Origin of the sequence: Dietzia natronolimnaea, assembly GCF_002289575.1 — a bacterium.
Lineage (GTDB): Bacteria > Actinomycetota > Actinomycetes > Mycobacteriales > Mycobacteriaceae > Dietzia > Dietzia natronolimnaea_A.
In genome coordinates, this window is record NZ_NTGA01000029.1 from 1 (window position 1) to 50473 (window position 50473).

General features: G+C 70.6%; 45 protein-coding genes, 2 tRNA genes, 1 other RNA gene and 1 pseudogene. 21 read left to right on the forward strand and 28 right to left on the reverse strand.

Features of this window, described 5'->3' with window-relative positions; genetic code table 11:
- The first annotated feature begins 39 nt into the window (after nucleotides 1-39).
- The 3 genes from lipB to CEY15_RS15090 all read left to right on the forward strand — a co-directional run bounded on the left by lipB (nucleotide 40) and on the right by CEY15_RS15090 (nucleotide 2621).
- On the forward strand, nucleotides 40-717 hold the full coding sequence (gene lipB, locus CEY15_RS15080; RefSeq protein ID WP_095719128.1) for a lipoyl(octanoyl) transferase LipB: 678 nt from the start codon (nucleotides 40-42) through the stop codon (nucleotides 715-717).
- A 21-nt stretch (nucleotides 718-738) separates the two neighbouring features.
- On the forward strand, nucleotides 739-1749 hold the full coding sequence (lipA, locus tag CEY15_RS15085) for a lipoyl synthase (RefSeq protein WP_095719129.1): 1011 nt from the start codon (nucleotides 739-741) through the stop codon (nucleotides 1747-1749).
- A 116-nt stretch (nucleotides 1750-1865) separates the two neighbouring features.
- Nucleotides 1866-2621, forward strand: a complete 756-nt coding sequence (locus CEY15_RS15090; RefSeq protein ID WP_095719130.1) for a DUF4191 domain-containing protein — start codon at nucleotides 1866-1868, stop codon at nucleotides 2619-2621.
- 68 nt (nucleotides 2622-2689) lie between these two features.
- On the opposite strand, the gene CEY15_RS15095 is transcribed toward CEY15_RS15090, so the two are convergent.
- Complete coding sequence (locus CEY15_RS15095; protein WP_095719131.1) at nucleotides 2690-3178, reverse strand: RDD family protein; 489 nt, start codon at nucleotides 3176-3178, stop codon at nucleotides 2690-2692.
- Nucleotides 3179-3398: 220 nt separating this feature from the next.
- Here CEY15_RS15095 and glnA (CEY15_RS15100) point away from each other — a divergent pair, with 220 nt between their 5' ends.
- The gene (gene glnA, locus CEY15_RS15100) at nucleotides 3399-4832 is read left to right on the forward strand and encodes a type I glutamate--ammonia ligase (RefSeq protein WP_095719132.1); all 1434 of its coding nucleotides are present in this window, start codon (nucleotides 3399-3401) and stop codon (nucleotides 4830-4832) included.
- A 97-nt stretch (nucleotides 4833-4929) separates the two neighbouring features.
- Here glnA (CEY15_RS15100) and CEY15_RS15105 read toward each other — a convergent pair whose 3' ends face one another.
- The 4 genes from CEY15_RS15105 to CEY15_RS15120 form a co-directional block, all read right to left on the reverse strand.
- A complete protein-coding gene (locus tag CEY15_RS15105; RefSeq protein WP_095719133.1) occupies nucleotides 4930-5385 on the reverse strand; it encodes a PaaI family thioesterase in 456 nt (151 codons plus the stop codon).
- A 19-nt stretch (nucleotides 5386-5404) separates the two neighbouring features.
- Nucleotides 5405-6871, reverse strand: a complete 1467-nt coding sequence (locus CEY15_RS15110) for a PLP-dependent aminotransferase family protein (protein WP_095719134.1) — start codon at nucleotides 6869-6871, stop codon at nucleotides 5405-5407.
- Nucleotides 6868-8214 (reverse strand): CoA transferase, encoded by a 1347-nt coding sequence (locus CEY15_RS15115; RefSeq protein WP_176475142.1) that lies wholly within the window; start codon nucleotides 8212-8214, stop codon nucleotides 6868-6870. Before CEY15_RS15115 ends, CEY15_RS15110 begins: the two co-directional genes overlap by 4 nt.
- Before the next feature lie 86 nt (nucleotides 8215-8300).
- The gene (locus tag CEY15_RS15120) at nucleotides 8301-9434 is read right to left on the reverse strand and encodes a branched-chain amino acid aminotransferase (protein WP_428844203.1); all 1134 of its coding nucleotides are present in this window, start codon (nucleotides 9432-9434) and stop codon (nucleotides 8301-8303) included.
- A 175-nt stretch (nucleotides 9435-9609) separates the two neighbouring features.
- Between CEY15_RS15120 and CEY15_RS15125 the strand changes: the two genes are divergently transcribed.
- The 3 genes from CEY15_RS15125 (at nucleotide 9610) to CEY15_RS15135 (ending at nucleotide 11919) form a co-directional block, all read left to right on the forward strand.
- Nucleotides 9610-10473 (forward strand): SCO6745 family protein, encoded by an 864-nt coding sequence (locus CEY15_RS15125; RefSeq protein WP_095719136.1) that lies wholly within the window; start codon nucleotides 9610-9612, stop codon nucleotides 10471-10473.
- 180 nt (nucleotides 10474-10653) lie between these two features.
- On the forward strand, nucleotides 10654-11064 hold the full coding sequence (locus CEY15_RS15130) for a hypothetical protein (protein WP_095719137.1): 411 nt from the start codon (nucleotides 10654-10656) through the stop codon (nucleotides 11062-11064).
- A 45-nt stretch (nucleotides 11065-11109) separates the two neighbouring features.
- Nucleotides 11110-11919: a DUF1206 domain-containing protein gene (locus tag CEY15_RS15135; protein WP_095719138.1), complete on the forward strand. Its 810-nt coding sequence runs from the start codon at nucleotides 11110-11112 to the stop codon at nucleotides 11917-11919.
- A gap of 15 nt (nucleotides 11920-11934) precedes the next feature.
- Here CEY15_RS15135 and CEY15_RS15140 read toward each other — a convergent pair whose 3' ends face one another.
- The 5 genes from CEY15_RS15140 to glnA (CEY15_RS15160) all read right to left on the reverse strand — a co-directional run bounded on the left by CEY15_RS15140 (nucleotide 11935) and on the right by glnA (CEY15_RS15160) (nucleotide 18321).
- The gene (locus CEY15_RS15140; protein WP_245847649.1) at nucleotides 11935-12462 is read right to left on the reverse strand and encodes a DUF732 domain-containing protein; all 528 of its coding nucleotides are present in this window, start codon (nucleotides 12460-12462) and stop codon (nucleotides 11935-11937) included.
- A gap of 15 nt (nucleotides 12463-12477) precedes the next feature.
- Complete coding sequence (locus CEY15_RS15145; RefSeq protein ID WP_245847650.1) at nucleotides 12478-13440, reverse strand: endonuclease/exonuclease/phosphatase family protein; 963 nt, start codon at nucleotides 13438-13440, stop codon at nucleotides 12478-12480.
- Nucleotides 13437-13796: a hypothetical protein gene (locus CEY15_RS15150; protein ID WP_245847651.1), complete on the reverse strand. Its 360-nt coding sequence runs from the start codon at nucleotides 13794-13796 to the stop codon at nucleotides 13437-13439. The genes CEY15_RS15145 and CEY15_RS15150 overlap by 4 nt, the downstream gene beginning before the upstream one ends.
- A 69-nt stretch (nucleotides 13797-13865) precedes the next feature.
- Nucleotides 13866-16943, reverse strand: a complete 3078-nt coding sequence (locus CEY15_RS15155; protein WP_095719141.1) for a bifunctional [glutamine synthetase] adenylyltransferase/[glutamine synthetase]-adenylyl-L-tyrosine phosphorylase — start codon at nucleotides 16941-16943, stop codon at nucleotides 13866-13868.
- Nucleotides 16944-16980: 37 nt separating this feature from the next.
- Nucleotides 16981-18321, reverse strand: a complete 1341-nt coding sequence (gene glnA / locus CEY15_RS15160) for a type I glutamate--ammonia ligase (protein WP_095719142.1) — start codon at nucleotides 18319-18321, stop codon at nucleotides 16981-16983.
- Between the two features lie 220 nt (nucleotides 18322-18541).
- Between glnA (CEY15_RS15160) and panB the strand changes: the two genes are divergently transcribed.
- Nucleotides 18542-19405, forward strand: a complete 864-nt coding sequence (gene panB / locus CEY15_RS15165; RefSeq protein ID WP_095719143.1) for a 3-methyl-2-oxobutanoate hydroxymethyltransferase — start codon at nucleotides 18542-18544, stop codon at nucleotides 19403-19405.
- A gap of 85 nt (nucleotides 19406-19490) precedes the next feature.
- Entirely contained in the window at nucleotides 19491-20486 is a 996-nt protein-coding gene (gene pip / locus CEY15_RS15170) for a prolyl aminopeptidase (protein ID WP_095719144.1), read from the forward strand.
- Nucleotides 20487-20535: 49 nt separating this feature from the next.
- On the opposite strand, the gene CEY15_RS15175 is transcribed toward pip, so the two are convergent.
- Both CEY15_RS15175 and CEY15_RS15180 read right to left on the reverse strand, forming a co-directional pair.
- The gene (locus tag CEY15_RS15175) at nucleotides 20536-21354 is read right to left on the reverse strand and encodes an SDR family NAD(P)-dependent oxidoreductase (protein WP_042328873.1); all 819 of its coding nucleotides are present in this window, start codon (nucleotides 21352-21354) and stop codon (nucleotides 20536-20538) included.
- A gap of 65 nt (nucleotides 21355-21419) precedes the next feature.
- The gene (locus tag CEY15_RS15180) at nucleotides 21420-22928 is read right to left on the reverse strand and encodes a flavin-containing monooxygenase (RefSeq protein ID WP_017835599.1); all 1509 of its coding nucleotides are present in this window, start codon (nucleotides 22926-22928) and stop codon (nucleotides 21420-21422) included.
- A gap of 152 nt (nucleotides 22929-23080) precedes the next feature.
- Between CEY15_RS15180 and CEY15_RS15185 the strand changes: the two genes are divergently transcribed.
- On the forward strand, nucleotides 23081-24709 hold the full coding sequence (locus CEY15_RS15185) for a CYTH and CHAD domain-containing protein (protein WP_095719145.1): 1629 nt from the start codon (nucleotides 23081-23083) through the stop codon (nucleotides 24707-24709).
- Between the two features lie 11 nt (nucleotides 24710-24720).
- On the opposite strand, the gene CEY15_RS15190 is transcribed toward CEY15_RS15185, so the two are convergent.
- The 6 genes and pseudogenes from CEY15_RS15190 to cobC form a co-directional block, all read right to left on the reverse strand.
- The gene (locus tag CEY15_RS15190) at nucleotides 24721-24894 is read right to left on the reverse strand and encodes a hypothetical protein (protein ID WP_095719146.1); all 174 of its coding nucleotides are present in this window, start codon (nucleotides 24892-24894) and stop codon (nucleotides 24721-24723) included.
- 240 nt (nucleotides 24895-25134) lie between these two features.
- Nucleotides 25135-25561, reverse strand: an RNA gene (gene rnpB, locus CEY15_RS15195) — RNase P RNA component class A.
- A 15-nt stretch (nucleotides 25562-25576) separates the two neighbouring features.
- Nucleotides 25577-26212 (reverse strand): annotated as a pseudogene (locus CEY15_RS15200) (histidine phosphatase family protein); the annotation flags it as partial.
- Between the two features lie 8 nt (nucleotides 26213-26220).
- Nucleotides 26221-26952 (reverse strand): zinc ribbon domain-containing protein, encoded by a 732-nt coding sequence (locus CEY15_RS15205; RefSeq protein WP_031264491.1) that lies wholly within the window; start codon nucleotides 26950-26952, stop codon nucleotides 26221-26223.
- An 11-nt stretch (nucleotides 26953-26963) separates the two neighbouring features.
- Nucleotides 26964-28121 (reverse strand): Nif3-like dinuclear metal center hexameric protein, encoded by a 1158-nt coding sequence (locus CEY15_RS15210; RefSeq protein ID WP_095719147.1) that lies wholly within the window; start codon nucleotides 28119-28121, stop codon nucleotides 26964-26966.
- Nucleotides 28118-29218, reverse strand: coding sequence for an Rv2231c family pyridoxal phosphate-dependent protein CobC (gene cobC / locus CEY15_RS15215; RefSeq protein WP_095719148.1), 1101 nt, complete (start codon nucleotides 29216-29218; stop codon nucleotides 28118-28120). The genes CEY15_RS15210 and cobC overlap by 4 nt, the downstream gene beginning before the upstream one ends.
- Nucleotides 29219-29314: 96 nt before the next feature.
- Between cobC and CEY15_RS15220 the strand changes: the two genes are divergently transcribed.
- The 3 genes from CEY15_RS15220 (at nucleotide 29315) to CEY15_RS15230 (ending at nucleotide 31475) form a co-directional block, all read left to right on the forward strand.
- Complete coding sequence (locus tag CEY15_RS15220; protein ID WP_017835606.1) at nucleotides 29315-29983, forward strand: HAD hydrolase-like protein; 669 nt, start codon at nucleotides 29315-29317, stop codon at nucleotides 29981-29983.
- A complete protein-coding gene (locus CEY15_RS15225) occupies nucleotides 29973-30449 on the forward strand; it encodes a low molecular weight protein-tyrosine-phosphatase (RefSeq protein WP_095719149.1) in 477 nt (158 codons plus the stop codon). The genes CEY15_RS15220 and CEY15_RS15225 overlap by 11 nt, the downstream gene beginning before the upstream one ends.
- A 111-nt stretch (nucleotides 30450-30560) precedes the next feature.
- Nucleotides 30561-31475 carry an SURF1 family cytochrome oxidase biogenesis protein gene (locus CEY15_RS15230; protein ID WP_017835608.1) on the forward strand — a complete coding sequence of 305 codons (915 nt, stop codon included), beginning with the start codon at nucleotides 30561-30563 and terminating at the stop codon, nucleotides 31473-31475.
- On the opposite strand, the gene CEY15_RS15235 is transcribed toward CEY15_RS15230, so the two are convergent.
- Nucleotides 31399-32454, reverse strand: coding sequence for a CobD/CbiB family cobalamin biosynthesis protein (locus CEY15_RS15235; RefSeq protein ID WP_095719150.1), 1056 nt, complete (start codon nucleotides 32452-32454; stop codon nucleotides 31399-31401). The genes CEY15_RS15230 and CEY15_RS15235 overlap by 77 nt on opposite strands.
- Before the next feature lie 3 nt (nucleotides 32455-32457).
- Nucleotides 32458-32530: transfer RNA gene (locus tag CEY15_RS15240), tRNA-Val, on the reverse strand.
- 218 nt (nucleotides 32531-32748) lie between these two features.
- Here CEY15_RS15240 and CEY15_RS19015 point away from each other — a divergent pair.
- Complete coding sequence (locus CEY15_RS19015; RefSeq protein ID WP_095719151.1) at nucleotides 32749-33921, forward strand: RCC1 domain-containing protein; 1173 nt, start codon at nucleotides 32749-32751, stop codon at nucleotides 33919-33921.
- Nucleotides 33922-34031: 110 nt separating this feature from the next.
- Here the strand turns inward: CEY15_RS19015 and CEY15_RS15250 are convergent, their stop codons facing one another.
- Entirely contained in the window at nucleotides 34032-34466 is a 435-nt protein-coding gene (locus CEY15_RS15250; protein ID WP_017835610.1) for a DUF3052 domain-containing protein, read from the reverse strand.
- A 310-nt stretch (nucleotides 34467-34776) separates the two neighbouring features.
- Here CEY15_RS15250 and aceE point away from each other — a divergent pair, with 310 nt between their 5' ends.
- The 5 genes from aceE to CEY15_RS15275 all read left to right on the forward strand — a co-directional run bounded on the left by aceE (nucleotide 34777) and on the right by CEY15_RS15275 (nucleotide 42033).
- Nucleotides 34777-37572, forward strand: a complete 2796-nt coding sequence (aceE, locus tag CEY15_RS15255) for a pyruvate dehydrogenase (acetyl-transferring), homodimeric type (protein ID WP_095719152.1) — start codon at nucleotides 34777-34779, stop codon at nucleotides 37570-37572.
- On the forward strand, nucleotides 37569-38900 hold the full coding sequence (locus tag CEY15_RS15260) for a PucR family transcriptional regulator (protein ID WP_095719153.1): 1332 nt from the start codon (nucleotides 37569-37571) through the stop codon (nucleotides 38898-38900). The genes aceE and CEY15_RS15260 overlap by 4 nt, the downstream gene beginning before the upstream one ends.
- 155 nt (nucleotides 38901-39055) lie before the next feature.
- Nucleotides 39056-39982 carry an ACP S-malonyltransferase gene (locus tag CEY15_RS15265; protein ID WP_095719154.1) on the forward strand — a complete coding sequence of 309 codons (927 nt, stop codon included), beginning with the start codon at nucleotides 39056-39058 and terminating at the stop codon, nucleotides 39980-39982.
- A 104-nt stretch (nucleotides 39983-40086) separates the two neighbouring features.
- The gene (acpM, locus tag CEY15_RS15270; RefSeq protein ID WP_095719155.1) at nucleotides 40087-40338 is read left to right on the forward strand and encodes a meromycolate extension acyl carrier protein AcpM; all 252 of its coding nucleotides are present in this window, start codon (nucleotides 40087-40089) and stop codon (nucleotides 40336-40338) included.
- A gap of 258 nt (nucleotides 40339-40596) precedes the next feature.
- The gene (locus CEY15_RS15275; RefSeq protein WP_017835616.1) at nucleotides 40597-42033 is read left to right on the forward strand and encodes an acyl-CoA carboxylase subunit beta; all 1437 of its coding nucleotides are present in this window, start codon (nucleotides 40597-40599) and stop codon (nucleotides 42031-42033) included.
- A gap of 152 nt (nucleotides 42034-42185) precedes the next feature.
- Here the strand turns inward: CEY15_RS15275 and CEY15_RS15280 are convergent, their stop codons facing one another.
- The 4 genes from CEY15_RS15280 to CEY15_RS15295 form a co-directional block, all read right to left on the reverse strand.
- Entirely contained in the window at nucleotides 42186-42695 is a 510-nt protein-coding gene (locus CEY15_RS15280) for a DUF3145 domain-containing protein (RefSeq protein ID WP_031264494.1), read from the reverse strand.
- A 213-nt stretch (nucleotides 42696-42908) separates the two neighbouring features.
- Nucleotides 42909-43784 (reverse strand): serine hydrolase domain-containing protein, encoded by an 876-nt coding sequence (locus tag CEY15_RS15285; RefSeq protein WP_176475143.1) that lies wholly within the window; start codon nucleotides 43782-43784, stop codon nucleotides 42909-42911.
- 94 nt (nucleotides 43785-43878) lie between these two features.
- Complete coding sequence (locus CEY15_RS15290) at nucleotides 43879-45459, reverse strand: ABC transporter permease (RefSeq protein WP_095719156.1); 1581 nt, start codon at nucleotides 45457-45459, stop codon at nucleotides 43879-43881.
- Nucleotides 45456-46430, reverse strand: a complete 975-nt coding sequence (locus CEY15_RS15295; RefSeq protein WP_095719157.1) for an ABC transporter ATP-binding protein — start codon at nucleotides 46428-46430, stop codon at nucleotides 45456-45458. Before CEY15_RS15295 ends, CEY15_RS15290 begins: the two co-directional genes overlap by 4 nt.
- Nucleotides 46431-46489: 59 nt before the next feature.
- On the opposite strand from CEY15_RS15295, the gene CEY15_RS15300 reads away from it, so the two are divergent.
- On the forward strand, nucleotides 46490-47599 hold the full coding sequence (locus tag CEY15_RS15300; RefSeq protein ID WP_095719158.1) for an alpha/beta hydrolase: 1110 nt from the start codon (nucleotides 46490-46492) through the stop codon (nucleotides 47597-47599).
- Between the two features lie 7 nt (nucleotides 47600-47606).
- On the opposite strand, the gene CEY15_RS15305 is transcribed toward CEY15_RS15300, so the two are convergent.
- The 3 genes from CEY15_RS15305 to CEY15_RS15315 form a co-directional block, all read right to left on the reverse strand.
- Entirely contained in the window at nucleotides 47607-48512 is a 906-nt protein-coding gene (locus CEY15_RS15305) for a permease (RefSeq protein WP_245847652.1), read from the reverse strand.
- A gap of 84 nt (nucleotides 48513-48596) precedes the next feature.
- Nucleotides 48597-48673 (reverse strand) — tRNA-Ile (locus CEY15_RS15310).
- Between the two features lie 55 nt (nucleotides 48674-48728).
- The gene (locus CEY15_RS15315) at nucleotides 48729-50114 is read right to left on the reverse strand and encodes a carboxylesterase/lipase family protein (RefSeq protein ID WP_017835623.1); all 1386 of its coding nucleotides are present in this window, start codon (nucleotides 50112-50114) and stop codon (nucleotides 48729-48731) included.
- A gap of 62 nt (nucleotides 50115-50176) precedes the next feature.
- Here CEY15_RS15315 and CEY15_RS15320 point away from each other — a divergent pair.
- On the forward strand, nucleotides 50177-50473 hold a 297-nt coding region (locus CEY15_RS15320), incomplete at its 3' end, for a nuclear transport factor 2 family protein (RefSeq protein ID WP_245847653.1).

Genomic DNA, 50473 nt, shown 5'->3' on the forward strand with positions numbered 1-50473 from the left:
GGATCACAGCTTGTTCAGCAGTCTCCTAGAGTGGTCGCCATGTCGCACACCGGTCAGTCCCTGCGCCGCGATCCGGTCGAGCCGGAGATCCGCCGACTCGGGACCGTCGAGTACACCCCCACCTGGGAGCTGCAGCGGACCTTGGCCGAGGAGAGGGCCGAGGGCTCCCGCGGGGACACCATCCTGCTCCTGGAGCACCCGGCCACGTACACCGCCGGCAAGCGCACGGAGCCGGCGGATCGCCCGGTCGACGGGACCCCCGTCGTCGACGTGGACCGGGGTGGCCGGATCACCTGGCACGGGCCCGGGCAGTTGGTCGGGTACCCGATCATCGCGTTGTCGGACCCCATCGACGTGGTCGAGTACGTACGCCGGGTGGAGCAGGCCCTCATCGCCACCTGCGCCCGGATGGGGGTGGAGGTCGACCGCGTGGACGGCCGGTCCGGCGTGTGGTGCCCGGCCGGGGACGGTCGGCCGGCGCGCAAGATCGCCGCCATCGGGATCCGTGTCCAACGCGGTGTGACGATGCACGGATTCGCCCTCAACTGCGACTGTGATCTCGACGCCTACTCGCGGATCGTCCCCTGCGGGATCATCGACGCCGGGGTCACCTCCCTCTCGGCAGAGCTCGGCCGGGTGGTGCCGGTGTCAGAGGTACTGGACCAGGTCACCTCCGACGTGGTGGAGGCGCTCGACGGCCGACTGCCCGTGCGGTGAATCGGGAGTAGGCTTGCGGCCGTGACTGTGACTCCTGAAGGCCGAAAGCTGCTCCGCATCGAGGCCCGTAACGCCGAGACGCCGATCGAGCGCAAGCCGTCGTGGATCCGGACCCGGGCCACCATGGGTCCGGAGTACAAGGAACTCAAGAGCCTCGTCAAGACCGGTGGTCTGCACACGGTGTGTGAGGAGGCCGGGTGTCCCAACATCTACGAATGTTGGGAGGACCGCGAGGCCACGTTCCTCATCGGCGGCGAGCAGTGCACGCGCCGGTGCGATTTCTGCCAGATCGACACCGGTAAGCCGAGCGCCCTCGATCGCGACGAGCCGCGGCGGGTGGCGGAGTCGGTGCGCGAAATGGGTCTGCGCTACTCCACCATCACCGGTGTCGCCCGTGACGACCTGCCGGACGGTGGCGCGTGGCTGTACGCGGAGACGGTCCGCAAGATCCACGAACTCAACCCCAACACCGGGGTGGAGAACCTGATCCCCGACTTCAACGGGGACCCGGACCAACTCGCGGAGGTCTTCGAGTCACGGCCCGAGGTGCTCGCACACAACCTGGAGACGGTTCCCCGGATCTTCAAGCGCATCCGGCCGGCGTTCCGTTTCGACCGGTCGCTCGGAGTGATCCGCGCCGCCCGAGACTTCGGGTTGGTCACCAAGTCCAACCTCATCCTGGGGATGGGCGAGACCACGGAGGAGATCATCGACGCGATGGTCGACCTGCACTCCGCGGGATGCGACATCCTCACCATCACGCAGTACCTCCGGCCGAGCCCGCTGCACCACCCGATCGACCGCTGGGTCAAGCCCGAGGAGTTCGTGGAGTTGTCCGACCAGGCGCGCGAGATCGGCTTCGCCGGGGTCATGGCCGGCCCACTGGTCCGGTCCTCCTACCGGGCCGGCCGCCTCTACGTCCAGGCGCTCGAGCACCGCGGCCAGGAGGTTCCGGAGCACCTCGCGCATCTGACCTCCGGCGGTGCCGCCTCGCAGGAGGCCTCCTCCGTGCTGGCACGCAGCCTGGCCTGAGCCCCGCACGGGCGACCGCGACTCCGCCCCCGGCCGCCCGGCGCGTCTCCCTCGGCGCACCCCTGCGGTGAACCGCGGTTCTCGGATGGTGGTGCCCGCCACGTATCCTGAACGGTATGGCGAAGAGCGAGGTCAGCAAGGCGGACAAGAAGGCGGCCCGGGCTGCACGGCGGCAGGCGAGCAAGGCACAGCGCGACCAGATGTGGCAGGCACTGAAGATCCAGTCCAAGCAGGACAAACTGCTGTGGCCGCTGATGATCGGCGCGTTGGTCCTGTCCGCCGTCGCGTTCTTCCTCCTGGGTTCGCTCTGGGGTGGCCAGTGGTGGATGCTCCCACTGGGTGTGCTCACCGGTCTGATGCTGGCGATGGTGATCTTCTCCCGCCGCGTCCAGAACACGGTGTTCGCCAAGGCCGAAGGCCAGCCCGGTGCGGCGGCATGGGCACTGGACCAGCTCCGTTCCGGGTGGCGGGTCAACCAGGCCGTCGCCGCGACCACCAGCTTCGACGCGGTCCACCGCGTGGTCGGACGCTGTGGGATCGTCCTCGTGGGCGAGGGGCAGCCCCACCGGCTCAAGCCGCTCATGACGCAGGAGAAGAAGAAGGTCGCCCGCGTCGTCGGCGACACCCCGATCTACGAATTGATCGTGGGCGACGAGGAGGGGACGACCCCCGAGCAGGTCCCCCTACGCAAGCTCAATCGCCGCCTGACCAGGTACCCGATGAACATCAACCGCGCGAAGGTCGACGCCCTGGACACCAGGCTGCGTGCGCTGGGCACCAAGACCGGAATCCAGAACCAGATGCCCAAGGGCCCGCTCCCCCAGGGCGCGAAGGTCCGCAACATGCAGCGCAGCGCCCGCCGTCGGGGCTGATCCCGGCGAGGCCGGACGCCGGTAGCCCCCGGCGACCACGGGCACGTCGCACGGACCCGCCGGTCGGATCAGCGCGTCCGGATCAGCGCCGTGCCCGTGGCCCTGTCGTGCAGTCCGCGACCGTCCTCGTCCTGAACGAGCGGCGGGATCAGGAAGAACACGAAGAAGACGCGGACGATGGCGCGGATGAGCCCGACCCGGTCCTCGGCGTCGATCCGGGCGGTTCCTATCCCGAAGAGCGCCTGCCCGGGAGTCTGCGCGAAGAGCCAGACGCACACCACCCCGGAGACCCCCCAGAGCAGCGGGGTCGCCCAGCTGGCGACAGCGGAGAACGTCTCCCCGCCGAGAAGTCCCGCCCCTCCGAGTGAGACCACGAGTCCGACGAACCCGTAGGCGAGGAACCAGTCGACCAGGAGCGCACCGAGTCGTACCCCCAGCGGCGCGAGGGACCCCTCGCCGTGCTCGGGCAACCCGAGACGCTCACCCTTGTACGCCTGCTCCGGCTCGGTGCCGGACGACGTGGGGCCTGACAGCCATGATCCCGCAATTTCCCGCATGCTCCCAGGGTAACCGGGGACCGGACGAGCCCAGTATCGGTATTCCCTCACCATGGTTGACTAGGCTGACCCCAGTGGGAGGGACCGTCACCCGGCAGGCCTCTGTAACACCGCCGAAACATTCGGTTGACGGCCGGGCAACACCCCGCCCATATCGTGAGGTCACCGCACGACGGGCGGCACCGGTTGCCTGTCGCACAGAGAGACGAGGAGCGACATCGTGGCATTCTCCACTCCGGACGAGGTCATCAAGTTCATCAAGGACGAGGGCGTCGAGTACGTCGACATCCGGTTCACCGACTTGCCGGGCAACGAGCAGCACTTCACGATCGCCGCCGCGGCGTTCGACGAGGATCTGTTCGAGGACGGCCTGGCGTTCGACGGCTCCTCGATCCGGGGGTTCCAGTCGATCCACGAGTCCGACATGATGCTCCTCCCGGACGTCGCCACGGCGCGGCTCGATCCCTTCCGCAGGGCCAAGACGCTCAACATCAGCTGCTTCGTCCACGATCCGTTCACCCGTGAGGCCTACAGCCGCGATCCCCGCAACGTCGCCCGCAAGGCCGAGGAGTACCTGGTCTCCACGGGTATCGCGGACACCTGTTTCTTCGGCGCCGAGGCCGAGTTCTTCGTCTTCGACTCCGTCCGGTACGGCTCGGGCACCAACCACGGCTTCTACGAGGTCGACTCCAGCGCCGGCAACTGGAACACCGGCTCCGGCCAGGAGGCCGACGGGTCGCCCAACCTCGGTTACAAGGTCCGCGAGAAGGGCGGGTACTTCCCCGTCGCCCCGTACGACCACTTCGTCGACCTCCGCGACGAGATGTCGACCAACCTCACCAACGCCGGGTTCGAGCTCGAGCGCTTCCACCACGAGGTGGCCGGTGCGCAGCAGGAGATCAACTACAAGTTCAACACCCTGCTCCGCGCCGCCGACGACGTCCAGCTCTTCAAGTACATCGTCAAGAACACCGCGTGGAAGAACGGCAAGTCCGCCACCTTCATGCCGAAGCCGCTCTTCGGTGACAACGGCTCGGGAATGCACGCCCACCAGTCGCTGTGGAAGGACGGCAAGCCGCTGTTCCACGACGAGTCCGGGTACGCCGGCCTGTCCGATATCGCCCGCTACTACATCGGTGGCATCCTGCACCACGCTCCGTCCCTGCTGGCGTTCACCAACCCCACGATCAACTCGTACCACCGCCTGGTGCCGGGTTACGAGGCGCCGATCAACCTCGTGTACTCGCAGCGCAACCGGTCCGCCTGCGTGCGCATCCCGATCACGGGCAACAACCCCAAGGCCAAGCGCATCGAGTTCCGCTGCCCCGACTCCTCCGGCAACCCGTACTTCGCGTTCGCCGCGATGATGATGGCCGGTATCGACGGGGTCAAGAACAAGATCGAGCCGATGGCGCCGGTCGACAAGGATCTCTACGAGCTCCCGCCGGAGGAGGCCGCCGACATCCCCCAGGCGCCGACCTCGCTGCCCGCGGTCATCGACCGTCTCGAGCAGGATCACGAGTACCTCACCGAGGGCGGTGTGTTCACCGAGGACCTCATCGAGAACTGGATCACGTACAAGCGTGAGAAGGAGATCGCCCCGGTCAACCTCCGCCCGCACCCGCACGAGTTCGAGCTCTACTACGACTGCTGATCCGAGGGCGTCCACCCACGATCTCTGATCACCGAAGCGGCGGCTGTGCTGCGGAGACGGTGTCCACCGTCTTCCGGCATCAGCCGCCGTTCGTCGTTCACACCTGGTGATCCGGGGTGTCGGCGAGACGGATCAGCGTCTGGCGGCCGGTCGCGACATGAACTCGCCTGCCGGCCTCGAGGGTGAAGGCCTCCAGTCGGCACACCGTGAGAGTGCGGCCACTTCTGATCACCGTGGCTTCGGCGATGAGCGACTCGCCCACGGCCGGCGCCAGCAGATTCACCGTGAAATCAACTGTCAGGATTGAATCCGCGCGTGTGTACGTCGACAGGCCCGCATAGCCGCCCGCGGTGTCGGAGAGCGAGCTGGTGACTCCGGCGTGAAAGTAACCGTGCTGCTGTGTGAGGTCGGGACTGAAGGGTGCGCGGAGCTGGCAGAATCCGCGGCGCAGCTCGGTGATACGGGCGCCGAGATGGCGCATCAGTCCCTGACGCGAGAAGCTGGCCGCGACGTGGTCGGCGAGTTCAGCGGGGATGTTCTCGGAGGCGTCCATCGTCTTCCTTAGGTCAGCGCTAGAGCATCGGGTGCGGCGGGGTCTGCGTCCCCGGTGTGGGCACAGGGTCAAGGGATTCCCACGCCTCGCGAAGAATGCGGACTCCGCGTTCGAGGTGGTCGGCCCCCGCGGTGAAGGGCACACGGATGAATCGCTCGCGCGCGCCATCGATTCCGAACCGGGGCCCGGCGGTGATGCGGACTCCCCGGGGTTGGCAGGCAGATGCCAGCGCTGAGCTGAGGGGTGCGCCGAGCTCGACCCACAACGCCAGTCCGCCGTGCACGTCGGGGATGCGCCAGTCGGGGAGACTGGTCCGCAGTAGTGAGACCAGGAGGTCCCGGCCAGCTCTCAGTTGGTCAGCGCGGCGGGTCAGCAGCAGGTCGTAGCATTCCAGTACCCGGGTGGCGATGAGCTGTTCGATGACGGGTGTGCCGAGGTCGTCCGCGGGCCTCCGGGTGATCAGGCGGCTGATCATGGCGGGCTCCGCGCGAATCCAGCCGACTCGCAGGCCACCCCAGATGGTCTTGCTCAGCGACCCCACGCTCACCAGCGTGTCGGCGTCTCGCGTGGTGGTCAGCGAGGGGAACGTCGGCGGGCTGTCGGGTCTGTCGATGTCGAGGTCGGCCGTTGTCTCGTCGATCAACACCAGGGCACCGTTGCGCCGGGCGCTCGCGATGACCCGCTCGCGTTGCTCGGCGTTCATCGACGAGCCGGTGGGATTGTGGAAGTCGGGGATGAGGTAGATCAGTTCGGGACGCACTCGCTCGATGGCGCTGACCAGGTGGTCGATTTCCCACCCGGTCGTCGTCACCGGGGTACTGACGAGCCGCCCGCCGGCGTTGCGGAGCGCCTCGTAGGCGTGCGGGTACGTCGGGGTCTCGATCAGGACCCGATCGCCGTGCCGCAGCACTGTCCTCGCGGTCAGGGCGATGGCGTTCTGGGCGCCGAGGGTGATCAGAATCTGATCGGGTCCGGTCCGGGCACCGTGCTCGGTGTAGCGGGCGGCGATCGATTCACGCAGGCGTTGCTGGCCGACGAGGTCGAACCCCGAGTGCTCGAGCACGGTGGGCGCCCGGTCGGCCACCGCGCGGACGATCTCGTCGAGGCCGGCCACCGGGGCCGGGACTGATCGCGCGAAGTCGACCTCGAGGGCGCTCCGGCCGGGCAGCGCCCGCGGAAGGACCAGGACACTTCCCGACCCTCTCATGCTGATGAGGTGTCCGCTCTCGCGCAGCGCCCGGTAGGCCGCGACGATGGTGGTGCGACTGCGGCCCAGCTCCTCGGCCAGTTCACGCTCGGCGGGCAGCCGAGTGTGAGTGGCGAGTCGACCGTCGCTCAGCAGCAATCTGATTCGGTCACTGAGGGCCGCGTAGACCGGTTCGGCAGAGTCCCACTCACCCAGTAGCGTCGCGAGTTGTCTGGCGCCGATGCGGGAGCGGGCCAGCGGTCGTCTCGGCGCCTGCCGGCGACGGGGTGTCGACGTCATCGGGCTCGAGCGCCATTCATCCGAGCACCCCGCTGGGATGTCCGGCTGGCCCAGGCTGCAGCGTCGCCGCCCCACCGGCTGGCAGCCGCGGAGTATCGCCCCGGGGCGTCCGGGACACTGATCGCGGGCGCAGCGAAGGTCACCCTCCCCGCATCGGAGGTCACGGTCTGGGTGGTCGGCGGCGCCACCGGTTCCGCAGTACCGGCGTCACGTGGCCCGGGGACGGTGGTCCCGGTGGTCTCGAGCAGCTCGTGGGCCAGCCGGCAGAGCGACACCGAGACGTGCACTGTCGCGCCGTCGGAAGCCTGCTCGACGAGACTCCGGGCGATCGCGGCAGCGAGGAAGTGCCCCGCGCTGTGGTCGAGGGCCTGCGCCGGTAACGCTCCCGGGCGTGCCCCATCGGGGCTCTCGACCATCGCGATGCCGGTCGCGGCCTGGACGATGCTGTCGAACCCGCGCCGGGAACGCCACGGCCCCTCGCGTCCCCACGCGCTGACCGAACCGATCACCAGGCCCGGGTAGTCCTCGGCGAGTTGATCGGGAGACAGCCCATAGCGGTCCAACGCGCCCGGACGGTATCCGGTGACCACCACGTCAGCGGTCGCGAGCAGGTCGGTGAGCACCCGCCGATCGACCCGCGACGCCAGGTCGAGGGTGGTCGAACGTTTGCCCTGGCCCGTGTCGAGGTGTTGCCAGTCGATCTCGGGAAGACGCGGTGAATCGACTCGGAGCACGTCGGCACCCGCATAGGCGAGATCGCGGGTGGCCACGGGCCCGGCGATCACCCGGGTCATGTCGAGAACCCGCAACCCCGACAAGGGCAGCGAGCACCCGCCGGGCCAGCGCCGCGCTCGGGCCGCTCCCACTGTCTCACGACGGATCAGCGGCGTATCGGCCACGGCGGCCGCGTGCGGATGACACGCCCACGTCTGACGATCACGGACCGCAACCACGATCGCGCCCTTCTCGGCTGCGATGTCCTCGAGTTCGACAGCACCGCGTTCGGCGACGGCCGCCGCGAACGTCTCGACGCCGGCTGCGTCATCGAGCCCGAGCAGGAGGCGCAGCCGCTGTTCATGGTGTGGATAGTTCGCATGTGTGCGAACCCAGCCGTCGCGGGCCGGCCAGAACCCGGACAACGGTGCCCACGCCCGCGGGAGCTGGTCGTCGAGTCGGAAGTGCCTCTCGCTGGTCACCGACGTGGTGATGAGATCGCCCCGAAGACGCAGCGGACGTGGCTCTCGCCGACCCCGCAGGGCAGCGACCTGTTCGATCACCGCAGAAGCCATGCCGATGCTGTCGGTGACCAGCTCGGCGACATCGAGCCGGGAATCAAGCCTCACCGGTGGGTTCTCGCACCCGATGCCCCCCGGGTCCCCTGCGGACGCACCGAGATCGTTCCACGCCCGTTCCGCGAAACGACCCACCGTCATGAGTCGGCCCGCCCGAGGTCGGACATCCACTCGTGGCGGTCGTGTCGATCGCCGTGGTGGAGCGACGACAGCTCAGCGCGCATGAGTGATGCGACAGACCGGGAGCCAGGAGGAGGGGTCTCGATCAGTAGATCCTCGCCGACCAGCCCGGCGACGGGAGTGATGACCGCGGCGGTGCCGACGGCGAAGACCTCTCTCAGTTCACCACTGGCGGCGGCGGCGCGCCATTCCTCTACGCTGATCGGCCGCTCGATCGCGCGGTATCCCATGTCCCGCGCGAGGCACAGGACGCTGTCGCGGGTCACACCCGCGAGAATCGCTCCGCTCAGAGGAGGCGTCACAAGTGTCCGATCGGCAAAGACGAAGAAGATGTTCATGTTACCGGCTTCCTCAACCCACGTCCGGGTGCTCGCATCGGTGAAGAGAACCTGAGCGCATCCGTTGGCCCGCGCCTGGTGCAGCGCGGGCAGTGATGCCGCGTAGTTGCCGCCGCACTTGGCCTCTCCCGTTCCGCCGGGTCCAGCCCGTGAGTAGTCACGCGACAGCCACAACCTGATGCCGTTGTCCGCGTCGGCGAAGTAGGGACCGGCCGGGGAGGCGATCACTCCGTACGTCGCCTCGCGCGACGGACGAACTCCGAGAAAGGCCTCGGTGGCGATGAGGAACGGCCGCACATACAAGCTCGCGCCCCTCTGGTGCGGGACCCATCCGGCGTCGGCTCGCGCCAGTTGCCGAATCGACTCGATGAACAGGCTCTCCGGCAGTTCCGGCATCGCGAGGCGAGCTGCCGACGACGCGAATCGGCGCGCATGAGCATGTGCGCGGAACGCCCGCAGGTGACCGTCGGCGTGGCGATACACTTTGAGCCCTTCGAAAACACCCTGGCCATAGTGGAGGACCGCTGATCCCGGATTCAGCGACAGCGGACCGAACGGCACCACGCGCGCGTCGCGCCATCCGCCTGTCTCGCAGTAGTCGATGAGGACCATGTGGTCGGTGAAGTGGCGCCCGAACTCCGGATCGCCCAGGGCGCGTGAGAGTCGTCCGTCCCCCGGTGGTCTGGTGCTCTGTCGGACGATGAAGGCGTCACCGGCTCTCTCGGCGTGGCCCAGCGGGGCGTCTGTGGTCATCAGCGAGCTCCTTCTTCACGACCCGACGCTCTTGAGTGAACCCCGTGCGCCGTACGGCGTCGCCATCCAATCCGGCACGGCTGGACTGGTCCACGCTCCTCACGACCACCCGGGGAGTCCACCCGGTGCGAGGTGGCAGTGGCCAGATGCCCCGCGATCAGGACAGCATGGCGTCATGTCCCCCACCGACAGGGTCCACAGCGGCGAACAACGACTGTGGCGTGCCTACGAGCCCATCCACGCGATCTGCTACTTCCACCCGCAGTTCGCTTCGACCATGAGCGAAACCGGGTTGACAGGGTGGTGGAACGGCTACTTCGCGGGACGCGCCGCCCCTCTGGGGCCGACGCCACCGCAGGTCGTGACCTCCCTGTTCTACGGGTTCTCACCCGCGATGGTCGCCCGCGCGGTCCCCAAGATCTGGACCCGGATCACTCCCGAGGCCGCCATCGAGGCACGGCTCGATGCCGCTGAGAGGGTTCTGGCCGAGCACGCCGACGCCGGTTCACGCGACGAGTTGCGCCGCGTGACGGACGACCTCGAACGCGTCATCGACACCCTGTCCTTCGACGGGCGGGCCCTCGCGAGCGCCTGGTACTCGGTCCCGCGACCGACGTCGGTGCTACAGCGCCTCTGGTTGGCCGCCACGGTCCTGCGCGAGCACCGCGGCGACGGCCACGTCATCGCCGCCACCGCCACCGGCTTCACGGGGCTGGAGGCGGCCATGACCCACATCGCCACGGGGCAGGTGAGCCGCCGCGTCATCCAGGAGAACCGCGGCTGGACCGACGCGCAGTGGGAGTCGGCGCGGCGCGCGCTCCTCGACCGCGGAATCCTCTCGGACGAGCAGACGCTCACCCCTCGAGGCACTGCGCTGCGCGACCGGATCGAAGACCTCACCGACCAGCTCGCCGCATCGTCGGTGCTGCTGTCGGACACCTCCGGCGGAGCCATCGACGTCCTGACCTCACTGGCCCGGGCGCTGGTCGATCGCGGGGCGGTCCCCGCCTCCAACCCCATCGGCGTTCCCCGCCCGTGACAGTCGACGCCACCGCGGCGTTTTTGCACTTCAGGGCATGTGAAGCACGTCCTTTTCGGGCGTCGGATCCAGCAGGTCGGAAATCGTCCAAACGACCCGGCCCCCGAGGCCGCGGCGTTTACGGTTGACCTGAGGACGGTGGAACGCCGTGCGGCGGGGACGAGAAGGGGGCGGGAGCTCGTGGACGCAGACGACGTGGACTTCCGGAGTGCGTCCCCGAGGGCCAGGCCGCTCAAAGTGGTCGCGGCCGCCCTCGACCCGGACCACGAGCCGGGGGCCGACCCGGAGGGCGAGAGTTACCCGGTCCTTCTCAAACTGTCGCGCGTGCTGGACCCCGAGGAGGCGAGGTTGCTCCTCGAACGCAATCCCTTCCTCCACGCCAGCGCGGGTTCGCGCAAGCTCGTGGCCATGGACACCTCGGTGGAGACGCTGCGGGAGCAGAAAGACCGCCTCCAACTCCTCCTCGCCGAGGTCGAGGCGGACGCTCTCGCCGAGCAGGCGCGGCGCCGCTCGGAAGAACACCGCGCCGCCGAACAGCGGGTGGCCGAGCTCCGGCGCCGCAACGACGTGCTCGGCGAGATCGAGTGGTGAGCCGCTGAGGTCGTGGTGTGCCCGCTCTCGTGGGAGAGTGCTGGAATGAAGACCCCCCGCCCGCCCCGCTCCGTGGGAGGCGCCGCCCGATCGGCCGTCGACCATCCCGCGCTCGAGTGGCTGGCCCGTGCCGGCTTCGTCATGAACGGGATCCTCCACCTGCTCGTCGGGTGGATCGCCATCCGGATCGCGACGGGATCGGGCGGCGAGGAGGCGTCCCACTCGGGCGCCCTCGCCGAGATCGCGTCGGCGCCGGGTGGCCAGGCGCTGCTCTGGGCCGGCGCGGTCGGCTTCCTCGCCCTGGGCCTGTGGCAGGTGATCGAGATGATACTGGGGTCCGAGGAGGCGTCGGACAGGGCCAAAGCGGGGGCCAAGGCCGCGGTCTACCTGGCCCTCGGGGTCACGACGGCCCGATTCGCCTCGGGAGAGTCCGATTCGGACTCCGAGTCCGCGTCCGGCACCACCGCCGGACTGCTGGGCTCCGGGGCGGGCAAGGTCGCGCTCGTCGTGGTGGGCCTCGTGATCATCGGTGTCGGCGTGCATCACGTCTACACGGGTGTCACCAAGAAGTTCGTCGAGGAGCTCGAACGCACGGGCGGCGGCACCGTGGGGCGGGCCGTCGTCGTCTCCGGACAACTCGGTTACATCGCCAAGGGTGCCGCCCTGGCCATCCTCGGCGGCCTGGTCATCGCGGCGGTCGCGACAGCGGATCCCGAGAAGGCGGGTGGCCTGGACGCCGCGCTGCGGACGGTCGGCGCACAGCCGTTCGGGCAGATCCTGCTCATCGCGACCGGAGTGGGGATCGCGCTCTACGGTGTCTACTCGATCGCACGGGCCAGGTACTCCCGGATGTGAGACGCCGCCGGGCCGTCAGCCGAGCTTGGGGAAATTCTGGGGGCAGTAGGTCCCCACGGCGGCGCCTAGGAAGAAGCCCTGCTGCTCCGGCCCGAGTCGCCCGTACTCACCCAACCACGCCGACACCTCGTCCATCTGCTGACCCCCGTCGAAGCGGCCGCATGCCTCCGCCGCGGTGGCCACCGGATCCACGCCCTCGGGCAACACCACGTCCTGCCTCTGCAGCAACGCGGCGAAGTCGCCGCCACCGGGCGCGACGGGCGCGGGCTGGGCCGCCGGGGGTTCGTCCGGTCGGGGCTCCGGTTCGGGTTCACCCGGCAGCGGCTCCGGCCGCGGCTCGGGCGGCGGCGGAGGTGTCACCGGCCCGGTGGGCCTCTCCGGTCGCTCCTCGGCGAACGGGGTACTCGAGGCGGGCGTCGTGGTGGTCTCCGTGGCCACCTCCGGAGCCTCTCCTTCCACGGTCGCCCCGCCACACCCCGCCAATGCCACGGCGAGCACGACGGCACCGACACCGGACGCTGCTGTCAGGATGCGTGAACTCATGGTGCGCATGGTAGGTCAACGAACCCGGTCCGCGGGAAGTCGCACCGTCGCCAGCACGCCCAGGTGATCGCTCGCGCGCACCCGCACGGCGCTGGTCTCCCCCACCGCCTGGGCTCCCCGGGCGAGAACGTGGTCGATGCCGATGAGGGGTGGGACACTCCTGTCGGCGGGCCAGGTGCGCACCCACCCGTCGCCGCCGCCGGAGACCGAATCGGTGTACCCGAGCCCGCGGAGTCCGCGGAACCGGGCGTGGTCCCAGGTGGCGTTGAAATCGCCGCCCACCACCACGGGGGCCGGACCGGGCAGCCCGCCGAGGAACCAGCGAAGTCTATCCGCCTCCTCGACCGCGGCCGGGCCGTCGAACACCGGCGCGACGGGATGGGCGACCACCACCGTCACAGGGCCCCCGGGGCCGGCCATGCCGGTGCGAAGGACCCCCAGACTGAAACCGGGCACCCGCTCGGGTGGCGACAGCGGATACCGGGACCAGGCCGCGACCCCGGCCGCGTGCGGCGCGGCGTCAGAGGCCTCGTACGCGAGCACCTCCTCGAGGCCCGCGGCACGGAGTCGCTCGAGCGCCTCCGGGGTGACCTCCACCGCCAGCAGGAGGTCGACCCCGCCGTCGCGGACGGCGCGGACCACGTCGACGGGATCGGCTCCTCCGAACTGCAGGTTCTGCACCAGCACCCTGAGGTCGATCCCGTCGTCGTCGTACCCGCGGGCGGGTGACACCAGCGGACCGTACTGGACCACACCCACGCCGACCAGCGCCACGGCCATGACCGTCAGCACCACCGAACGGGCACGGAGGGCCGCGAGCACGGCGACCAGGGAGAACGCCCACGCCCCCAGGGCGAACGTCGCGAGAACCAGGACCGCGGGGATCTCGGAGGTCGAGTGATGCAGAGCGATCCCCGCCACGGCCACGAGCCCGGCCAGCACGGCCGTCGCGCGGGCGACCGGGCGGGGCCGGTTCACCGCAGGAACTTGCGCAGGTCCCCCAGTGCCGCGATCACCCGGTCGAGGTCGTCACCGTTGCGGACCATCGACCGGACGGTCTCCGCCACCGACGCGATCGACGGCGAGGACGACGGCCCGGAGTCGGGCGCGACAGGCCCGCCGACCAGCGCGCCCGAGGCCGCGCGGGCCGCCCCCGACCGACGCAGATCCGGACCGAGCTCCACCTCGAAGCGGTCGCCCATGTCATCGGACCCCAGACAGCGCACGCGCTCGTCGGCGGGGACCCCGGCCGCCCGGACCGCGTCGACGAACTCGTACAGCTCGCCGTAGGTGACCCCGTCGAGGGTGAGGGTGAGGTTCATCTTCACAGCCATGGCCCCAGGGTATCGGCGCGTCACCGGCCGGCGCATCGGTGACAACCCTGGTTCGATCCCTCGGACGCCTCAGTTCTCACCCCAGAAGACGCGGTCCACCGCCTTGCGGCCGTGGCGGGTGACCCGGCGGTACTGGTTGAGGAACTCCGCGCCGTCGGACGACCCCGAACAGATGCTGGCGACGGCGGCGAGAACCTTGCCCTGACCGGGGAGTTGGTCGACGGCCTTGCCGCGCGCCAGCACCAGCGCGTTACGGGCACGGGCGGCCATGAGCCACGACTGGACCAGGGCCTCGCGCTCGCTCTCCGAGACCAGCCCGGCGGCGGCCGCGGCCTCGAGCGCCTCCAGGGTCGAGGTGGTGTGCAGGCCGGGCACCCGAGCCGCGTGTTGCATGGTCAGTAGCTGGGCCGACCACTCGACGTCCGCCAGTCCACCGCGTCCGAGTTTGGTGTGGGTGGCCGGGTCGGCACCGCGGGGCAGCCGCTCGGTGTCTATCCGCGCCTTCATCCGCCGGATCTCCTGCACCACCTTCGGCGGCACTCCGTCCGCCGGGTAGCGGAACTCGTCGATCATGTGCAGGAAGTCAAGACCCAGGTCGCGGTCCCCCGCCGCGAACGCCGCCCTGAGCAGGGCCTGCAGCTCCCACGTCTCAGCCCACTTGGAGTAGTAGGCGCGGTAGGACGCGAGGGTCCGGACCAGTGGCCCGTTGCGGCCCTCCGGGCGCAGGTCGGCGTCGAGGTCGAGCGGGGGATCCGACGACGGCGACGAGAGCAACCGTCCCACCTGCTCGGCCACCTGCACCGCCCACCGGACGGCCTCGTCCTCCTCCACGCCCTCCACCGGGTCGCACACGATCATCACGTCCGCGTCGGACCCGTAGGACAGTTCGTCCCCGCCGAGGCGTCCCATCCCGATGTACGCGAGCCGGGCCGGCGGTGCCTGTCCCTCGGGGGACAGGTCCCTGATCACCGATGCCAGCGAGGCCTCGAGCACCGCCCGCCACACCGCGGACAGACGCTTGCCCACCTCCGGCACGGAGATCAATCCCAGGACGTCGGCGGCCCCGATCCGGGCCAACTCGGCTCGGCGCAGCGACCTCGCCGCGGCGATGACCTTCTCCGGGGTGCGGTGGCGGGACGCCGAGGCGGACAGCGCGGAGGCGATGTCGGAGACCTTGGACGCCACGAGCACGGGCCCCTCGGCCCCGTCGGTCAGGTCGGGGATGACCTCGGGGTTCCGCAGGAGGAGCTCGGAGACGAAGACCGAGGTGCCCAGCACCGTCACCAAACGGCGCGCCACGATGCTGTCGTCCCGCAGGACGCGCAGGAACCAGGTGATGTTCTGGTGCTCCTCGCACAGCTTCCGGTAGGCCAGGAGCCCGGCGTCCGGGTCCGGGGTGTCGGCGAGCCACTCCATGAACGCGGGCAGCAGCAGCGCCTGGATCCGGCCCCGCCGGTTGTTCTGACCGGCGAGGGCCCGGAGGTGTCCGAGCGCGTGACGGGGTGCGCCGAACCCGAGTGCCGCCAGCTGCCGCTCCATCGCCTCGGAGCTCAGGGACAGTGCCTCGGCGTCGTAGGCGGCGATCGAGTCCAGCAGAGGGCGGTAGAAGAGCTTGGAGTGCAATCTGCGCACCCGGCTCCGGACCTGGCGCAGCTGCTCGAGCAACACCTCGGAGGCATCGTGCCTGCTGCTCGGCCGGATGTGGGCGGCCCTGGCGAGCCAGCGGTAGGCCTCCCGGTCGCCGTCCTCGGGGAGCAGGTGGGTGCGCTTGTAGCGCTGGAGCTGGAGCCGGTGTTCGAGCAGGCGCAGGAACTCGTAGGCGGCCACGAGGTTGGAGCCGTCCTCGCGGGCGATGTACCCGCCCGCCCGGAGCGCGCCGAGTGCGTCCACCGTGCTGGCGACGCGGAGTTCCTCGTCGGTACGACCGTGCACCAGCTGGAGGAGCTGGACGGCGAACTCGACGTCCCGCAGACCTCCCCGGCCGAGCTTGAGTTCGCGTTCGCGGAGCGCCTCGGGGACGTTCTCCTCCACGCGTCGACGCATGGCCTGGACGTCCTGGACGAAATCGTCCCGTTCGGAGGCCGTCCACACCAGCGGGTGCACGGTCTCGAAGTACTCGGTGGCCAGGGCCAGGTCGCCGGTCATCGGGCGGGCCTTGAGCTGCGCCTGGAACTCCCACGTCTTGGCCCACCGCTTGTAGTAGGCCGCGTGGGACTCCAGGGTCCGCACCAGCTCGCCGGACTTGCCCTCCGGCCGCAGGGCGGCGTCCACCTCGAAGAAGGCCATCGAACCGATACGCATCATCTCCCCGGCCACCCGTCCGGTCTTGGCGTCCGCGGGTTCGGAGACGAAGATGATGTCGACGTCGGAGATGTAGTTGAGCTCGCGGGCCCCTCCCTTGCCCATGGCCACCACCCCGAGCCGACCGGGCATGGGCGAGTCCGGGTACACCGTGGCGACGGCCACGGCGAGGGCGGCGGTCAGCGCCGAGTCCGCGAGATCGGCCAGACGGCGGCCCACCTCGGCGAACGGCAACACCGGCTCGTCCTCGACCGTGGACGCCACGTCGTGGGCGGCCAGCAGCGCCACATGGTCCCGGTAGGCCGACCGGAGCACGTTCACGGCCGCGCCACCGGTGACCCCCGCGCGGTAGGTTCCCACGCTGCGGAGGTCAGCGGACTGGGACGGCGTCGGGGCGCCGTCGACGGGCTCCTCGGGGAGCGCGTCGACCGCTCCCAGCATGTCCGCCAGGACGTCCTCCCGGGACGGCAGTGGCGAACGGAGTAATGCCCAGCGGGTGGGCTCCGCGACCAGATGGTCCCCCAGTGCGCTGGACGATCCGAGCAGTCCCAGCAGGCGTCCGCGCAACGGGAGGTCTGACCGCAGCGCCGAGTCCAGCCCCGCCACGCCGGTGTCGCCGCCCCCGCCCGGAGCGGGTCCCCCACCCGACGATTCGGCGGCCAGGGCTTCCCGCAGCCGGACGAGCGTCCCCAGGGCGAGGTCCGGGTCGGGAGCGCGCGAGAGTGCCCACATCAGCGGTGTCGCGTCCTCGTCGGTCCACCCCAGGTAGGTCAACCAGTCCCCGGCGCGCGGGTCGAGCAGTCCGAGCCTGCCCGGGCTGGGCACCCTGGATCGCGCGGAATCCATGGTCACCGAGACCGTCCGATCACAGCGCGGAGTGGTTTCACAGCGCGAGGTAGTTGCGGAGCTCGTACGGGGTCACCTCGTTGCGGTACTCCCGCCATTCCCGACGCTTGTTGCGCAGGAAGAACTCGAACACGTGCTCACCGAGTGCCTCGGCGACGAGCTCGGACTCCTCCATCGCGTCGAGGGCCTGCTCGAGGCTCCCCGGGAGATCGGTGTAGCCCATCGCCCGTCGTTCACGCCGGCTCATGGTCCACACGTCGTCCTCGGATTCCGGTGGCAACTCGTATCCGTCCTGGACGCCCTTGATCCCGGCGGCGATCATCACGGCGTACGCGAGGTACGGGTTGCACGCCGAGTCCGGGCTGCGCACCTCGATCCGGCGGGAGGACGCCTTGTTGGGCGTGTACATCGGAACGCGCACGAGCGCCGAGCGGTTGGCACGACCCCAGGTGGCGGCGGTGGGGGCCTCGCCGCCTCCGATGAGCCGCTTGTACGAGTTGACCCACTGGTTGGTGACGGCCGAGAACTCCGGTGCGTGACGCAGGATCCCGGCGACGAACGACTTCGCGGTGGTGGAGAGCTGGTACTCGTCGTCCGCGTCGTGGAACGCGTTGGAGTCACCCTCGAACAGGCTCATGTGCGTGTGCATGGCCGACCCCGGGTGGTCGCGGAGGGGCTTGGGCATGAACGACGCCCACACCCCGTTGTTCATGGCCACCTCCTTGACGATGTAGCGGAAGGTCATGATGTTGTCGGCCATGCTCAGCGCATCCGCATATCGCAGGTCGATCTCCTGCTGCCCCGGGGCGCCCTCGTGATGGGAGAACTCCACGGAGATGCCCATCGCCTCCAGCGCCTCGATCGCGTTCCGCCGGAAGTGCGGAGCCGAATCGTGCACCGCCTGGTCGAAGTAGCCGCCGTTGTCCGACGGGACGGGCTCGGCCCCGTTGGTGTCGAGACTCTTGAACAGGAAGAACTCGATCTCGGGATGCACGTAACAGGAGAATCCGAGATCGGCCGCCTTGTTGAGCTGCCTGCGCAGGACGTGGCGCGGATCCGCCCAACTGGGGCTGCCGTCGGGGTTGAAGACGTCGCAGAAGATGCGCGCCGAGTGCTGGGCGCCGTCGGCATGTGCCCACGGCAGGACCTGGAACGTCGACGGATCCGGCTTGGCGATGGTGTCCGCCTCCGAGACCCGCGAGAACCCCTCGATGGCGGAGCCGTCGAAGCCGATCCCCTCCCCGAACGCCCCCTCGAGCTCCGCGGGTGCGACGGCCACTGACTTCAAGGTTCCGAGAACGTCGGTGAACCAGAGCCGGACGAACCGGATGTCGCGCTCTTCCAAGGTCCTGAGAACGTACTCCTGCTGGCGGTTCATGATGTCCAACCTAGTGCCTGTCGTGTTACGGGCGTGTGACATCGGGTCCGCGACACGCCCCCCGTCCCCTCCCCGCGCCGTGCGGCCCCGGCCCCGGGACCCACGCCACCGGGGCCGTGGCAGACTCATCGGCGACGGCCGCGGCCGTCACCGCCCCCTGTCCACCCGGGGACCGGCCCTCCTGCCGGCCTCGAGGTCACTGTAGGAAGGCCACACCGCCATGAGCGACAACCCAGACACCCCGGTCTACGGCTCCGGTGGTGCACCGGACGCGGGACCCCGGGGTCTGACGCGGGTGACGAGGATCCACCACCTGGCCGAACTCAAGGCCGCGGGGGAACCCTGGCCCATGCTCACCGCCTACGACTACGTCTCCGCGCGTCTGTTCCAGGAGGCCGGTATCCCGGTCCTGTTGGTCGGGGATTCGGCGGCCAACGTGGTGTACGGGTACGACACCACCGTCCCCGTGACCGAGGACGAGATGATCCCTCTGGTCCGCGCTGTGACCCGGGGAGCTCCGAAGGCGCTCGTCGTGGCCGATCTCGTGTTCGGCAGCTACGAGACCTCCCCGGCTCAGGCGGTGTCCGCCGCCACGCGGATGATGAAGGAGGGCGGCGCCCAGGCCGTCAAACTGGAGGGCGGCGTCCGGATGGCCCCGCAGATCCGGGCGATCGTGGACGCCGGAATCCCCGTGATGGCCCACATCGGCTTCACCCCCCAATCGGTCAACGGTCTCGGCGGCTTCCGCGTCCAGGGGCGCGGGGACGCCGCCGACGCACTCCGGGCCGACGCCCGCGCCGTGCAGGAGGCCGGCGCCTTCTCCGTCGTCATGGAGATGGTCCCCGCCGACCTCGCCCGGGAGGTCACCGCCGAGTTGGACATCGCCACGGTCGGCATCGGCGCCGGGAACGGCTGCGACGCCCAGGTGCTGGTGTGGCAGGACATGGCCGGACACGGCACCGGGCGGACGGCGAAGTTCGTCAAGCGTTACGCGCAGCTCGCCGACACGCTGCGCGACGCCGCCCGGGAGTACGGCGAGGAGGTTCGCGCCCGCGCGTTCCCCGGACCCGAGCACTCCTTCTGACCACGGCAGTTCCCCGAGCACTGCACTCATCCGAGCACTGCACTCATCCGCACACGGCACTCTTCCGAACATCAGGGCGGCCCCGATGACCCCACAGACCACGCTCCGCACCCCGTACCCGCGGATCGCGCCGTACGAGACCGGCATGCTCGACGCGGGCGACGGCCAGCGCCTGTACTGGGAGTGCTCGGGTAATCCCGACGGTGCCCCGGTGCTGTTCGTCCACGGCGGCCCCGGAGGCGGGACCACACCGGAGCATCGCCGGATGTTCGATCCGGAGTCCTACCGGATCATCCTGGTGGACCAGCGCGGCTGCGGACGGAGTACTCCGCACGTCGCGGACGGGGCGGACCTCGCCGTCAACACCACGTGGCATCTCACGGCCGACCTCGAGCGCCTGCGTGAGTCGCTGGGGATCGACCGCTGGCTGGTGTTCGGCGGGTCGTGGGGGACGACGCTGGCTCTGGCCTACGCCCAGCAGCATCCCGATCGCGTCCGCGGCCTGGTGCTCCGCGGCATCTTCCTGTGCCGCCCGTCGGAGATCGACTGGTTCTACCGGGGCGGCGCCGCCCACCTGTTCCCCGACGCCTGGGAGGGCTACCTTGCACCGCTCGTGGCCGCCGAGGGCGCCGAGACGGTCCATCGGGACGGCTTCGACCACGTGGCCGCCTACCACCGCCTCCTGCACTGCGGTGATCCGGCCGTCGAGATCGCCGCCGCACGCGCGTGGACGACGTGGGAGACCACCACCTCCACCCTGCTCCCCCGGCCTCCCGCCGCGGACGGCGACGAGGCGGACCGGTTCGCCCTGGCCTTCGCCCGCATCGAGAATCACTACTTCGTCAACGACGCGTTCCTCGGCGGACGGGCCATCCTGGACCGGATGGACCGGGTCGCGCAGCTGCCGGCCGTGATCGTCCACGGCCGCTACGACGTCGTCTGCCCGGTCACGAGCGCGTGGGAACTGCATGCGGCCTGGCCGGGCTCCGAGCTGCACATCGTCGCCGACGCCGGGCACGCGATGGCCGAGCCCGGCACCACCCACCACCTGCTCGAGGCGACCGACCGCTTCCGTCCCTGACCACGGCTTCCCGCGCAGGCCCGCTCTGCCGCACGCCCCCTGGGCCGGGTCAGACGACCCCAAAGCGGCGCGAGGCGGCGACCGTCGCCTTCTGGTAGCCCGACGGGAAGAGCCGGACCATCGCGTCGATCACGTACGCGTCCGGACCCACCAGCACCCTCGCGCGTCGTCGCTCGACCCCGTCGAGGATCACCCGCGCGGCCGTCGACGCCTCCGTCCGTGCGAACTTGGAGTCGAAGATCGTAGCGAAGGTCGCACTGTCCAGGCCCTCGGCTGCGCCGGCACTCCTGGCCACCGCGGTCCTGATCCCCCCGGGATGCACACAGGTGACGTCGACGGGGTGGCCGCCGGCGAGCATCTCCATCCGCAGCGATTCGGTGAACTGCTGCACCGCGGCCTTGGCCGCGTTGTACGCGTTCTGTGTGGGCACCGAGAGGATCGCGAAGATGCTGGAGATGTTGACGAGATGCCCGTCCCCGGAGGCGATGAGATGCGGCAGGAACTCCTTGGTGCCGTGCACGACCCCCCAGTAGTCCACGTCCATCACCCGGGCGATGTCCTTGTAGCCGGACTGCGCGACCGACCCGGTGAACGCGATACCGGCGTTGTTGACGACGAGGTGGACCACGCCGAACTGCTCGATCACGCGGCTCGCGTACTCGGCGACGGCGGCCTGCTCCGTGACGTCGAGCCGGTCGGAGTGCACCTCCGCCGATGACTCCGCTCCCACCAGTCTCACCGTCTCGGCCAGACCGTCGACGTCCACGTCGCTCAGGGCCAGCCGGGCCCCCCGGCGAGCCGCCTCCCGCGCGAGCTCTCGGCCGATGCCGGAGCCGGCACCGGTGATAACGACGACCTTGCCGTCCATCTGCCATTGGGGACGGCGGGAGGTCAGGCCACCCAGGGCGCCGAGCACCTTGGTGATCGGCGCGCTCACCGGAGCGCCTCCTGCCCGGTGGGCACCTCGGCGGGTCGGTCCACCGTGGTCCTGCGATACGCGCTCACGTCGAACTCCCTCGTCTGGTTGCGGAAGGTGAAGGTGAAGTCGGGCCACACGGCCGGGGCGTTGCCCTTGGCGTCGAGGTACCAGCTCTTGCAGCCGGTCAGCCAGACCGTCTTGCCGGTGTTCTCGCGCAACTCACGGTTGTATGCGTTCTGGACCGCCTCGCGGACGTCGACCGTCTGCAGGCCGCGGTCGCGCATGGCGCGGATCGCGTCCACGAGGTAGTTCAGCTGGGACTCGATCATGTAGATGATCGAGGAGTGTCCGAGGCCCGTCGCGGGGCCCATGAGGACGAACAGGTTGGGATATCCGGCGACGGTGGTGCCCTTGTAGGCCTCCATTCCCTCGCTCGACCAGGTGTCCGCAAGGGTTCGTCCGGCCGAGTCGCGGACGCGCTCGAAGAACGGCGAGTCGGTGACGTGGAACCCGGTGGCCACCACCAGCACGTCCGCGGGGTGCTCTGCGCCGTCGGAGGTGACGATCCCGGTCTCTGTCACCCGGCTGATGGGAGTGGTCACCACGTCGACGTTCCGCCGGCTCAGCGCCCGGTACCAGGTGTTGGACAGCAGGATCCGCTTACATCCGATCTCGAAGTGCGGGGTGAGGGTGGCCCGTAGTTCGGGGTCGCGGACGGACATCGCGAGGTGCGCGCGCCCGAGCGCCTTGATCGGGGCCAGGGCCGCCCGGGTCCGGGTCAGGCCCACGACCTGGAACTCACGGCTGGCGTACTGCAGTCCCCGGACCGCGCGCTGCAGACCGGGAACCCTGCGGTAAAGGGCACGCTCGAACCCCGGGTACTTCCGGTCGATGCGGGGCAGGACCCAGGGCGCGGTGCGTTGGTAGACGTCGAGGTGCTCGACGACCGGGGCGATGGACGGCACCACCTGGATCGCGGAGGCTCCGGTGCCGATCACCGCCACGCGTCGACCCGCCAGGGGGACCGAATGGTCCCAGCGGGCGGTGTGGAAGACGGGGCCCGCGAACTCGTCGATGCCGTCGATCTCCGGGAGCTTGGGCTCGCACAGCGCGCCGACGCCCAAGACCAGCACTCTCGCGTCGTACTCCCCCGCCGTGGTGCTCACCGTCCACCGGCCTCGGTTCTCGTCGTACTGCGCCGAGGTGACCTCGACGCCGAACCGGATCTTGTCCCGGACCCCGTGATCATGCGTGACACGACGGATGTAGTCGTAGATCTCGCCCTGGGGGGAGAACGCCCGCGACCACTCCGGGTTGAGGGCGAAGGAGTACGAGTACAGGTGGGAGGGCACGTCGCACGCCGCCCCCGGATAGGAGTTGTCGCGCCAGGTGCCGCCCACGTCCGCGCCCCGCTCGACCACGATGAGGTCGTCGACCCCCTCCTCGGTGAGCCTGATGGCCGCCCCGAGTCCGGAGAAACCGGCCCCCACGACGAGGACGTCGACTCGTGTCGTCTGATCCACTTCTTCTCCCCACGGCGCGCATGTGATCCGAACCACCGCGATCTTACCCGCAAGTAAGTCCGAGGCGTCACGGGACGTCGACAGAGTGTGGGTGGCGGACCGGTCGCGGCGCACCGGACTCGGTGTTCACCCGGGCCTGATACAACCAGTCCATGACGATCAGCGAGACGATGGAGATCGAGAGCAAGTTCGAGGTCGACACCGACACCCCGATCCCCGCCGCGGACGCCTTCGCCCCTCTGCTCGCGGACGACCCCGTGGTGCACGAACTCTCGGCCACGTATTACGACACCGCCGACCTCAGCCTCACCCGCCACAAGGTCACCCTCAGACGCCGTACCGGCGGCGACGATTCCGGCTGGCACCTCAAACTCCCGTCCGAGGCCGGGCGGGTGGAGTTGCAGCTCCCGCTGGACCACGGCGACGACGTGCCGGCCGAGTTCGTGGCCGCGGTGGCGGGGCTGGTCCGCCGCCGACCGCTCGCGCCCGTGGCCCGCGTGGACAACCGGCGGCATGTCGTGCTCCTCCGCGACCCCGAGGGCACCGCCGTCGTGGAGTTCTGCGACGACCACGTCTCGACGCAGTCGTTCGTCACCGGGAACGCGAACGCGGAGTGGCGGGAGTGGGAGGTGGAACTGGTCGATCCGTCCCGGCCCGGAGCGCGGGGCCATCTCGACACCGTCGCCACCGCGTGTTCCTCCGCCGGGGCCACGACCTCGTCGTCGTCGTCCAAACTCGCCCGCGCCCTCGGCGCGCTCCCCTCACCGGACGACCCGGGCGCCTCCGCGGTGAGGGACGCCCTGCGGGAGGACCTCGGCAAGGTACTCGACCACGATCCCGCGGCCCGGCGCGTCACCATGGTGGGCGTTCACCAGATGCGGGTGGCGGTCCGCGGTCTGCGCAGCACCATCAGTTCGTTCGCCGAGGAACTCGAATCGGAAACCGAGGACACCGAGATCGATCTGGCCGACCTGCTGGAGGAGCTCAAGGTCCTCGCCGCGGTCCTGGGCAAGGTGCGCGACATCCAGGTGGTCGACCAGCGGCTCGAAGAACTGGCGGCCGAGTACCCGGAGGACGTGGTGAGCCCGCTGACCAGGAAGCGGCTGAGCGACGAGCTCGCTTCCGAGGAGCGACGCGCCGGCGCGCGGGTCGCGGAGGCACTGGGTTCCGAACGGTACCTCGACCTGCTCGACCGGCTGCACCTGCTGGTCGAGGTCGCCGGCACCGGTTCCGGATCGGGCCCCCGGTCCGGCGCGCCCGCGCAGAGCTCGAAGAAGCGCAGGCGCGAGGCCCAGGACATGGTCCTGCGAGGAGTGGACCGACAGTTCGCCAAGTTCACCAAGGCCCGCACCCGCACCGAGCGTGACCTCGACTCGCTCGAGCTGACCCTGGCCCAGCGCGAGGAACTGACCCACGTGGTCCGCAAGCGCGCCAAGGCACTGCGGCGCAACGTCGGCGCCCTCCGCGAGTCGGATGGCCTGACCGTCGCACCGCTGCGCACCGCGTGCCAGCGACTGCACACCGTGCTCGGCGACGTCCAGGACAGCGTGACCGCGCGGATGTGGCTCCGGCGGATCGCCAGGCGGGCCGAGTCCGCGGGCGAGCCGACCTTCGGTTTCGGTGTGCTCTTCGAGCACGAGCGCGGCTTCTCCGAGCGCGCGCTGGCAGGGTTCGAGAGCGACGCGGCCACCGTGACCGCCGCCTACCGCGAGTTGTCGGAATCCCGGCGCGCGGCGCGGAGACGGAAGACGAAGAGCAAGAAGAAGGGCAGCGGCACGTAGCGCAGCCCTGCTCAGTCCTTCTCGTCCTCCGCGTCCCACGCCTCGTTGCGGGCCTTCGCCTTGGCCAGTGCGGCCTCGGCCTCACCGCGGGTGGCGTAGGGGCCCATGCGGTTGTCCCAGTTGGTCACCTTGCCCTGCAACGCCTGGCCCGTGCCGATGTCGTAGTACCACTGCTCTTCCGACATGAGGGGCCTCCTGGGGTCGTCCGGTGATCTGCTGACCCGTCCGACCCTACTCGGGGTTGAGGCCGGGCTCGCCCCTTCCCACCGACTTGCGCGCCCTCTTCGGCTCGCGCGGCCGGATTGCCCGGGAATTCCGGCGATGCGCGGGCGGAATGGACCCGAGACGCCGCGCAAGCCCAGCACGCCGCGCAAGTCCAGCGGGCCGCGCAAGCCCAGCCAGGCGCGCACACGGCGGGATCGGGGCGAACGAGTCGGCCTGTAAGCCGGATCCTGTGCCCCTCCACGCGGAGGGGCGACGACCATCCATCTGGGCACACCGTCACCGGGTACCTCGAGCGGTCCACCCGCGGACTCGGGCGAGCAGCCCTTCCGTGCATCTCTGCACGCCATCCGCGCAGCCGCACCGCAGGCGGTGCGGCCTTCGACCTTGCTCCGGGTGGGGTTTACCTAGCCGCCCCGGTCGCCCGGGGCGCTGGTGCGCTCTTACCGCACCGTTTCACCCTTACCGCGCTCGCGGCGCGGCGGTCTGTTTTCTGTGGCACTGTCCCGCGGGTCACCCCGGGTTGCCGTTAACAACCACCCTGCTCTGTGGAGTCCGGACTTTCCTCGGACCGGGGCCTTGCCACCTGATGGCGCCGGTTCCCCCGCCCGCGGCCGTCCGGCCGACTCGTTCGCCCTGGGGAGTCTAGTCGAGGTGCGAGGTGTCGTTGACCAGGTGCACCGACGTGGGACCGTCGGGGTAGAACCGCACGTCGGACACCGAGGCCAGGTCCAGGTGGAGCCGGAAGAGCAGCTCGTCGCCGGCGTCGAGGGCCGCCCGGATCGCGAGTTTGATGGGGGTGACGTGACTGACCACGGCCACCACCCCGCCCGGGTTCTCGGCGACGATCCGGCGCAGTCCCCGCTCGACCCGGGCGCGGACCACGGCGAAGCTCTCGCCCCCGGGGGGCGGGACGGCGGTGTCCGACATCCAGCGTGAGTGCAGAGCGGGGTCCTGCTCCGCGGCCTCGGTGAAGGTCAGGCCCTCCCACTGCCCGAAATCGGTCTCGATGAGGTCGTCCTCGACCATCAGCGGGACACCCGTCGCCTCGGCGGCCCGCTCGGCCGTCCCCAGACACCGGCGCAGTGGGGAGGAGACGACCGCCGAGAGCCCGGGGAGGCGGGCCAGCCGCTCCGCGGTCCGCTCGGCCTGGAGCACCCCCAACTCGGTGAGGTCGGGATCGCCCTGGCCGGAGTACCGACGGTCCACCGAGAGCGGGGTCTGACCGTGACGGGCGAGCACGATCCGCGTGGGCCTGCCGGCCGCGCCCGTCCAGCCCGGGCCGCCGCTCACGAGTTGGCCGTGCGGACGACGATCACGCCGCACTCCGGGCAGGTCAGGACGTCGTCGGCGGGTGCCGTGCGGAACGCCGACACGGTGGTGCGGTCGAGATCGATCGCGCAGGCCGAGCATCGGCCACCACTGAGGATCGCCGCACCCACTCCCGCCTGCTGCGCACTACGGGTATAGAGGTCGAGCAGGTCGGCGGGGAGGTCCTCCGCCTGGCGGGCCCGCTCGGCGGTCGTGGCGGTGACAGAGTCCTCGAGGTCGGCGAGTGCGGTGTCGCGGACGGTGGTGGCCATCCCGAGGCGGGCGTCCAGGTCGGTGATGATCGCGCCGGAGTGGCGGACGTCGGCGTCAACCGCCTCGTGGCGCTCGGTCAGCTCGGAGAGTTCGGCCTCGAGGTTCTCCTGACGACGGTGGAGCGATCCCAGCTCGTACTCGAGCTCGGTGGCCTGCCTGTCGGACAGGCCTCCGGCGGCCAGCGCCGCGGAGTCGTTCGCGCGACGCCTCCGTACGGCGTCGAGATCCGAGTTCAGCTTGGCGATCGCGCGATCCAGGTCCTCCACGTGGATCCGCGCCCGCGCGGCGGACTCCACGGCCGCCCGGCGCTCGGCCTCCAACGTGTCCACGGTCGCCTGCTCCGGGAGGGATCGCCGACGGTGGTCGAGGGAGCCCAGGCGCAGGTCGAGCTCGGCGAGGTCGACGAGTCGACGCTGGAGGGTGGGATCGGCCTTCATGAGGGCCAAGACTACCGCCCGACGCCCGCCGTCCCCGACGCCGCCGTCCACGGATCGGTGCGCAGGTCGCAGACGGTCGCCACCACCCCGACCCCCTCCTCGAGCAACGCCGCGGCCTGCGCACACCAGGGGAACTCGAGTGCCCAGTGCGCCGCGTCCACCAGTGCCGGGCCGCCTTCCCTCAGGTGCTCGTCGACGACGTGGTGACGCAGGTCTCCGGTGAGGTACACGTCCGCCCCGGCCGCGCGGGCCGCCCCCAGCAGCGAGTCACCGGAGCCGCCGCACAGCGCGACCCTCCTGACCTCCGTCTCGGGATCACCGGCGGCCCGGACCCCCCACACGGTCCGGGGCAGTCTGGCGCCGACTAGCGCGGTGAACTCGGCGAGGGTCATGGGTCCGGGCAGGTCGCAGACGCGGCCGAGGCCCGTGTCCTCCGGACCCGGACCGGGGCCTGCGTGGTTGACCAGCACGTCCATCGCGGGCACCTCGTACGGGTGCGCGGCCGTCACCGCCCGGCGCACCTCGGCCCGCAGTTCGGGGGGCGCCACGAACTCCACCCGCGTCTCGGAGACCCGCTCCGGCTCGCCCACCTGACCCCTCGCGGGGGTGGTCCCGTCGCCGGGCCGGAAGCGACCGGTACCCCGCACGGAGAACGAGCACTCCGTGTACCCGCTCATCCGGCCGGCCCCGGCGGCGAAGACGGCGTGCAGGAGGTCCTCGACGTCGTCGTCGGGCACCGTCACCACCCACCTGTCGACGGTGCCGTCACCAGTCGGGACCAGCGGTCGCCCGGGATCCAGCCCCAGCGTCTCGGCGAGGGCGTCGTTGACTCCGGGCCGCGCGGAGTCGGCGTTGGTGTGCGCGGCGTACAGGGCGCATCCGCCCGCGACCAGGCGGTGCAGCAGCCGACCCTTGGGGGTGTCGGCGGCGATGGAGTGCACCCCGCGCAGCAGGGGCGGGTGATGGACCAGGAGCAGGTCGGCGCCCACGGCGAGCGCGTGGTCGACCACCTCGTCGGTCGCGTCGACGGCCACCACGACCGTCCCGACCTGCGCGGCGGGGTCGCCCGCGACCAGCCCGACACGGTCCCAGGACTCGGCCAACCGGGGCGGGTACGCGTGCTCCAGCAGGTCGATCACATCGGCCAGGGTGGGCCCACCGGTGGTCATCGTCGATCCCCTTCCCGCTCCGCCCGCCAGGCGCGGACGAGTGCGTCCACCATCCTGCCGTCGCGGACCGCCAGGCGCAGGTGGGTGGCGTCGAGCCCGGGGAACGTGTCACCGCGGCGGGTCGCGATCCCCCGTCGCGCCAGTCCCGCGCGGAACGCGGTGGGATCCGCGCCGTCCGGGGTGCGCACCAGGACGAACGGGGCCTCGGGGGGCACGACGACCGTGATCCCTGCGGACTCGAGCGCGGCCACCATCGCCCGACGTTGGGCCACCACCTGCTCGCGCGCGGCCTCCAGCTCGCCGTCCGCCTCCGGACCCAGGCACGCCCGGATCGCCTCGAGCTGCAGCGTGCCGAGGGGCCAGTGCGGCCGGTCAGCGGCGAGGTCAGCCAGGACCGCCGGATCGCCCACGGCGTAACCCACCCGCAGCCCCGCGAGCGCCCACGTCTTGGTCAACGACCGCAACACCACCAGGCCGGGAAGGCGGGCGCCGGCCAGCGTGTGCGCGGACTCGTCGTACACCACGTCGCAGAACGCCTCGTCCACCACCGTCACCCGGCCCGGGCGGCACAGCGCCGCGACGGTCGCCCTGGCGTGCAGGACCGAGGTGGGGTTTGTGGGATTACCGACGACGACGAGGTCCGCCTCCTCGGGAACGAGCGCCGGATCGAGGCCGTACGGCGGAGGCAGGATCACTCTGTGGACCGGCACCCCGGCCCGCCGCAACTCGACCTCGGGCTCCGTGAACGACGGGTGCACCACGGCAGCGCGCAGGCCCCTGCGGGCCGCGTGGTCGGCGAGGAGGTGGAACCCCTCCGAGGCGCCGCCGAGCAACAGCACCGCGTCGGGGTCGACCCCGTGACGGGCCGCGACCGCGGCGGCGGCGGCGTCGCGGTCCTCGGCGGTGGGGTACCGGCCCAGGTCGCCGAGTCGGTCGGCCAACCTCTCCCGCAGCCACGTGGGAGGGCCGTCACCCCGCACGTTGACGGCGAAGTTGACCCCGCCCGGCACCAGCTCGGCGTCGCCGTGGTGTCGCAGCGCCTCCCAGGACGGGCCGTCCGGTTGATGACCAGGCAGGTGTCCGGGCGCGGCGCTCATGCACGGCAGCCTAGGGGGGCTCGGGGCCGGCGGCGACGGGGCGGGTCGCGTGGCGGCGCGGGACGGGTTGCGGCGCGGGTCTGGGAGAATGACCGCATGCCCGACCGCCCTGTCCTGCTCGTCGATCTCGACGGCACCATCACCGACTCCCTGGACGGCATCGCCAAGTCGCTCCGCCACGCGCTGGACACCGTCGGCGCCAGCTGGGACGACTCCCGTGACATCCGCTCCATCGCCGGCCCGCCCATGCCCGACACCCTCGCCTCGCTGGGACTCGAGGGCTCGGAGTTGCAGCGGGCGATGAGCGCGTACCGCGAGCGCTACAGCGACGTGGGGTGGCTCGAGAACGCCGTCTACGAGGGGATGGACGGGCTGCTGACGGGCCTGGCCGGTCAGGGCTTCCGGATGGCCGTGGCGACGAGTAAGGACCAGCGGGCCGCGCGGCGGATCCTGGATCACTTCGGCCTCGACGAGCCCTTCGAGTTCATCGGCGGCGCGGACCTGCGGGTCGGCCGATCAGCCAAGGCCGACGTGATCGCGCATTCGCTGGCCTCGGTGGGGGTGGATCCGGTCCCCGAGGGCGACGGGGGTACCGACGGGGTCCTCATGATCGGCGACCGCGAGCACGACGTGGCCGGGGCCGCCCGCTACGGCATCCCCACCGCGATCGTGCGCTGGGGCTACGGCAGCCCCGAGGAGTGGGCCGATGCCCGCTGGTCCCCGGCGGACACGAGCGAACTGGAGCGGATCATCCATGCCTGGTGAGCACACCGCCCACGTGGTCTTCGTCTGTACCGGAAACATCTGCCGCTCCCCCATGGCCGAGGTCATGGCCCGCGACGCGTTCGCCGGGGCCGGGTTGGGCGACAGGGTCTCCGTTTCGAGCGTGGGGACCGGCGGGTGGCACGTCGGGGACCCGATGGACCCGCGCGCGGCGGCCGAACTGCGGTCCCACGGGTACGACGACTCCCACGTGGCGGCGCAACTGTCCCCCGCCGACCACACGGCCGACCTGGTGGTGGCGCTCGACCGCGGCCACCGCGACCACCTCCTCGATGCCGGGGTCGAGGAGCACCGCATCCGACTCCTGCGGGGTTTCGACCCCGCGGCGGACGGCGGGGACGTGGCCGACCCCTACTACGGGGACGACGACGGCTTCACCCGGACCCGTCTGCAGATCACCGAGGCGCTCCCCGGGTTGGTGGCCGAGGTGCGTGCCCTCCTGGCGTAGCGCTTACGGACCCGTCCAGGCCCGGTTAGGCCCGTACGGGCCCGTTCGGGCTCATTCATGCCGGTCTGGGCTCATTCATGCCGGCCTGGGCCCAGCGGATACCCTGGGGCCATGCGGAGTCTGCGGCGCTTTCTGAGTCCCGGCTGGCTGATCGGCCTGCTCGCCGTGTCGCTGTTCGCCTGGGCGTGCTTCGCGTTGCTCGCCCCGTGGCAACTGGGCAAGAGCGAGGATCTCGATGCCCGCAACGACCGCCTGGCGGAGTCCATCGAGGCCGCCCCGGCACCGTTCGGGCAGGTGGTCGACGGCCCCGAGGCGTTCGCGGACCGCGAATGGCGGTTGGTGACGCTGGACGGCCGGTGGCAGCCCGACGCCGAGGCGCTGTTGCGGCTCCGCGCGGTCGACGGCGAACCGGTCTTCCAGGTGCTGACGGTGTTCGAGCCGGCTGACGGGCCGGAGATCCTGGTCAACCGTGGCTACGTTCCCGTCGGCGAGAACAACACGGTCCCCGACTACGCCGCCGCGCCGGGCGGGCCCGTCGAGATCACCGCACGGATCCGGGCCGCGGAGAGCGGTCAGGCCGAGCCGGTCCTCGTGGACGGGCTCCCGGCCGTGCGTGTCCTGGACCCCGCGGTCCTGGGTGATGCCCTCGACCACACGCTCGTGCCCGCCGGGTATCTCCAGCTCACGGGGGACCAGCCCGGTTCGCTCAGCCCGGTGCCGATCCCGGGGATAGAGAACGGCCCGTACCTGTCCTACGGTCTGCAGTGGCTCGCCTTCGGCGTCCTGGCGCCGCTCGCCCTCGCCTACTTCGCCTGGGCCGAGATCCGGGCGCGTCGTCGCGACGCCGAATCGGACGGGGCGGACAGGGCGGATGGCGTCTCCTCCGCGCCCCCCACGCACGGGGGGGACGACCCCGACGCGGCGGCGTTCAACGCCCGAGAACGCGCCCTCAGAGACCGGTACGGTCACCGGGACGACGCCGAGCAACGACGGGCCCACCGGAGGGCGGACCGTCTCCGGACCTGACCGCGAGGACGACCTGAGCCGCGACGGCTCCGACCGCGGCCGCCACCTGGGTGGCCCGCATGAGCCGGATCGCCCTGCGGATGTCCTCCGGGCGCGGCGCGGGCCCCCGCCCCAGACCCGGGCGCATCTCGACGCCGTAGGGATACGGCGTCCTGCCGCCCAGTCGGACCCCGAGGGCTCCGGCGCACGCTGATTCGATCACCCCCGCATTGGGGCTGGGGTGTGCCCGGGCGTCCCGCCGCCACGTACCCAGGACGGCCCGGGGCGCGCCCCCGACCACAGGGGCGAGCCCCGCGGCGAGAACGGCCGCCAGGCGCGCGGCGGGCCAGCCCAGGACATCGTCGAGCCGCGCGGAGGCCCGACCGAAGTCCACATACCTGGTCGAGCGGTGTCCCACCATCGCGTCGAGGGTGTTTGCGGCCCGGTGCGCGGCGGCACCGGCGGGCCCGGCCACCGCGGCCCAGAACAAGGTCGCCACGGCCGCGTCGGAGGTGTTCTCCGCGACGGACTCGATGACGGCACGGGCCAGATCATCGGAGTCGAGCACGCTCGGATCACGGCCGCACAGCCACGGCAGGAGTTCGCGACTCGCCGGGACGTCCCCCCGCAACTGCAACTCCGCGTGCCGCTCCGCCACCCGGAGCAACGAGGTGCCGCCGAGGCAGGACCAGACGGTGACGGCCGTGACAGCCAGCTGCAGGACGGGCCTGCGGGCGGCGAGAGCCTCCGCCGCACCCACGATGGTCGCGGACCCGCCCACGAGCACCACCGTGTAGGCGAGACCCCGGCCGCGGGTGGCGGCGTCCGTTCCGGTCCCGGTGACGCCGGGGCCGTCTGTGGTCGGGTGGAGCACCTGCTCCAGTGCCGAGGCGCACCGCCCGAAGCCCGCCACGGGATGCCAGCGGCCGGGATCCGCGAATGCGGCGTCGGCGGCGAACCCCAGCGCGGTCCCCAGTGCCCGGAGCAGATGTCTGTTCATGAGTGCGCGCGGAGGGAATCGAACCCCCGACCGCTGGTGTGTAAGACCAGAGCTCTAACCGCTGAGCTACGCGCGCGGAAATCGCCGCCTGGATGGTCCCGGACGGTGTGCGACAGAGTATCCCACCCCCCGGGGCGGCGGCCCCGGGGGTGACCTGTCGGGAGACCTTCCCGGAGACCTTCCCGGAGGCCTCCCGGGAGAACCCGGCCCGGACCGACGGACCGGGCATCCTGGTCGTCGCGGACTCGGAGGAACCCTCTGGACAACTGTCCGCCGCCACCGCAGAATCCGATCATGGCACACCTCCGCAGGGCCGTTCGTTCGGCAGTCGCGCTCTCGCTGGCGCTCACCGGCGCGGCCGGGTGCAGCGCCGCCGATCGCGCGGTCATGTCCGCCCCGCCGTGTCCTGACTCGTCGGCGTCACCCACACCTGCCCCGCGGGTGCCGGGACAGGCGGTGTTCCTCGGCGGTCTCGCCGGGAGCACGCTCCCACCCGGCCCGATCCCGGGATGGGAACAGGTCGTCTCGGTGGCCGATGCCGGCCCCGCCCTCGCCGCGGTCCACCCGGATGGCACGGTCTCGGTGGTCGGGGAGGATCACCGGGGACTGCTGGCCGGCACAGTGGCCGGATACTCACGGACCCAGCGGCCCCGCACGGTGCCGGGCGTACAGGACGCGACGTCCGTCGCCGCCGTGGGCGGGGCGTTCCTGGCGACCCGCTCCGACGGATCCGTCGTCGCGTGGGGCGACGCGTTCATCGCGAGCGGGGGCCGCCGCGACGCCGAGCGGAACCAGGCCACCCCGGGCCCGGTCCCCGACGTCGAGAACGTGATCGAGGTGGCCGCCGGGCAACTCAACGCGCTGGCCCTCCGCTCCGACGGCACGCTCCAGGGGTGGGGAATCAATCTCACCCAGGTCATCGGCGAGCAGGACGGGACCCGGGTGCGCACGATTCGGGACGTCCCCGGCGCCGTCAGCGTGGCCAACCCGGGCGGGGCTGCGGTCATCGCCACCGGCACCGGGGAGGTCTGCGCGTGGGGCAACAACGTCCACGGACTTCTGGGCGTCGAGCCGCGGGGCGGCCAGAGCCCGCGGGCCGTCCGGGTCGACGGTCTGACCGACATCGTGCAGGTGGCCGCCGGCAGCGACTACGCGCTCGCGCGGGATACCGACGGGCGCGTCTGGGCGTGGGGTCGCACCGTCTCCGGAGTTCTCGGGGACGGCGCCGCGGAGGACGCGTCGATCGCGGAGCCCCGCCAGGTGCTGGGTGTACCCCCGATGGACTGGATCGGCGCCGGTGGCACCTCGTCCTTCGGGATCGACCGGAACGGGGGTCTGTGGGCCTGGGGCGGCGGCCACAGGGAGGCGCCGTACGCCGCCGAGGACCGACGTCCCTACCGCGTGCCGTTGCCGGGGCCCGCACAGGCGGTGTCCGGGGCTGTCGCCCTCCTCGGCCCGGACCGGTGACGGACGGCCGATCTACGACAGAACACCGGCGCCGCCGGCACCGGTGTTCCTCACATCGCCCCCGGGGCGCTCCCCCGCTGAACGGGTCGAGAACCCCCCCGGGGGTGGGATCACTTCCGCGGGATGCTGTTCTTCCGCAGCGCCAGACGACTTCCCGCCCAGTCCCCGAGGGCCGCGGTACGCGTCTGGAGCATCCCCGCGGTCTGAGCCGATTCGGCGATGACCGAGGGCTCCACGTGCCCGTCGTTCCCCGTCTTGGGGGTGAGGACCCACACCGAGCCGTCCTCGGCCAGCGGGGTCACGACGTCCATCAGCCTGTCCACCAGGTCACCGTCCCCGGAGCGCCACCAGAGCAGCACGGCGTCGACGATCTCGTCTGTGTCCTCCTCCAGCAGCTCCGACCCGACGGCGTCCTCGACGGCCTCACTGATCGACTCGTCGCAGTCGGAATCCCATCCGACCTCCTGAACGAGCATGTCCTTCGTCAGTTCGAGCTGACCAGCTATCTGATCCGCCCCGTCCTGTTGGTTCGCCGCGGCGACCACCGTGGTGTTCCTCCCTCGTATCCGAGTGTGTTCGTCTTGGTCTTTCGCTGACCAGGAACACTACCCGGGCACCCTCTCAGAGGAAACGACAACCGCCCATTTCGTCGCCCGGACCGCAGCCTCGTGTCCCGCATCACGCTTTGGGGCACAATCAGGGGGAGACAGGGGCCGACGACGGCCCGTGCCCGGCCGACCACGCGATCCAACCCACACCCGCGGTGCGCGCGGTCGACCGGAGACTGCACCCCGACATGTGTGGTGCCCCCACCGGGTCGCCGCTGTACGTATCGCAGAAGTGAGGACGAGACGCATGACCGAGACCGTAGGCACGAGAGATGGTTCCGCACCCACCAATGTGCCGGTCCTCCGCGAGGGGGTCGCGTCCTACCTCGCGGACTCGGACCCCGAGGAAACCCAGGAGTGGATGGACTCACTCGACGGCATGCTCGCGGAGGCAGGCCCCGAGCGGGCCCGCTACCTCATGCTGCGGCTCCTCGAACGCGCGTCCAAGCAGCGCGTACCCCTGCCCGCCCTGACCTCGACGGACTACGTCAACACGATCCCCACCAGTCTCGAACCCGAGTTCCCGGGGGACGAGTCCGTGGAGCGCACCTACCGGCGCTGGATCCGCTGGAACGCCGCGATCATGGTGCACCGGGCCCAGCGTCCCGGCATCGGCGTGGGCGGCCACATCTCCACCTACGCGGGGGCGGCACCGCTCTACGAGGTGGGGTACAACCACTTCTTCCGCGGCAAGGACCACCCCGGCGGCGGGGACCACATCTTCTTCCAGGGGCACGCCTCGCCCGGCATGTACGCACGCGCCTACCTCGAGGGGCGCCTCCGGGAGCACGACCTGGACGGTTTCCGACAGGAGAAGAGCCACCCGGGCCGGTCCCTGCCCTCCTACCCCCATCCACGCTCCCTTCCCGAGTTCTGGGAGTTCCCCACCGTGTCCATGGGGCTCGGCCCCCTGAACGCCATCTATCAGGCGCGGTTCAACCGCTACCTCGCCAACAGGGGAATCAAGGACACCTCGCAACAGCACGTCTGGGCGTTTCTCGGGGACGGGGAGATGGACGAGGTCGAGTCGCGCGGAGCCCTGCAGGTGGCCGCGAACGACGCACTGGACAACGTGACCTTCGTGATCAACTGCAACCTCCAGCGCCTCGACGGCCCGGTCCGCGGGAACGGGCAGATCATCCAGGAGCTGGAGTCGTACTTCAGCGGTGCCGGGTGGAACGTCATCAAGGTGGTGTGGGGACGCGAGTGGGACGCTCTGTTCGAGAAGGACACCGAGGGTGCCCTCGTCTCCCTGATGAACTCCGTCTCCGACGGCGACTACCAGACATTCCGGGCCAACGACGGCGCCTGGATCCGCGAGCACTTCTTCGGCCGCGACCCGCGTACGGCCAAGTTGGTGGAGGACCTGTCCGACGAGGACATCTGGGCCCTACGCCGCGGTGGCCACGACTACCGGAAGATCCACGCCGCGTACAAGGCGGCGCTCGAACACACCGGTCGACCCACGGTGATCCTCGCGCACACCATCAAGGGGTTCGGACTCGGCCAGAACTTCGAGGGCCGCAACGCCACGCACCAGATGAAGAAGCTGACGCTGGACGATCTCAAACAGTTCCGCGACAAGCAGCTCATCCCGATCACCGACGAGGAGCTCGAAGCCGACCCGACGTTGCCGCCCTACTACAACCCCGGGCCCAACTCCCCGGAGATCCGCTACATGCTGGAGCGGCGCAGCGCGTTGGGCGGGCACGTGCCGGAGCGGCGGCAGAGCTTCACCCCGCTCTCTGTGCCGAGCATCGAGTCCTTCGCGTCGTTGCGCAAGGGGTCGGGCAAGCAACCGGTGGCCACCACGATGGCCCTGGTCCGCACCTGCAAGGAGCTCCTGCGCGACGAGTCCCTGCGGGACCGGATCGTCCCCATCATCCCGGACGAGGCCCGGACCTTCGGCATGGACTCGTGGTTCCCGACCCTGAAGATCTACAACCCGCACGGGCAGAACTACACCTCGGTCGACCACGACCTGATGCTGAGTTACAAGGAGTCCACCAGCGGCCAGATCATGCACGAGGGCATCAGTGAGGCGGGGTCGGTCGCCGAGTTCACGGCGGCGGGTACCGCGTACGCGACCCACGGCGAACCCATGATCCCGCTGTACATCTTCTATTCGATGTTCGGCTTCCAGCGCACCGGCGACAGCATCTGGGCCGCCTCGGACCAACTCGCGCGCGGGTTCCTGCTCGGCGCGACCGCCGGCCGTACGACCCTCACCGGGGAGGGACTGCAGCACATGGACGGCCATTCGCCGTTGCTCGCCGCGACCAACCCGGGCATCCTCTCCTACGACCCGGCGTGGGCGTTCGAACTCGTCCACATCATGCGAGCGGGCATCGAGCGGATGTACGGTCCGGCCGCGGCGCACGAGACCGATACCGATGGTGTCGACCACAACGTCTCGTACTACATCACCCTGTACAACGAGCCCGTCCCCCAGCCGCCGGAGCCCGAGGGCCTGGACGTCGACGCACTGCTCCGCGGTCTCTACTGCTTCCGCAAGGCGGAGAAGGGAACGCACGCGGCGGCGATCCTCGCCTCGGGCGTCGCGATGTACGCCGCGGCCGAGGCCCAGAAGGAGCTTGCGGAGAAGTGGGACGTCGCGGCCGACCTCTGGTCGGCCACCTCGTGGAACGAGCTGGCCCGGGACGGTTTCGAGTGTGAGCGTCACGAGCTCCGTCACCCCGACCAGCAGCCCCGCATCCCGTTCGTCACCGCCTCACTCGACTCCAGCAAGGGACCGAAGGTGGCGGTGAGCGACTTCCAGAAGGCGGTGCCGGACCAGATCCGTGGGTGGGTCCCCGGGGATTACACCGTCCTGGGCACCGACGGATTCGGGTTCTCCGACACCCGGCCGGCCGCCCGTCGGTTCTTCAACACCGATGCCGAATCGATCATCGTCGCGGTTCTCGCCGGTCTGGTCCGGGAGGGCAGCATCGACAAGCGCACCCTTCTTGAGGCCGCTCGCCTCTACCGGATCGACGATGTCATGGCGGCGCCCGAGCCCACGACGGATCCCGGCGTGGCGTGACCGAGGTGACCGGGGCCGCGACCGGGGCCTCCGGGGGTGCCACGGAGGCGGCCCCCCCGGGCGCCGAGGCGGGGGCCGGGACAGGAGCGGTGGCCGGGGGCGGGCAGAAGGCCGCGACTCCGTCCCGGCGCCGGTCCTCGCGGGCCCCGGATCAGCGACCGGTCTCGGACGCGCTCCTCAAGCGCATCACCCGGTACTCGGGGACGCTCTCCACGGAAGCGGTCCGGTCCCTGGAGGAGGACCTGCCGTTCTTCGCGGGACTCTCGGCGGACCAGCGGGCGGAGATCCAGCTCATCATCCAGAGCGCGGTGCGTGACTTCGTCACCTGGATGCGCAACCCCGAGGCCCAGCACACCGACACGATCGCCGGGTTCAAGCTGCTGCCCAAGGGCCTCGGTCAGGGACTGTCGCTGCAGGAGACCGTGCAACTCGTCCGTTCCACCTGTGAGTACTTCGAGTTGGTGATGCCGCGGATCACCCACAACGAGCGGCAACGAGGGCTGATGATCGCCGCGGTGCTGAAGTTCGGGCGCGAACTCGGCTTCACGGCGGCCTCCGTCTACGCGGCCGCCGCGGAGAACCGGGGCGCCTGGGACACCCGCATGGAGGCGATGCTGGTGGACGCCGTGGTCCGTGGGGACCGCCACGCCGATCTCGCATCCGGCGCCTCTGCCCTCAACTGGGACCCGACCACCGCGGCGACCGTGATCGTGGGTCGCCCCAGAGCAGACCTGGGGCTGGCGGCGGTGCCCGCCACGCACAAGGCCGCCGTCGCGGCGGGCCGACACGCCCTGGCCGTGGTCCAGGGGGCACGCCTCGTCGTCATCCTGTCCGGGGAACTGGAGTCCGCCTCCGCCGTCCCTGCCTCGGTCCTCGACGCCTTCTCCCCCGACGCCCCCGTGGTCGTCGGACACACCGTCGGTTCACTCGCCGAGGCCCCGGACAGCGCCGCCGAGGCGATCGCCGGCGCCGCGGCCGCGACCGGGTGGCCCGGCGCGCCCCGTCCGGTGGCGGCGATCGACCTGCTGCCGGAACGGGTCCTCGGCGGGGACCGCGGGGCCGCGGTCATGCTCGTGGAGCGGATCGTGACCCCGCTGAGGGGCGCGGATCCGTCGCTGGAGGAGACCCTCCGGGCCTATCTGGACTCAGGCGGCCACGTCGAGGCGTGTGCCCGCGAGTTGTATGTCCATCCCAACACCGTGAGGTATCGACTCAAACGAGTGAGCCAGATCACGGAGTTCGACCCCTTGGACGCGAGAGAGGCATTTGTCCTCCGTATCGCCCTCGTGCTCGGCAAGTTCACCGATCGAAGCCCTCAGGAGAGCTAAACATTCACTCTCGTCACACCGTGTAACGAAACCGCTGCTGCGACAGATGTCAGCGCACTCAACACCGATTTTGTGGGAACCCCACAAAATCCCGCCGTGGTTTCTGGCTACGAGAACATCATCCGACAGAGGGCATCACGTGTTGTCTGATACTCGTGCTTTGCCTCACCGCCCCAGGACAAGGGTCCCAGAAGGCCGGAATGCTCGCGCCGTGGCTCGAGCTCCCCGGCGCGTCGGACCGTCTCGACGAGTGGTCCGCCTCGAGCGGACTCGATCTCGAGCGCCTCGGCACCACGGCGACCCTGCAGGAGATCACCGACACCGCGGTCACCCAACCATTGGTGGTCGCCTCCGCACTGCTCGGCGCCGCGGAGCTCCGTCGGCGGGGCCGGGTCCCTGCGGACACCATCATCTCCGGACACTCCATCGGCGAGGTCGCGGCGCTCGCGATCGCCGGGGTGGTCTCCGAGGCCGACGCCCTCCGCCTGGCTTCGGTCCGCGGCGCCGCGATGTCGAAGGCGTGCGCCGACCGCCCCACGGGGATGATCGCCGTGCTCGGTGGGGTGGAAGCCGACGTCCTGCTGGCCCTCGAGAACGCCGGTCTGGAACCGGCGAACCGGAACGGCGCCGGGCAGATCGTCGCCGCCGGCCCCCTCGAAGCGTGCGATGCTCTCGAACAGAACCCCCCGATCCGCGCCCGCCTGCGGCGCCTCGACGTCGCCGGGGCGTTCCACACCGGTCACATGGGGTCGGCCGTGGAGGAGTTCCGCGCACTCGCGGACACGATCGAGGTCCGCGACCCGAAGTTCACTCTGCTCTCCAACTCCGACGGCAGGGTCGTCACCTCGGGCAGGGACGCCCTGGACCGCGTGATCTCCCAGATCACCCATCCCGTCCGCTGGGACCTGTGCACGCAGACCATGCTCAAGCTCGGCGTCGACGCCTTCATCGAGCTCCCGCCGTCCGGTGCGCTCGTCGGCCTGGCCAAGCGGATGATGCGCGAAGTGCCCCGCCACGGCGTGACCACGCCCGAGGACCTCGAGGACGCGCTCGACGCCGTCCCGGCTCTCAGCGGCGCCTAGACCACCCCCACGAACCCGCGGTCACCGGCCTGGTCCGGTGGCCGTGTCACGACGACCACGTCGCACCCGGCCGGGTGCGACGACACCACCAGAAAGGACACCACATGGCACGCACCGAGGCCGAGATCATCTCCGGACTTGCGGAGATCGTCGAGGAGGTCACCGGGATCGAGCCCTCCGAGGTGACGCCGGAGAAGTCCTTCGTGGACGATCTGGACATCGATTCCCTGTCCATGGTGGAGATAGCCGTGCAGACGGAGGATCGCTACGGGGTGGAGATCCCGGACGAGGATCTCGCCAAGTTGCGTACTGTGCAGGATGCGGTCGACTACATCCAGAAGATCGACCAGAGCTGACACCACGTCCCGGAGCACGGGGCGGGGGCGCATTCAGGGCCGAAGGTGCGGTCGGTGCACCAGACGAGCTCGCGTCCCCTCCCCATATCCGGGACCCGACACACCAGAACACTCCGCGTCATGCGGGGTGACGGGCGGACGGCGCGATCAGGGACGGGGGTCCCCGATCGTTCGCCTCCCCCACACCAGCCAGTCCGGGGGTCCATCAGGAGCGCACCCTCCCAACCGGGAGATGCGCCACGGAAAGGACTGCATTCGATGACCATCACCAGCGCCGTGGACCAGACCACTCAGATTGACCCGCGCGACCCCGTCGCACGGCTCGAGACTCTCTTCGATCCTGCATCGCTCGAGTTCCTCACGGAGCCAGACGCCTCGGGCGCACTCGCCGCCCGGGGACTGATCGACGGCGAAGCCACGATCGCCTACGCCACCGATGCCACCGTCATGGGTGGGGCGATGGGCCTGGACGGCTGCCGCCACATCGTCCACGCGATCGACACCGCCATCGACGAGCACCTGCCCGTCGTGGGCGTGTGGCACTCGGGCGGAGCCCGTCTCGCCGAGGGCGTCGAGGCCCTCCACGCCGTGGGCCTCGTCTTCGAGGCCATGGTGCGCGCGTCGGGCCACGTGCCGCAGATCTCGGTCGTGCTCGGCCCCGCCGCGGGCGGTGCCGCATACGGCCCCGCGCTCACGGACGTCGTGATCATGGCGCCGGCGGGCAAGATCTTCGTCACCGGCCCCGACGTGGTCCGCTCCGTCACCGGGGAACAGGTCGACATGGAGGGACTCGGCGGCCAGGACGTCCACCACCGCAAGTCCGGTGTGTGCCACATCGCCGCCACGGACGAGAAGGACGCGCTTCACCGCGCACGTCGGCTGGTGACCCTGCTGTCCGCCCAGGGAGAGTTCGACCTGCGCGCACTCGAGGGCGACCACACGGACCTCGCGGGGCTCCTCCCGGACTCTCCCAAGCGGGCCTACGACGTCCGTCCCCTCGTCCACGGCATCCTCGACTCGTCCGAGCTGGACGGGAGCACGACCTTCGAGGAACTCCAGGCCAAGTGGGCACCCAGCATCGTGGTGGGCTTCGGCAGGATGTCGGGCCGCACGGTCGGGGTGATCGCCAACAACCCGCTCCGCCTGGGCGGCTGCCTCAACTCCGAGTCCGCCGAGAAGGCCTCGCGGTTCGTCCGCCTGTGCAACGCGTTCGGTGTCCCTCTGCTCGTCGTCGTCGATGTCCCGGGGTATCTCCCGGGGGTCTCACAGGAATGGGACGGCGTCGTCCGCCGCGGCGCCAAGCTGCTGCACGCCTTCGCAGAGGCATCCGTCGCCCGCGTCACGCTGGTCACCCGCAAGATCTACGGCGGTGCGTACATCGCCATGAACTCGCGCGCTCTCGGCGCCTCCGCCGTGTTCGCGTGGCCGGATGCGGAGGTCGCGGTCATGGGCGCCAAGGCGGCGGTGGGCATCCTCCACAAGCGCACACTCGCCGCGGCGCCCGAGGACGAGCGTGAAGCTCTGCACGAGCGACTGGCCGACGAGCACGCCGCGATCGCCGGCGGCGTGGGCAGGGCGGTCTCGATCGGCGTGGTCGACGAGGTCATCGAGCCCACGGACACCCGTCGCCGCCTCGCCGAGGCACTGGACGCCGCCTCTCACGTGCGGGGCCGGCACAAGAACATCCCGCTGTGACCTGATCCCACAGTGCCCTGGAGGCCCTCCGCCGGCACGACTGGGGGCACCGGACACGAGAACGCCCGCACCCCGAGAGGGTGCGGGCGCTCATGGTTCGGTCGGGAGTCGGCCCGGTACGGGCGGGAGCCGGCGCGGGCCGGGAGCGGAGGTCAGCCCACGCGGGAGAGCCAGGTGACCTCGGCAGCGGCGGGGTGCCCACGGAGTGGCTCGAGGGCGCGGTCCCACGCGGTCCCGAGTTCGGCGTCCACCGCGGAATGGAAGGCGGCGGGGCCGGCGGCCATGAGATGCCGGAGCCGGTTCTCGCCGATCACCACGTCACCGCTCGCGCCGGTCTGGCCGCGCCACATCCCGAGTTCGGGGGTGTGGGAGAAGCGTTCGCCGTCGACGAGGTCGCTCGGGTCCTCGGTGACCTCGAAGGCCAGCATCGACCACTTGGCCAACGAGTCGGCCAGGCGCGCACCGGTGCCTACCGGACCGATCCAGTCGACGATCGCCTTGCGGGCGCCCGGCTGGGCCGGCTGGTCCTCCCACCGCATAGCTGAGGACGCGTCGAGCGTGCTCGCGAGAGCCCACTCGACGTGAGGGCACAACGCGGTAGGCGCGGCGTGGATGAACACCACACCTGTCGTCGTATCCGCGAAATGGTTCAGATCAGACATCGCTTCACTCCCGACTCACTGAGGGACGTCTTCCCCAACGACCTCGCGAAATCGTGTGAACGATGATTCGTATGTGGTTGTAGTAGACAACTGTGCCTCAAGTGATGGAATTACACCAGCGACACTTCTGCATTCTCAGCAAAGTTACAGCACCGTAATCCCGCCGGTGTGAGTCCCCGGCGGCGTGTCGGGGCATCGGAGACGCCGGAGCGATCAGCCTCCGAGTGAATCCTCCGGACGACTGCGCCGGGTCGCGGCGTCCACCACGCGGTCCGACAGCTGCGGCCACAGCGGCTTGGCCCAGTCCCCGAAGTCTCGGTCGGTGAGCACGACCAGGGCCGTCTGGATCTCCGGCTGCACCCACAGCAGCGTGCCGGACTGCCCGAAGTGTCCGAAGGTCCCGGGAGAGTTGTGCTGGCCCGTCCAATGGGGGTACTTGGCGTCGCGGAGCTCGAACCCCAGGCCCCACGGGCACGGCTTGTGCATGCCGTACCCGGGCACGATGCCGTCGAGGCCGCGGAACTGCTCGGTCACCGCCTCCTCCAGGGTCTCGGGCGCGAGGAGCGTCGGGGCGACGAGTTCGGTCGCGAAGGAGATCAGGTCGGCGAGGCTGGCCGACGCTCCGTGCCCGGCCGATCCCTCGAGCGCCGTCGACCCCATCCCGAGCGGCTGGCACACGGCCTCGGTGAGGTAGTCGGTGAACGCGATCCCGGTGGCCTCCGCGATGTGGTCGGCGAGGACCTCGAAGCCCGCCGAGGAGTAGATGCGTCGCTCCCCCGGCCGGGCGCGGACCTTCTCGCGATCACTGAAGTCCAGTCCCGAGGCGTGGGCCAGCAGGTGGCGGACGGTCGCCCCCTCGGGACCGGCGGCCTCGTCGAGGGAGATCGCCTCCTCCTCGACCGCGAGCAGTGCCGCCACCGCCACGATCGGCTTGGTCACCGAGGCGAGCCGGTAGACGCGGGTGTCGTCGCCGCGCACGGCCAGGGCCCCCTCCGGGCCGACGACCGCCGCCGAGACGTGGTCCACCGGCCAGTCCTCGACCACGGCCAACGCCGCATCCAACCGGTCTCGATCGAACTCGTCCGACATGTGATCCTCCCGGGTGATGGCAGATCGGGCCGCCGCCGGCCGGATCGTCTACAGCTGCGGGGTCAGTGTGTCAGCTCCGCCGCCCCGTCCGCGGTCACGTCCGCGGCACGTCGCGCCGACGGAACCCGACCACCCCCGCGGCCACGAGGGCCACCGCCAGGACCACCAGCACCGTGACCCCCATCGTGTCGACCGGTCCGACGGGTGCCCGACCCACCGCCCCGAACGGTGACAGGCGCATCTGGGACTCGGTGAGCCGGAGGGTGGGACCCATGAACGTGACGACGGCCGAGACGGCGAACACCGCCCAGGCCAGCGCCTGAGCGCGCGGCAGCAGTCCGAACAGGGCGACCGACAGGCCGACGAACACCATCACGGCGGGCACCTGCCAGGATCCGGCCGCGACGATCCGACCCACCGAATCCGGGTCGTCGAGGGCGACGGCAGTGGCCAGGGCGAACGCCGCGGACCCCGCCACGACGACGACTGCGGCTCCCGCGGCCACGACCGCGGTGTGCAGGGCGAGCGCCGACCACCTCGAGCGCCCGGCCGCGAGTTCGAGCTCCAACCGCCCCGAGGTCTCCTCACCCCGCAGTCCGCCGAGGGTCTGCAGGGCGAATCCCGCGCCGAGGATGCCGACGAACACCACGAGCATCTGCACGAGTGAATCGACGAGTGCCGGGGACGCGACGAGGAAGTCCGCGAGGGCGGGGTTGGACATGATCGCCTCGACGACGACGTTCATCAGGGCGCCGTACATGGTCATGAGTGCCACGACCCCGAGAGTCCACCCGATGAGCGCGCCGAGGTGCTGGTGGACCGCCACGCCGAGCTCGGACGCCCGCCACCTCGACGCCGAGGCAGGCCCCGTGCGGGCGGGAACCAACCCCTCGCCGAGATCGCGGCGCCCGGAGAGCCACAGGGCGGTAGCGGACAGCAGCGCGGCCGCCACCACGGCCACGAACAGCGGGAGGGCAGAGGGATCACCGAACGGGCGGACCAGTCCGAGCCACCCCAGCGGCGATGTCCAGCTCACCCAGTTCTCGTAGGTGTCCCCGATGCCCCGCAGCACCAACGTGAGGCCGGCAAAGGTCAGGCTGGTCGCCCAGACGGTGCGGTTATGGGCCACCACCTGCGCGAGCACCGCCGTGGCCGCGGCGTACACCCACCCGGTGGCGACGATCGAGGCCGCGTAGAACGCGGCACCGGTCCGGTCGACCGGGATGGCCAGGGTCGACGCCCAGATCCCGGCGCCGAGGAGCAGGAAGACACCGGCGACGACGACGACGGTTGCCGTGACCGGGGCGAGCCGACCCGTCCTGGCGGACAGCAGGAGTTCCGTCCTGCCGGTCTCCTCCTCCCGGCGGGTGGACCGGGCGGTCAGGGCGATCGCCATGATCGGGATCGCGAACGAGGCGATGGACGCGTACTCGTTCATCATCACCCCGCCCAGGGTGTCGAGTCCGGCCACCCGGCCGTTGAGCATCACCATCGCCTCGCCGAGGGAGGCCGAGTAGGTGGCGAGCTTCTCCGGGGTGTCGTACAGCGCCGCGACCGAGACGCCGGTGACCAGGTACAGCGCGACCAACCCGAGGACCCACGCGGCCGCGGACCGCCACCCCGTCCGCAGGTCGATCCGCACCAGCAGGCCGGTGCCGGCCAGCGCGGAGCTCACCGTGGCCCGCCGGCGGTCGTGCCCGCATCCGCAGGCCCCTCGGCAGATCCCTCGGCTGCCCCCGCGCCCGAGTAGGCGCTGAGGAAGAGGTCGTCCAGGCTCGGCGGGGTGGCGGTGAGGGTGTGGATCCCGGCCGCGTGCAGGATCCCCGTCACCTCCCCGAGCCGCTGGGCCGGCACGTGGCAACGGACATCGAACCGCCCGTCCCCGGAGCGCTCGTACCGGAGACCGTCGACCCCGCCGACAGCCTCCAGTGCGCGGGGGTCGGTGTCGGTGACGGCGTGGACCTCCGTCGTGGTGTGGCGACGCAGGTCGCCCAGGGTGCCCGAGCTGATCGTGCGGCCGTCGCGGATGATGCTCACACGATCCGCCAGCGCTTCGACCTCGCCCATGATGTGGCTGGAGAGCAACACGGTGGAACCGCCGTCGACTGCGTCCCGGACACAATCCTGGAACGCCCTCTCCATCAGCGGGTCGAGACCGGAGGTGGGCTCGTCCAACACGAGCAGTTCGGCTCCGGACGCCAGGGCCGCGATGAGCGCGACCTTCTGCCGGTTGCCCTTGGAGTAGTCGCGGGTGCGTTTGGTCGGGTCCAGGCGAAAGCGGTCGATCAACTCCGCGCGGCGTGCCGGGTCCAGTCCCCCCAGCGCTCGACCCAGGATGTCGATGCACTGGCCCCCGGTCAGCCGCGGCCACAGCGTCACCTCCCCCGGGACGTACGCCAACCTGGAGTGCAGTTCGACCGCGTCCCGCCACGGATCGCGCCCGAACAGGGTCGCCCGACCCGAGTCGGACCGCATGAGGCCCAACAGGATCCTGATGGTGGTGGACTTTCCAGAGCCATTGGGGCCCAGGAAGCCGTGAACCTCGCCGCGCCGCACCTCCAGATCCAGGCCGTCGAGCGCCCGCGTGGCACCGAACGTCTTGACCAGGCCCTCGACGTGCACCACCGGGTCCGAATCTGAACGCATGACCAGTCCCTTCGTCGAATCCTCTCGATCATCCTCTCCATCCTCGGCACAATGTGGCAATGCGCTCACCGATGTCCGGACACAGGACCTTCCGCCCCTCGATCACCGACCGCCTCACCAAGGCCGTCATGACCGCCTCGGGCTCGGTGCCCGCTCCGGTGATCCAACTGGCCGGTGGCGCTCCCAGACGAATCGACGGCCAGGTCCTGGACCCGCACTTCCAGGCGGGGGTCCGCGTGATGTCCCTGCTGTCCGAGGGCGAGTACGAGGACATGCCGCTCGAGAAGGCGCGCGAGACCGTCGAGCGGTCGGCGTACACCGTCTCGGGTAACCGGATCGAGCTCGCCGTCGTCAAGGACCTCGTTCTGCCGCTCGCCGGTACCGACCGTCCCGACGACGAGACCGCCCGCGCCGACCTCCCCGCCCGGCTGTACTCCCCCGTCCACGGCGACGACCCTCTGCCGATGCTCGTGTACTTCCACGGCGGCGGGTGGGTGCTCGGGAGCATCGACTCGCACGATGCGACCTGCCGGTACATCGCCCGCATGGGTGGCCTCAAGGTGCTCAGCGTGGACTACCGATTGGCCCCCGAGTTCCTCTTTCCCACGGCAGCCGAGGACGCCGTGGCCTCGTTCCGCTACGTGCGGGACAACGCCGAGTCCCTCGGGGTGGACCCCACGCGCATCGCGGTGGGCGGGGACAGCGCGGGCGGCAACCTGGCGGCGGTGGTGTGTCAGCAGACCCGCGATGCGGGCGAGAAGACCCCCGACTTCCAACTGTTGTTCGTCCCCGCGACCAACATGTCGGCGCGGACCCGCTCGTTCGAGTTGTTCGGCGAGGGCTTCTTCCTCACCGGGAAGAACATGGACTTCTACGAGAACACCTACCTGCGCTCGGACGACGACCGTCTCGACCCGCGCGCGTCCCCCTTGCTGGCCGAGGACTTCTCGGGCCTACCCCCGGCACACGTCGCGACCGGCGGCTTCGATCCGCTGCGCGACGAGGGCGAGGCCTACGCACGGAAGATGGCCGACGCCGGGGTCACGGTCTCGCTGCGTCGCCACTCGACGATGGTCCACCCGTTCGTCAACGCCGTCGGTGCCACCCCACTCGCCCGCGCCGCGCTGTCGGAAGCGGTGGGTGCGCTGCGGATGGGTCTTGCGTACTGATCGGCGGTCACGGTGATACGCCGCTCGACCGGCGGCGTCGGTCCGCCCGGTAGCCCTCCGCCGCGAGCAGGGCCAGGGCGAGGCCGAGCAGGACGAAGGTGACGGTGTCGACCCCCCGGATCGTCTCCCCGAGCGCGAACGCCACGGCGACCAGCAGCACCGGTTCCAGGTATCCGAGGAGCCCGAACAGGGGAAGCGGGAGCAACCTCGACGCGGCGAGGTACGCCGCCATCGCCGCCGCACCGGCGAGGCCGACCGAGAGAAGGGCGACGGTCCCCGCGATCGACGACGGATGCTGGGTGCCGGACCAGATCAACCACCCGCTGAGAGGCGTGAGCGCGGCGACCTCCCACCCGAACGCCATCGGCGTGTCCATACCGACACGGCGGCGAACGACGAAGTAGGCCGGGTACCCCGTACAGATCACCAACGTCACCCAGGACACGCTGGGCGTCACCGCGATGTTGACGACGACGGCGACGGCGGCGATCCCCACAGCCACCCACTGCCAGGTGGACACCCGCGACCTGAGAACGACCCGGCTGCCGATCACCAGGGCCAGCGGCAGGAGCAGGAACCCGATCGACGCATCCAGGGCATGGCCGTGCAGCGGTGCCCAGGAGAACAGCCAGAGCTGAACCCCGACCAGCGCGCAGAGCAGCCCGAACACCAGTGGAGACCACCACGTCCGCGTGAGGGCCGACCACGAGTCACGGGCCATCGCTCGCCCCGAGGGGAAGAGCAACACGAGGCTGTAGCAGGCGAAGGTCACCACGATCCGCCACCCGAAGACCACCTCGGCGGAGGCGTCGATCACCCCGGAGAGGTAGAAGATCAGGCCGAACAGGCTTGACGCCACGACGACGGCACCGACCCCGCGCGCGGTATCGCCGATGGCCCCCGTCCGGTTCATGGGGAAGAACATATAGTCGACCGCCCCGGTGCGGGTGGAGGACCCTGCGCGATCGAACCGCGACGGTGGCCCACTCGGCCCTTCTGGTGGGGCCAGCGGGGCTCGAACCCGCGACCAGCGGATTATGAGTCCGCGGCTCTAACCAACTGAGCTATAGCCCCCCGCACGCGCCGGGAACGTCCACCGGCACGTGCGGCGCAATCGTAGCAAGACCTCTCACCGGGCCTCCGGCCACCAGACTGCGCGCACTGCCGAAAGACCGTCGGGGACCTGCGCGGGCGGGTCGTTCCACGCCATCACCACCCGATCGGGCGAGTCGTACGCGGGGTGGCCCGGGTCGCCGGTGGTGACAAAGGAGACCCACGAGTCGTGCATCGCCTCGACCAGGCTCGCCGGCGCCGGTGCACCGAGATAGCGTTCCACGTTCTCACTGTCCGGGACCGCCCAGAAAAACGGCAGATCGGCGCAGTGCCTGGGTCCGTTGCCCCCGGTCCAACAGAAGTCATACACCCAGGTCGGGTCTCCGGCGGCGACCCTCGTCTCGGCGGCCCGGGCCACCGTGGAGTGGATGGCGGCCGCGTCGATGACCGCGCCCACGCTACGTCGCAGAGACCGGCCGTTGGACTGCCGGGCCAACGCCCTGAGCCCCTGCCTCGGGAGCTGCTGCGACAACGCCATTAACGCGGCCCCCGGCACCAGCGCCGGGCCCGGGAGCTTGTCCGAGACGGCCTCGAACTCCGTCGCGGTGGAGCCGATGAGCAACGGAACTCCCGTGGATTGCCCTGCCGCGACGGCTTCCAGCGGAGGGACGGGGACCGTCTCACCTCCGACCACCGGCCGGAACGGGAGCGTGAACTGGTTCTCCCGTCGCAGTCGCCGGTGGAACTCGTCGACGGCGCCGCGCCCCCCGGCGGCCAGCCCCTCAGCGGTGACCCCCTTGGGCGGGTGTGTTGCCGGGGCCCGCAGGACCGCCGGTGACGCCGCGATCGCCCCGTGGAACAACCCTGCCGCCGGCGGCGAGCCCAGCAGGCACAGCACCGCTCCCCCGCCGGCGGACTGACCGGAGACAGTCACCCGGTCGGGGTCTCCGCCGAACGCGGCGATCTCGTCCCGGACCCACTCGAGTGCGGCGATCCAGTCGAGCAGTCCCCGGTTGTCCGGGGCGTCGGGAAACGGGGTGAAGCCCTCCACGCCGAGGCGGTAGCCGACCGAGACCACGACGATCCCGCGGCGAGCGAAGGTCGACCCGTCAAACCAGGGCTGGTGGGAGGACCCCGATTCCCAGCCGCCTCCGTGGATCCACACCAGCACCGGGTGGGAACCGTCCTCCGCCGGTGCCCACACGTCCACGTGCAGGATGTCGCTCCCCGCGACGATCGGCTCGGGGATCGCCGGGTCGGGGTCGAACCTCAGCCGCTGGGCGGTGGCGGCAGGCCGGGTCGCGTCTCGGACCCCGTCCCACGGTTCCCGGCGGGCCGGGGCAGCGAAGCGCAGGTCGCCGACCGGGTCCTCGGCGTAGGGGATCCCGTAGAAGCGGACAACGTCACCGAGGTCGGTGCCGCGGACGCGGCCGGTCGAGAGAGTGACCTCGGAGTGAGTCATGGGCGCCAGGTTAGCGACGACAGCTGAGATCACCCTGCAATGCCTGCTACGAAAGAGGGATGATGAGTGACAGGGATCGAATCATCGAACGGCTGGCCGACGTCGCCACCGCTCTGGACACCCGCGACTGGGCCGGGCTGCGAGAGATGTTTACCGAGACCGCGAACGGATACGGAGCCGCCGGTCGGGAGCAGGTCATCCAGACGGTGCGAGACCACTTGGGCGGGTGTGGCCCATCCCAGCATCTCCTGGGAAATCACCGGGTCCACCTCGCGCTCGAGGGGAACGAGGACCGGGCGAAGAGCCTCACGTACGCGCGGGTACTCCACCTAGGAGCGTGGGTCAGTAACACGCCAGTT

What these genes read in the sequence shown, in the direction of transcription:
- CEY15_RS15220 (WP_017835606.1), top strand. Translation starts at nt 29,315, where the DNA reads ATGCCCGACCGCCCTGTCCTGCTCGTCGATCTCGACGGCACCATCACC.
- CEY15_RS15135 (WP_095719138.1), top strand. Translation starts at nt 11,110, where the DNA reads ATGAAGACCCCCCGCCCGCCCCGCTCCGTGGGAGGCGCCGCCCGATCG.
- CEY15_RS15120 (WP_428844203.1), bottom strand. Translation starts at nt 9,434, where the DNA reads ATGACCACAGACGCCCCGCTGGGCCACGCCGAGAGAGCCGGTGACGCC.
- glnA (WP_095719142.1), bottom strand. Translation starts at nt 18,321, where the DNA reads ATGAACCGCCAGCAGGAGTACGTTCTCAGGACCTTGGAAGAGCGCGAC.
- CEY15_RS19015 (WP_095719151.1), top strand. Translation starts at nt 32,749, where the DNA reads ATGGCACACCTCCGCAGGGCCGTTCGTTCGGCAGTCGCGCTCTCGCTG.
- CEY15_RS15295 (WP_095719157.1), bottom strand. Translation starts at nt 46,430, where the DNA reads ATGCGTTCAGATTCGGACCCGGTGGTGCACGTCGAGGGCCTGGTCAAG.
- CEY15_RS15155 (WP_095719141.1), bottom strand. Translation starts at nt 16,943, where the DNA reads ATGGATTCCGCGCGATCCAGGGTGCCCAGCCCGGGCAGGCTCGGACTG.
- CEY15_RS15105 (WP_095719133.1), bottom strand. Translation starts at nt 5,385, where the DNA reads ATGGACGCCTCCGAGAACATCCCCGCTGAACTCGCCGACCACGTCGCG.
- CEY15_RS15190 (WP_095719146.1), bottom strand. Translation starts at nt 24,894, where the DNA reads ATGTCGGAAGAGCAGTGGTACTACGACATCGGCACGGGCCAGGCGTTG.
- CEY15_RS15280 (WP_031264494.1), bottom strand. Translation starts at nt 42,695, where the DNA reads ATGTCTGATCTGAACCATTTCGCGGATACGACGACAGGTGTGGTGTTC.
- CEY15_RS15305 (WP_245847652.1), bottom strand. Translation starts at nt 48,512, where the DNA reads ATGAACCGGACGGGGGCCATCGGCGATACCGCGCGCGGGGTCGGTGCC.
- CEY15_RS15185 (WP_095719145.1), top strand. Translation starts at nt 23,081, where the DNA reads ATGACGATCAGCGAGACGATGGAGATCGAGAGCAAGTTCGAGGTCGAC.
- acpM (WP_095719155.1), top strand. Translation starts at nt 40,087, where the DNA reads ATGGCACGCACCGAGGCCGAGATCATCTCCGGACTTGCGGAGATCGTC.
- cobC (WP_095719148.1), bottom strand. Translation starts at nt 29,218, where the DNA reads ATGAGCGCCGCGCCCGGACACCTGCCTGGTCATCAACCGGACGGCCCG.
- CEY15_RS15225 (WP_095719149.1), top strand. Translation starts at nt 29,973, where the DNA reads ATGCCTGGTGAGCACACCGCCCACGTGGTCTTCGTCTGTACCGGAAAC.
- CEY15_RS15140 (WP_245847649.1), bottom strand. Translation starts at nt 12,462, where the DNA reads ATGAGTTCACGCATCCTGACAGCAGCGTCCGGTGTCGGTGCCGTCGTG.
- CEY15_RS15285 (WP_176475143.1), bottom strand. Translation starts at nt 43,784, where the DNA reads ATGTCGGACGAGTTCGATCGAGACCGGTTGGATGCGGCGTTGGCCGTG.
- aceE (WP_095719152.1), top strand. Translation starts at nt 34,777, where the DNA reads ATGACCGAGACCGTAGGCACGAGAGATGGTTCCGCACCCACCAATGTG.
- CEY15_RS15095 (WP_095719131.1), bottom strand. Translation starts at nt 3,178, where the DNA reads ATGCGGGAAATTGCGGGATCATGGCTGTCAGGCCCCACGTCGTCCGGC.
- CEY15_RS15150 (WP_245847651.1), bottom strand. Translation starts at nt 13,796, where the DNA reads ATGGCTGTGAAGATGAACCTCACCCTCACCCTCGACGGGGTCACCTAC.
- CEY15_RS15230 (WP_017835608.1), top strand. Translation starts at nt 30,561, where the DNA reads ATGCGGAGTCTGCGGCGCTTTCTGAGTCCCGGCTGGCTGATCGGCCTG.
- CEY15_RS15205 (WP_031264491.1), bottom strand. Translation starts at nt 26,952, where the DNA reads ATGAAGGCCGATCCCACCCTCCAGCGTCGACTCGTCGACCTCGCCGAG.
- CEY15_RS15235 (WP_095719150.1), bottom strand. Translation starts at nt 32,454, where the DNA reads ATGAACAGACATCTGCTCCGGGCACTGGGGACCGCGCTGGGGTTCGCC.
- CEY15_RS15300 (WP_095719158.1), top strand. Translation starts at nt 46,490, where the DNA reads ATGCGCTCACCGATGTCCGGACACAGGACCTTCCGCCCCTCGATCACC.
- CEY15_RS15210 (WP_095719147.1), bottom strand. Translation starts at nt 28,121, where the DNA reads ATGACCACCGGTGGGCCCACCCTGGCCGATGTGATCGACCTGCTGGAG.
- panB (WP_095719143.1), top strand. Translation starts at nt 18,542, where the DNA reads ATGAGCGACAACCCAGACACCCCGGTCTACGGCTCCGGTGGTGCACCG.
- CEY15_RS15090 (WP_095719130.1), top strand. Translation starts at nt 1,866, where the DNA reads ATGGCGAAGAGCGAGGTCAGCAAGGCGGACAAGAAGGCGGCCCGGGCT.
- lipB (WP_095719128.1), top strand. Translation starts at nt 40, where the DNA reads ATGTCGCACACCGGTCAGTCCCTGCGCCGCGATCCGGTCGAGCCGGAG.
- pip (WP_095719144.1), top strand. Translation starts at nt 19,491, where the DNA reads ATGACCCCACAGACCACGCTCCGCACCCCGTACCCGCGGATCGCGCCG.
- CEY15_RS15125 (WP_095719136.1), top strand. Translation starts at nt 9,610, where the DNA reads ATGTCCCCCACCGACAGGGTCCACAGCGGCGAACAACGACTGTGGCGT.
- CEY15_RS15110 (WP_095719134.1), bottom strand. Translation starts at nt 6,871, where the DNA reads ATGACGTCGACACCCCGTCGCCGGCAGGCGCCGAGACGACCGCTGGCC.
- CEY15_RS15275 (WP_017835616.1), top strand. Translation starts at nt 40,597, where the DNA reads ATGACCATCACCAGCGCCGTGGACCAGACCACTCAGATTGACCCGCGC.
- CEY15_RS15175 (WP_042328873.1), bottom strand. Translation starts at nt 21,354, where the DNA reads ATGGACGGCAAGGTCGTCGTTATCACCGGTGCCGGCTCCGGCATCGGC.
- CEY15_RS15315 (WP_017835623.1), bottom strand. Translation starts at nt 50,114, where the DNA reads ATGACTCACTCCGAGGTCACTCTCTCGACCGGCCGCGTCCGCGGCACC.